Annotated in this window: 50 protein-coding genes and 3 pseudogenes (2 of these 53 running past the window's edge); 17 read left to right on the top strand and 36 right to left on the bottom strand. The window is 70.1% G+C overall.

What is annotated here, in order from left to right:
* The 3 genes in view from PKF00_RS12955 to PKF00_RS12965 are tightly spaced (at most 56 nt apart) and all read left to right on the top strand, a layout consistent with a single transcriptional unit that may run on beyond the window.
* On the top strand, positions 1-279 hold the 3' portion of the coding sequence (locus PKF00_RS12955) for a helix-turn-helix domain-containing protein (protein WP_271217699.1). Its footprint begins 186 nt before the window's first position; the window shows 279 of its 465 coding nt (coding positions 187-465); the start codon falls outside the window, past its left edge; it ends in the stop codon at positions 277-279.
* A 56-nt stretch (positions 280-335) separates the two neighbouring features.
* Positions 336-788 (top strand): ImmA/IrrE family metallo-endopeptidase, encoded by a 453-nt coding sequence (locus tag PKF00_RS12960; protein WP_271217700.1) that lies wholly within the window; start codon positions 336-338, stop codon positions 786-788.
* A 1-nt stretch (position 789) separates the two neighbouring features.
* Entirely contained in the window at positions 790-1959 is a 1170-nt protein-coding gene (locus PKF00_RS12965; protein WP_271217701.1) for an MAB_1171c family putative transporter, read from the top strand.
* A 129-nt stretch (positions 1960-2088) separates the two neighbouring features.
* Here the strand turns inward: PKF00_RS12965 and PKF00_RS12970 are convergent, their stop codons facing one another.
* From PKF00_RS12970 to PKF00_RS12985, 4 genes are all read right to left on the bottom strand, one after another.
* A complete protein-coding gene (locus tag PKF00_RS12970; RefSeq protein ID WP_271217702.1) occupies positions 2089-2568 on the bottom strand; it encodes a GNAT family N-acetyltransferase in 480 nt (159 codons plus the stop codon).
* A gap of 24 nt (positions 2569-2592) precedes the next feature.
* A complete protein-coding gene (locus PKF00_RS12975; protein WP_271217703.1) occupies positions 2593-3861 on the bottom strand; it encodes a hypothetical protein in 1269 nt (422 codons plus the stop codon).
* A gap of 278 nt (positions 3862-4139) precedes the next feature.
* Positions 4140-4811, bottom strand: a complete 672-nt coding sequence (locus PKF00_RS12980; protein ID WP_271217704.1) for a response regulator — start codon at positions 4809-4811, stop codon at positions 4140-4142.
* On the bottom strand, positions 4808-5920 hold the full coding sequence (locus PKF00_RS12985; protein WP_271217828.1) for a sensor histidine kinase: 1113 nt from the start codon (positions 5918-5920) through the stop codon (positions 4808-4810). Before PKF00_RS12985 ends, PKF00_RS12980 begins: the two co-directional genes overlap by 4 nt.
* 133 nt (positions 5921-6053) lie before the next feature.
* Here PKF00_RS12985 and PKF00_RS12990 point away from each other — a divergent pair, with 133 nt between their 5' ends.
* The gene (locus tag PKF00_RS12990) at positions 6054-6962 is read left to right on the top strand and encodes an ABC transporter ATP-binding protein (RefSeq protein WP_271217705.1); all 909 of its coding nucleotides are present in this window, start codon (positions 6054-6056) and stop codon (positions 6960-6962) included.
* Positions 6959-7738, top strand: a complete 780-nt coding sequence (locus PKF00_RS12995; protein WP_271217706.1) for a hypothetical protein — start codon at positions 6959-6961, stop codon at positions 7736-7738. Before PKF00_RS12990 ends, PKF00_RS12995 begins: the two co-directional genes overlap by 4 nt.
* 88 nt (positions 7739-7826) lie before the next feature.
* Here the strand turns inward: PKF00_RS12995 and PKF00_RS13000 are convergent, their stop codons facing one another.
* From PKF00_RS13000 to PKF00_RS13020, 5 genes are all read right to left on the bottom strand, one after another.
* Complete coding sequence (locus tag PKF00_RS13000) at positions 7827-9002, bottom strand: FAD-dependent monooxygenase (protein ID WP_271217707.1); 1176 nt, start codon at positions 9000-9002, stop codon at positions 7827-7829.
* 216 nt (positions 9003-9218) lie between these two features.
* A complete protein-coding gene (locus tag PKF00_RS13005) occupies positions 9219-10157 on the bottom strand; it encodes an aminoglycoside phosphotransferase family protein (protein ID WP_271217708.1) in 939 nt (312 codons plus the stop codon).
* Between the two features lie 152 nt (positions 10158-10309).
* Positions 10310-12025, bottom strand: coding sequence for an ABC transporter ATP-binding protein (locus tag PKF00_RS13010; protein ID WP_271217709.1), 1716 nt, complete (start codon positions 12023-12025; stop codon positions 10310-10312).
* Positions 12022-13809: an ABC transporter ATP-binding protein gene (locus PKF00_RS13015; RefSeq protein WP_271217710.1), complete on the bottom strand. Its 1788-nt coding sequence runs from the start codon at positions 13807-13809 to the stop codon at positions 12022-12024. The genes PKF00_RS13010 and PKF00_RS13015 overlap by 4 nt, the downstream gene beginning before the upstream one ends.
* A 316-nt stretch (positions 13810-14125) precedes the next feature.
* The gene (locus PKF00_RS13020; RefSeq protein WP_271217711.1) at positions 14126-15235 is read right to left on the bottom strand and encodes a serine hydrolase domain-containing protein; all 1110 of its coding nucleotides are present in this window, start codon (positions 15233-15235) and stop codon (positions 14126-14128) included.
* Positions 15236-15337: 102 nt separating this feature from the next.
* Between PKF00_RS13020 and PKF00_RS13025 the strand changes: the two genes are divergently transcribed.
* Positions 15338-15997 carry a TetR/AcrR family transcriptional regulator gene (locus tag PKF00_RS13025; protein ID WP_271217712.1) on the top strand — a complete coding sequence of 220 codons (660 nt, stop codon included), beginning with the start codon at positions 15338-15340 and terminating at the stop codon, positions 15995-15997.
* Between the two features lie 77 nt (positions 15998-16074).
* Here the strand turns inward: PKF00_RS13025 and PKF00_RS13030 are convergent, their stop codons facing one another.
* The 5 genes from PKF00_RS13030 to PKF00_RS13050 all read right to left on the bottom strand — a co-directional run bounded on the left by PKF00_RS13030 (position 16075) and on the right by PKF00_RS13050 (position 20831).
* Positions 16075-17292, bottom strand: coding sequence for an MFS transporter (locus tag PKF00_RS13030; RefSeq protein ID WP_271217713.1), 1218 nt, complete (start codon positions 17290-17292; stop codon positions 16075-16077).
* Positions 17293-17429: 137 nt separating this feature from the next.
* On the bottom strand, positions 17430-18182 hold the full coding sequence (locus PKF00_RS13035) for an SRPBCC family protein (protein WP_271217714.1): 753 nt from the start codon (positions 18180-18182) through the stop codon (positions 17430-17432).
* Between the two features lies 1 nt (position 18183).
* Positions 18184-18843 (bottom strand): ArsR/SmtB family transcription factor, encoded by a 660-nt coding sequence (locus tag PKF00_RS13040; protein WP_271217715.1) that lies wholly within the window; start codon positions 18841-18843, stop codon positions 18184-18186.
* Between the two features lie 390 nt (positions 18844-19233).
* Positions 19234-19899, bottom strand: a complete 666-nt coding sequence (locus tag PKF00_RS13045; RefSeq protein ID WP_271217716.1) for a recombinase family protein — start codon at positions 19897-19899, stop codon at positions 19234-19236.
* Between the two features lie 362 nt (positions 19900-20261).
* Positions 20262-20831, bottom strand: a complete 570-nt coding sequence (locus PKF00_RS13050; protein ID WP_271217717.1) for a hypothetical protein — start codon at positions 20829-20831, stop codon at positions 20262-20264.
* A 168-nt stretch (positions 20832-20999) separates the two neighbouring features.
* Between PKF00_RS13050 and PKF00_RS13055 the strand changes: the two are divergent.
* Positions 21000-21218 (top strand): annotated as a pseudogene (locus PKF00_RS13055) (transposase); the annotation flags it as partial.
* Here PKF00_RS13055 and PKF00_RS13060 read toward each other — a convergent pair.
* Together PKF00_RS13060 and PKF00_RS13065 are read right to left on the bottom strand one after the other, a co-directional pair.
* Positions 21216-21317: pseudogene (locus tag PKF00_RS13060) on the bottom strand (IS5/IS1182 family transposase); the annotation flags it as partial. The pseudogenes PKF00_RS13055 and PKF00_RS13060 overlap by 3 nt on opposite strands.
* A 138-nt stretch (positions 21318-21455) precedes the next feature.
* Positions 21456-22334 (bottom strand): helix-turn-helix transcriptional regulator, encoded by an 879-nt coding sequence (locus PKF00_RS13065; protein ID WP_271217718.1) that lies wholly within the window; start codon positions 22332-22334, stop codon positions 21456-21458.
* A gap of 131 nt (positions 22335-22465) precedes the next feature.
* On the opposite strand from PKF00_RS13065, the gene PKF00_RS13070 reads away from it, so the two are divergent.
* On the top strand, positions 22466-23371 hold the full coding sequence (locus PKF00_RS13070; RefSeq protein ID WP_271217719.1) for an oxidoreductase: 906 nt from the start codon (positions 22466-22468) through the stop codon (positions 23369-23371).
* 237 nt (positions 23372-23608) lie between these two features.
* Here PKF00_RS13070 and PKF00_RS45180 read toward each other — a convergent pair.
* The 5 genes and pseudogenes from PKF00_RS45180 to PKF00_RS13110 form a co-directional block, all read right to left on the bottom strand.
* Positions 23609-25622: pseudogene (locus PKF00_RS45180) on the bottom strand (DUF4158 domain-containing protein); the annotation flags it as partial.
* 252 nt (positions 25623-25874) lie between these two features.
* Positions 25875-26471 (bottom strand): DUF1707 SHOCT-like domain-containing protein, encoded by a 597-nt coding sequence (locus PKF00_RS13095; protein WP_271217724.1) that lies wholly within the window; start codon positions 26469-26471, stop codon positions 25875-25877.
* A gap of 63 nt (positions 26472-26534) precedes the next feature.
* Complete coding sequence (locus PKF00_RS13100) at positions 26535-27167, bottom strand: TetR/AcrR family transcriptional regulator (protein ID WP_271217725.1); 633 nt, start codon at positions 27165-27167, stop codon at positions 26535-26537.
* Positions 27168-27526: 359 nt separating this feature from the next.
* Positions 27527-28801 carry an MFS transporter gene (locus PKF00_RS13105; protein ID WP_271217726.1) on the bottom strand — a complete coding sequence of 425 codons (1275 nt, stop codon included), beginning with the start codon at positions 28799-28801 and terminating at the stop codon, positions 27527-27529.
* 71 nt (positions 28802-28872) lie between these two features.
* Positions 28873-29850 carry an Lrp/AsnC family transcriptional regulator gene (locus PKF00_RS13110; protein WP_271217727.1) on the bottom strand — a complete coding sequence of 326 codons (978 nt, stop codon included), beginning with the start codon at positions 29848-29850 and terminating at the stop codon, positions 28873-28875.
* Between the two features lie 165 nt (positions 29851-30015).
* Between PKF00_RS13110 and PKF00_RS13115 the strand changes: the two genes are divergently transcribed.
* The gene (locus tag PKF00_RS13115) at positions 30016-31524 is read left to right on the top strand and encodes an MFS transporter (RefSeq protein ID WP_271217728.1); all 1509 of its coding nucleotides are present in this window, start codon (positions 30016-30018) and stop codon (positions 31522-31524) included.
* A 41-nt stretch (positions 31525-31565) separates the two neighbouring features.
* On the opposite strand, the gene PKF00_RS13120 is transcribed toward PKF00_RS13115, so the two are convergent.
* From PKF00_RS13120 to PKF00_RS13130, 3 genes are all read right to left on the bottom strand, one after another.
* Positions 31566-32384 carry an alpha/beta fold hydrolase gene (locus tag PKF00_RS13120; protein WP_271217729.1) on the bottom strand — a complete coding sequence of 273 codons (819 nt, stop codon included), beginning with the start codon at positions 32382-32384 and terminating at the stop codon, positions 31566-31568.
* A gap of 155 nt (positions 32385-32539) precedes the next feature.
* Positions 32540-33823, bottom strand: a complete 1284-nt coding sequence (locus PKF00_RS13125) for an MFS transporter (RefSeq protein ID WP_271217730.1) — start codon at positions 33821-33823, stop codon at positions 32540-32542.
* 68 nt (positions 33824-33891) lie between these two features.
* Positions 33892-36210 carry an ATP-binding cassette domain-containing protein gene (locus PKF00_RS13130; protein ID WP_425582163.1) on the bottom strand — a complete coding sequence of 773 codons (2319 nt, stop codon included), beginning with the start codon at positions 36208-36210 and terminating at the stop codon, positions 33892-33894.
* Between the two features lie 122 nt (positions 36211-36332).
* Here PKF00_RS13130 and PKF00_RS13135 point away from each other — a divergent pair, with 122 nt between their 5' ends.
* Positions 36333-37076, top strand: coding sequence for a MerR family transcriptional regulator (locus PKF00_RS13135; protein ID WP_271217732.1), 744 nt, complete (start codon positions 36333-36335; stop codon positions 37074-37076).
* Here the strand turns inward: PKF00_RS13135 and PKF00_RS13140 are convergent.
* Complete coding sequence (locus tag PKF00_RS13140; RefSeq protein ID WP_271217733.1) at positions 37033-37749, bottom strand: CTP synthase C-terminal region-related (seleno)protein; 717 nt, start codon at positions 37747-37749, stop codon at positions 37033-37035. The genes PKF00_RS13135 and PKF00_RS13140 overlap by 44 nt on opposite strands.
* A gap of 77 nt (positions 37750-37826) precedes the next feature.
* On the opposite strand from PKF00_RS13140, the gene PKF00_RS13145 reads away from it, so the two are divergent.
* Complete coding sequence (locus PKF00_RS13145) at positions 37827-38711, top strand: LysR family transcriptional regulator (protein ID WP_271217734.1); 885 nt, start codon at positions 37827-37829, stop codon at positions 38709-38711.
* Here the strand turns inward: PKF00_RS13145 and PKF00_RS13150 are convergent.
* Positions 38654-40009 (bottom strand): serine hydrolase domain-containing protein, encoded by a 1356-nt coding sequence (locus PKF00_RS13150; RefSeq protein ID WP_271217735.1) that lies wholly within the window; start codon positions 40007-40009, stop codon positions 38654-38656. The genes PKF00_RS13145 and PKF00_RS13150 overlap by 58 nt on opposite strands.
* Positions 40010-40182: 173 nt before the next feature.
* Here PKF00_RS13150 and PKF00_RS13155 point away from each other — a divergent pair, with 173 nt between their 5' ends.
* The 3 genes from PKF00_RS13155 (at position 40183) to PKF00_RS13165 (ending at position 42221) form a co-directional block, all read left to right on the top strand.
* Positions 40183-40761, top strand: coding sequence for a TetR/AcrR family transcriptional regulator (locus tag PKF00_RS13155; protein WP_271217736.1), 579 nt, complete (start codon positions 40183-40185; stop codon positions 40759-40761).
* A gap of 73 nt (positions 40762-40834) precedes the next feature.
* Positions 40835-41137, top strand: coding sequence for a DUF4865 family protein (locus tag PKF00_RS13160; RefSeq protein WP_271217829.1), 303 nt, complete (start codon positions 40835-40837; stop codon positions 41135-41137).
* Between the two features lie 136 nt (positions 41138-41273).
* On the top strand, positions 41274-42221 hold the full coding sequence (locus PKF00_RS13165) for a DUF5996 family protein (protein WP_271217737.1): 948 nt from the start codon (positions 41274-41276) through the stop codon (positions 42219-42221).
* Here PKF00_RS13165 and PKF00_RS13170 read toward each other — a convergent pair.
* The 3 genes from PKF00_RS13170 to PKF00_RS13180 all read right to left on the bottom strand — a co-directional run bounded on the left by PKF00_RS13170 (position 42178) and on the right by PKF00_RS13180 (position 45698).
* On the bottom strand, positions 42178-42495 hold the full coding sequence (locus tag PKF00_RS13170; RefSeq protein WP_271217738.1) for an EamA family transporter: 318 nt from the start codon (positions 42493-42495) through the stop codon (positions 42178-42180). The two genes, PKF00_RS13165 and PKF00_RS13170, sit on opposite strands and share 44 nt — an antisense overlap.
* Before the next feature lie 83 nt (positions 42496-42578).
* A complete protein-coding gene (locus tag PKF00_RS13175; RefSeq protein ID WP_271217739.1) occupies positions 42579-43901 on the bottom strand; it encodes an aspartyl protease family protein in 1323 nt (440 codons plus the stop codon).
* Positions 43902-44744: 843 nt separating this feature from the next.
* On the bottom strand, positions 44745-45698 hold the full coding sequence (locus tag PKF00_RS13180) for an alpha/beta fold hydrolase (RefSeq protein WP_271217740.1): 954 nt from the start codon (positions 45696-45698) through the stop codon (positions 44745-44747).
* A gap of 416 nt (positions 45699-46114) precedes the next feature.
* Between PKF00_RS13180 and PKF00_RS13185 the strand changes: the two genes are divergently transcribed.
* Complete coding sequence (locus PKF00_RS13185; protein WP_271217741.1) at positions 46115-47035, top strand: serine protein kinase RIO; 921 nt, start codon at positions 46115-46117, stop codon at positions 47033-47035.
* A 464-nt stretch (positions 47036-47499) separates the two neighbouring features.
* On the opposite strand, the gene PKF00_RS13190 is transcribed toward PKF00_RS13185, so the two are convergent.
* The 6 genes from PKF00_RS13190 to PKF00_RS13215 form a co-directional block, all read right to left on the bottom strand.
* On the bottom strand, positions 47500-48093 hold the full coding sequence (locus tag PKF00_RS13190; RefSeq protein ID WP_271217742.1) for a hypothetical protein: 594 nt from the start codon (positions 48091-48093) through the stop codon (positions 47500-47502).
* Positions 48094-48151: 58 nt separating this feature from the next.
* Positions 48152-48337, bottom strand: coding sequence for a hypothetical protein (locus PKF00_RS13195; RefSeq protein ID WP_271217743.1), 186 nt, complete (start codon positions 48335-48337; stop codon positions 48152-48154).
* Entirely contained in the window at positions 48315-49628 is a 1314-nt protein-coding gene (locus PKF00_RS13200; protein WP_271217830.1) for an MFS transporter, read from the bottom strand. Before PKF00_RS13200 ends, PKF00_RS13195 begins: the two co-directional genes overlap by 23 nt.
* Complete coding sequence (locus tag PKF00_RS13205; RefSeq protein ID WP_271217744.1) at positions 49628-50740, bottom strand: MerR family transcriptional regulator; 1113 nt, start codon at positions 50738-50740, stop codon at positions 49628-49630. Before PKF00_RS13205 ends, PKF00_RS13200 begins: the two co-directional genes overlap by 1 nt.
* Before the next feature lie 128 nt (positions 50741-50868).
* Positions 50869-51075, bottom strand: a complete 207-nt coding sequence (locus tag PKF00_RS13210) for a Tn3 family transposase (RefSeq protein WP_271217745.1) — start codon at positions 51073-51075, stop codon at positions 50869-50871.
* A gap of 7 nt (positions 51076-51082) precedes the next feature.
* A complete protein-coding gene (locus PKF00_RS13215) occupies positions 51083-52051 on the bottom strand; it encodes a GlxA family transcriptional regulator (RefSeq protein ID WP_271217746.1) in 969 nt (322 codons plus the stop codon).
* An 85-nt stretch (positions 52052-52136) separates the two neighbouring features.
* On the opposite strand from PKF00_RS13215, the gene PKF00_RS13220 reads away from it, so the two are divergent.
* Together PKF00_RS13220 and PKF00_RS13225 are read left to right on the top strand one after the other, a co-directional pair.
* Positions 52137-53582 carry a pyridoxal phosphate-dependent decarboxylase family protein gene (locus PKF00_RS13220; RefSeq protein ID WP_271217747.1) on the top strand — a complete coding sequence of 482 codons (1446 nt, stop codon included), beginning with the start codon at positions 52137-52139 and terminating at the stop codon, positions 53580-53582.
* 232 nt (positions 53583-53814) lie between these two features.
* The gene (locus tag PKF00_RS13225) at positions 53815-55038 is read left to right on the top strand and encodes an esterase-like activity of phytase family protein (protein ID WP_271217748.1); all 1224 of its coding nucleotides are present in this window, start codon (positions 53815-53817) and stop codon (positions 55036-55038) included.
* Positions 55039-55242: 204 nt separating this feature from the next.
* Here PKF00_RS13225 and PKF00_RS13230 read toward each other — a convergent pair whose 3' ends face one another.
* Positions 55243-56481, bottom strand: the 3' portion of a protein-coding gene (locus tag PKF00_RS13230) for a pentapeptide repeat-containing protein (protein WP_271217749.1). The gene runs 180 nt beyond the window's last position; the window shows 1239 of its 1419 coding nt (coding positions 181-1419); its start codon lies off the right edge, out of view; its stop codon occupies positions 55243-55245.

Here is a 56481-nt window from a genome sequence, read left to right on the forward strand (position 1 = left end):
AGGGACAACCCGACCAAGCGGCACCTGGAAGCCCTCGCCGCCTTCTTCCAGGTGCCACCCGCGTACTTCTTCGACGACGAACAGGGGACGGCGATCGCCAAGGAGTTGGAGTTGCTCGGCGCGTTGCGCAACAGCGCGGTGCGCGATGTGGCACTGCGCGCGGTCAACCTCTCCGAGGAGGGTCTCGGCACGGTCGCTGACATCATCGATGCCATTGAGCGCCGCGAGGCACAACGGGGCGGTGCCAGGGAGGCGCACGGTCGCAAGCCGGGGGAGTGAGGTTGCGGTACGCGCGAAACGCGCTCTGGCGACACTGCGCACAGATCGTGTCCACTGTGGACATACCCAATCCCTTTGACGTCGCCGCACTCGTCGCCGGACTCGCCGCCAGAAGAGGTCGGCCCATCGAGCTGATCCCGCTGGCGGCACGGTCCGGCACGCCGTGCGGCGTGCTCGCGGCAACTGACCGGACCGACTACATCTTCTACACCGCCGACACCAGCCCCCTGCACCAGGAGCACATCCTGGTGCACGAGCTGGGCCATCTCCTGTGCGGCCATGTGGGCTCCAGCGGGCTGGACGAGACGGTCTCCTCGGTGCTCATGCCGAACCTTCCGGTCGAGCTCGTACGGCGGGTGCTGGGTCGCACGACCTACGCCGAACGGCAGGAGCGGGAGGCGGAGACGATCGCTTCAATGATCATGCACAAGGCTCGCCGCGGCGTCCCCGCCGAACCGGTGAGCGGTGAACTGGAACGCCTGCACTCGGCGTTCGGTCCCGGTGACTGAGGTGATCAGCTACATCGCGTCCGGGCTGCTGGTGCTGATCAGCGCAGGCAAGCTGGCCGCCGCGCGGCGCGTCCCGTTGAGCCCAGGCATGCGATACCTGCTGGGATTCTTCCTGAGCATGGCGGCGGCGCTGGCGGTCTCAGCCGAGCCGACCGTGCGATTGCTGCCTGCCAATGAGCTGCCCACGACGGCCCTGGTGTGCCGGCTGGTGAGCAACGCGTTGCAGGTGCTGGCTGTGCACTTCCTGGTACGGCTGGCCCGTGCCACCCAGACCCCCGTACCGCGCACCCGATTGTGGCCGCTGGTGCTGTGCTGGGCGCTGATGGCGGTGTGCCTCGTCGACCTGGTGCTGCATGTCGACCAGTTCAGCGCTCCCGGTTTCGGCTGGCGGGTCGGCGCCGTCGGGTACCAGGTGGTGCTGGTCGGATACGCGGTCGGCTGTCTCATGACGTTCATGCGAGTGCTCACCCGGCATGCCCGGCAGTGCCCGCGCGGCAGCTTCCGCACCGGGCTGCGGGTGATCGTGACGGCCTCGGCGGTGACCGTGGTGTGGGGTCTGTACTCCGGCCTTCCCACGCTCTGGTTGTCGGTGACCAGCCTGTCCGGTGCCGACTTCCTGCCGGTCGGCCGAATGATCGGGCTGATGGCGATGGCGCTGTGGGTCGTGGGCGCGGTGGTGACCACCTGGCAGGGCATGGTGGAGCGACCGCTGCGGTGGCTGACGGCCCGGCGCGACCTCCGCTCGGTAACGCCGCTGTGGTCGGTGTTGGTGGCCGCGCTGCCCGGTATCGCGTTGCCGCCGCCCGCCCGGTGTGGCGCGGAGTTCGCGCTGTATCGCAAACTGATCGAGATCCGGGACGGCCTGCTGGTCCTGCGCCGGCATGTGCCGCCCGAACTGGCGGACTGGGTGCGCGAGTCGGCCCGCCGGCACGCCGCCGCCGAGGACGAGCCGACCGTGGCGGCCGCCGAGGTCGCCGCCGCGCTGGTGGCCCGGAAGTCCGGGCACAGCTGGCCGCAACCGCCTGCCGCGCGCACCTCCTCGGTGCCCAGCATCGACGCGGAGACGGCCTGGCTGAGCGCGGTGTCGGCGGCGTTCACCGGCTCACCGGTGGTGGACGAGGTCCGAAAGCGGGCGGGCGCTACCTACGCGATGCCCGCTGAAGCGGTCTGAACTCCGTGGGACCTCACACATGTCCGTGCGGGTTCACTCCGAAGGCGTTGCCGGCGGTCGACTTCCAAGGCGGCCCCGGGACGGCGGATCCGACGGAAGCCCCGGCCGTGTTCGCCCGGAACGTCGTGATCATTCGTTGAGGTAGAGACGGAACCCCTCCGCCTCCGGGGTGAACCCGAGGGATCGGTAGAGGCGATGCGCTCCGTCGTCCGCGTGCCGTTTGTGGGAAAGGAGCTGGATCTTGAAGCAGGACGCCTCGCGAGCGTCTTCCAGAGCCTGCCGGACGAGGAGTGTCGCAACGCCCTGTCGGCGGTGGGCGTATGCGACGACGACGGCTTCGACGAACGCACTCGGACGACAGTCATAGGTGATGTGCGGCATCAACATCATGCTGGCCGTCCCCACCGGCTCACCTTCCAGCTCGGCCAGGTAGACGGTCAGACCGGGCGTCGCCCCTACGCGTTCCCACATGGAGATCTCCCGGCTGGACGCCTCCCTTGGCGGCTCCGGTCGAGACGGCCGACTGGCCTGGTTCTGGGCCAGAACCACCCGAACAGCGGCCAGATCGGAACTCGACGCGCGACGCACGCGGTACCTAGAACCACTCATCAGAGGATGATCTCAGGTGGAGGCTCAGCCTCCGGTGGTGGGCAGGAGATCGAGCGTGTGGGTGAGGGCGGCGCGACCTTCGCGCAGGGCGGCGGCCGGATCGGTCCCGGCCGGTCCCTGCCAGCGGAGATAGACCATGGTGGAGCCGTGCTGCACAGCCAGGGCGACGTGGGCGACGGAGTCCCGGCCGATGGAACGCGGCTCGCCCTGGCGCCGTATGGCCAAGGTCTCGATCTCACCGACCCATGAGCCCTTGACGAAGGACTCAAGACGCCGGCCGACGCTGTAGGAGCTCGCCTCGTCGAGCTCACAGCTCCTCCCTCCGCCCCTGTCCGGTCCGGCCCACAGCAGCGGCCGGACGCGTGCCTGTTCGGCGCTCTGCTCATCGGGCAGGAACAGCACGTCCTCGCGGACGGAGACCTCGCCGATCAGGCGGCGCGTGACGGTGGGCGCACCGCCGTACACGTTCTCGTTGAAGGCCCACGAGCAGACCCAGTCATGAGAGACGTCCTCAGCGCTCGGCCACGGTGTCATGTTCTCGCCGTACACGGACGGCGGGGGCAGGGCGGCGGCCATCGCCGTCGAGGCCGCCGACGTGGCGCCGGAGGGTGCGGGACCGGTGGGATCGCCGCCCACGGCGGCCAGCACGGACGCCGCCACCTCGGCACCCTGGAACAGCGGCGGCCGGCCCGGTACGCCGCCTGCCTCGAATTCCCATTCCCACGACACCTCGGCCAGCAGCGCGCCACGCGCGGCCACGATCGTCGCCCTGGCGCCCGAGTCACCGTCCTCCGACCAGTTGTCCGTGGTGACCAGGGCCTGCATGCCGCGCCATCCCCAGCGGTCGAAATCGGCCACGTCGCTGAGCGCATAGTCCGGGCGATCGTCGCACTGCTCGGCGCCGCGCCGGGCCGCCGCGACCGAGCGGCTCGCCCGGGCGGGCGAGGTGATCCAGAACCGTGCCTCCAGCGGCCTCGCCACCTCCCCGGCGTGCAGCCGTCCGGTGTAGGCGGGCACGCCTTCGGGCGGCAGCCGTGCCTCGACGCCTGGCTCTTGCTCCGGCCGGCACCAGTGCAGCAGAGGAGCATCCAGGCTCAGCGCGAAGGGAGCGTAGATGATGCCCATGTCCTCCGAGCTGCGGTCGACGTGGTCGTCCACGCGGCCCCGCAGCCGGTCGGCGATCTCCTCCGCAGAGGCCGCCGCGTCCCCGGGCATCGGTAGCACGGGTGTCTTCAGCTGGTCGAAACCGCCGAGGGTGAACAACAGGGTGACGGCCGCGGCCGCGAGACGCATCCCACGACGTCTGACAAGATCCACAATGGATACGACGCCGCACCCCTGGCCGAGGTTCACCCGAAACGCGCATCCCCAACGAGCGGGCCGCTGACCGTCACGGGAAAAGACGTCCAAGCCGTCCCCGCGACACTCTCATCCAGCTCTTCGAGGCGCCGAGCGGCACTTGGGCGAGACGAGCCGGTGCGGCTCGACCAGCCGGGTGCGGTGGCACAGGTGAAGGTGAGTCGTTCGTCGTCGCGGCACGCCCGGGCGATTCCTCCTCTGATCGCACGGCCTCAGGACGCGGCGGTCAGGCCGGATTCGTAGGCGAAGACGACCAGTTGGGCTCGGTCTCGGGCTTCTGTCTTGGCGAGCAGGTTGCTCAGGTGGGTTTTGATCGTGCTGATGGCCAGGACCAGGTCGGAGGCTATTTCGGCATTGGACATGCCTCGGGCCACTCGGGCCAGGACGTCTCGTTCCCGGTCGGTGAGGGTGGCGAGGACCATGCGGGACGGAGTGGATCCGAGGAGGCGGTCGGCGGGGGACGGGGGTGTGGCGGTGAAGCGTTCGATCAGGCGGCGGGTCGCCGCCGGAGTCAGCAGGGCCTCGCCGGCCGCGACCACGCGGATCGCCGTCAGGAGGTCCTCCGGGGGTGAGTCCTTCAGGAGGAAGCCGCTGGCGCCTGCCCGGAGGCCGGCGAAGACGTACTCGTCCAGGTCGAACGAGGTCAGGATGATGACGCGGATCGACGGGTCTTCGGTGATCTTTCGGGTGGCGTCTATGCCGTTCGTTCCCGGCATGCGCACGTCCATCAACACCACGTCGGGGCGGAGGGCCACGGCCAGGTCCACTGCCTCGGCGCCGTTCTCCGCGGTGCCCACGACCCGCATGCCCGGTTCCGTGTTCAGGAGTGCCGAGAGCGAGACCCGAAGGAGGGCCTGGTCGTCGGCGAGCATGACTCGGATCATCGGCGGACCTCGTCCAGTGCGGGGGGCGTCTCTTCGGGGCCGTGGGGGAGCCAGGCGTCTACCCGCCAGCCGTCCGGGGACGTGGGCTCGGCGCTCACCGTGCCGCCGTAGAGGCGGGCTCGTTCCTTCATGCCGGGGACGCCCTGGCCCTCGCCGCGCGCGGCGACCGGGCCGGGGTTGAACACCCGCAGGCGGACGCCGTCGGCCTCGTGGGTGACGTCGACGGTCGCCGACCTGGTGGCGGCGTGCTTCACGGCGTTGGTCAGGGCCTCCTGAACGATCCGGTAGGCGGCCAGGTCGGCGCCGGCGGTCAGCGGGCGCGGGGTGCCGTGGATCGCCAGTTCGGCGCACAGTCCCGCCGCGGACGCCGCGGCGACGAGGTCGCCCAGGTCGGCCAGGCCGGGCTGGGGGGCGAGGCCGTCGGCGTCGTCGCTGCGGAGGAGGTTCATCAGACGGCGCATCTCCGCGAGGGATGAGCGGCCGGTCTGCTCGATCGTCTCGACGACCTCGTGGAGCGGGTCGTCGGGGGCGGAGCGGAGGCGCGCGATGCCGGCCTGGACGGTCATCAGAGTCACCCCGTGGGCGACGACGTCGTGCAGTTCGCGGGCGATCGTCAGGCGTTCCGCGGCGATCCGGGCCCCGGCTTCGGCGTCGGCGCGTCGGCGCTGCTGGTCGGCGAAGGCGCTCATCCACAGGCGGCGCTGGCGGACGGCGTCGGCCAGCACGCACGGTGGCAGCGTGGTGATCAGCGGGACCACGACGAGCTGGAGGGGGGTCATGTCGTCCTGGTGGAGGACGATCCCCTGGGCCAGCAGCCAGGTTCCGGCGCCGGTGAGGAGGGCCGCGCGTCTCGACCGGACGGCGACCGAGTAGGAGGCCAGCATCCAGGCGGCGGGCTGCGTGGTGGCCTCCAGCTGGAAGACGAGCGAGTAGGTGATGGCGTCCGTCCAGATCAGGACGGGCACCGGGTACCTGCGGCGGAGCAGGACCGGGGCCGTGACCAGGAGCAGGGGCAGGAACAGGCCGGGCTCGCCGTCGCCGTCCGCGGCGAGCCCGGCCAGCAGCAGGACGGCGACGGCGTCCAGGGCGGTCCAGTGCCACGGTCGCATCGCATTCACGATGCGACCGTATCGACATGGTTCGTCCCGCCGCTTCCCCCCACGGTCCGAAGAGTGATCGGCACCGTGGGGGGAAGCGGCCCGCGCGCCCGATCGGCGACCGTGGAGCCCAGGGAGGTAAAAGATGATCGAAGTCACCGGTCTGGTCAGGCGCTACGGCAGGGCCGCGGCCGTCGACGGGCTCACCTTCACGGTCCGTCCGGGACGCGTCACCGGGTTCCTCGGGCCGAACGGCGCGGGCAAGTCCACCACCATGCGGCTCATCCTCGGGCTCGACCGGGCGCACGAAGGCCGCGTCCTGATCGACGGGCGGCCGCTGCGCGATCTCGACCGGCCGCTCACCCGGGTCGGGGCGCTGCTGGACGCCTCAGCGGTGCATTCCGGGCGGACGGCCAGAAACCATCTGCGGGTGATCGCGGCGGCCAACGGCATCGGGGATCGCCGGGTGGACGCCTGCCTGGAGCTGGCCGGGCTGGCCGCGGTGGCCGGCCGCCGGATCCGCGGGTTCAGCCTGGGCATGCGCCAGCGGCTCGGCATCGCCGCGGCCCTGCTCGGCGACCCCGGTGTCCTGCTGTTCGACGAACCGGTCAACGGCCTGGACGCGGAGGGCATCCAGTGGGTCCGCACCCTGATGCGGGACCTGGCCGCCGAGGACCGGACGGTCTTCGTCTCGTCCCACCTGATGGCCGAGATGCAGAACACCGCCGACCACCTGATCGTGATCGGCCGCGGCAGGCTCCTGGCCGACGCCCCCATCGGCGATCTGATGGCGACGGCGTCCATCGAGCTCCGGGTCCCCGAGACGAAGACCGGTACGGCGGTCGGGCTGCTCGCACGAGCCGGCGGAGACGTCACCGTCGACGGGGGCGGCCTGCTCGTCAAGGGCGTCGACGCGACCCGTGCCGGAGAACTCCTCCTCGGAGCCGGCATCCCGATCGTCCACCTCGCCGAACGCCGCTCCTCCCTCGAGGAGGCCTACCTGGACCTCACCGGCGAAGCAGTCGAATACCACGCTCTGGAGGGGCGGTCATGACAGACATCCGGTACATCATGCGGTCGGAGCGGATCAAGCTTGGGTCGGTGCGGTCGACGTGGTGGTGCCTGGGGGCGGCGACGGTGCTCGTGCCGGTGTTCGGAGCGCTGACGGCGTTGTCGGTCGATCCGGTCGAAGCGGCGGCGCGGCCCAAGGCCTGGCTGGTGGAGGGCGGGTTCGACCCGCTTGAGCCGCTGAGCGCCGTGCTGCTGGCGCAGTTCGCGTTCGGGGTGCTGGGAGTGCTGACGGTCACGTCGGAGTACTCGACCGGGCAGATCCGCAGCTCGCTGCTGGCCGTTCCGCGGCGGCGGCTGTTCCTGGCGGCGAAGCTGGCGACGCTGGTCGCGGTGGTCGCGGCGGTGGCGTCGGCGCTCACGTTCGGGACGTTCTTCCTGACCCAGGCCCTCTACCCGGACGGGCTCGGGATCGGGCTGGGCGACGGCGGCGCCTGGAAGGCTCTGCTCGGCAGCGTCGCCTACACGGTCTTCATCGCGGTGTTCGGATTCGCGGTCGGAGCGGCGGTACGCGGGACGGGGGCGGCGATCACGGTGTTCATGGTGGTGACGTTCGTGGTGATGAGCGCCCTGCCCGCAGTGCTCCCCAACGTGCTGCGGGAGCACGTCGTCCACTACACCTTCTTCGGGCTCGCCGAATCGCTGACGACGCTCCAGCCGGATCCACAGCCGGGAACGCTCGTGGCCACTCTGCTCCTGGCCGCGTACGCCGCCCTCGCGCTGGCCCCGGCGCTGCTGCTGGTGGAGCGGCGGGACAACTGATCAGAGCCGGACCGCATGGGATCCGGTCGGGACTGGGAGGTGCGCGCCTCCCGGCCTCGATCACCGCCTGTGCGGCCCTCGAGCCCGGTCAGCGCTTGACCTCGCACAGCGACTTGAGCTGCTCGGCCAGCTGGTCGATCCGGTAGTACAGCCGTGGCGGGATGCGCGAAAGCAGCGCGGAGTGTCGCTGGCCGAGCAGCGCGAACATCTGCGGCGGTGGAAGGTTGATGTAGCGCGGGAGGTTCTCATACCACTGGGCGCTGTAGCGGGCCGCTCTCTGGGGAGACCGGATCGCGGATCTGCGTTCCCGCTCGTAGCGGGCGAGAGCGGACGGAAGTCGCGTGTCCCTGTGCAGCGCGTTGACCAGGAAGGCGGCGTCTCCCAGCGCGAGGGCGGTGCCCGCGCCGACGGAGTAGTGAGTGGTGTGCGCGGCGTCCCCGAGCAGGACGAGGTTGCCTCGATGCCACGTCCGGTTGGTCAGGGTGCGAAAGTTCAGCCAGTGCGCGCCGCCGTCAGCGGGCGCCCGGCCGATCAACGGATGCCCGTCCAGTATGTCGGCGAAGAGCTTCTCCAGGAGGGCCAGGCCGTCGGCCTCGTTCGCCTGATGGAGCCCGAGTTCCCTCCAGGTCGTGGGGGAGCACTCGATGACGCAGGTGCTGTGGCTGTCGCTGAATCCGTAGCCGTAACACCAGATCCAGCCGTGCGGCGTCTCCACGAAGGCGAAGGTGAAGGAGTCGAAGATCTTGGTGGTGCCGAGCCAGGCGTAGGTGTTTCGCCCGACCGAGACCTCGGTGCCGAAGTGGTCGGCGTGGCGCTCGCGCAGCACGCTGTTGACGCCGTCGCCGGCGACGACGAGGTCGGCGTCGGTCAGCTCGCCCTCGTCGGCGATCTCACGCTCGAACTCGATGCGCACGCCGAGGGAGCGGGCCTGCTCGGCGAGGATGCCGAGCAGCTCGCGCCGGCCGATGCCGAACCCCTCCTCTCCGTGATGCGCCGTTATCGTCGTACGGTCGCGGACGTGCACGACCCAGCTGTCCCAGCGGACCGAGTGCTCGCGGATGGCGCGCGCGGAATCGGGGTCGATGCTGTGGAGATCGTTGAGCAGGTCGGCCCAGTAGGTCACGCCCCAGCCGTACGTCGACCCGGCTGGGTTCCGCTCGTAAACGGTGATGTCGTGGGACGGGTCCACACGCTTCATCAGTATCGAGAAGTACAGGCTGGCGGGTCCGCCGCCGACGCAGGCGACCTTCACACGAGCTCCCATTGCTACCTAAGGTGATTGATTCGTAACATAGAGTAACATATGAGATGTGTGGCGCGGTGCCCCCATAAGAGGGCCCTGACGGGTTCGGGTGCGCTGACGGGAACGCCCGCCTTCGTGGCCTCCGAGCTGACCGGCATTGCCATCAGCCGGGGTGACTCACCGCTCCGGGCAGGGGCGCGGCGCAATGAACCTGGGCGTCACCGGTGATCAGGCGGGCTACAGAGTAGGTGCGTAACGGCGCAGCAGAGTCATGCCAAGGGCGACCTGGGCGGGTTCCAGCGTGGTCTTGCCGTCCTCGATGTCCCACAACGCGTTCTGCAGGATGCGGCCGAGCGTCCACCCGGTCGCCCGCTGCCGGTCCAGGCCGAGCGCCTCGGTGAGGAGGTCGAAGCGGCGGAGGACCGTGCGGGTCACGTCGCCGGTCGCCACCACCGCCTCTTCCCATCGGCTGTCCAGCGCCGGCCACAGGTCGAACCCGGGGTCGCCGGCCAGCGGTTCGGGGTCGATGGCCAGCCATGGTTCCCGTTGCCCGGCGAGGATGTTGTCGTAGTGCAGATCCCAGTGCAGCAGGCGGTCACCGGGTTCGCCGATCAATTCGGCCATGGCGGACGCGCAGGTGCGTACCAGTTGTTGCTCGGCCGGGTCACGCAATGCCGGCACAGCGCGTGGAACCTGGTCCAGCATGACGGCGGCGATGTCGGCCAGGCGCCGCAGGCCAGATGGGGCGGGCACCGCGACCAGGCGCGCCATCAGTTCGGCGAGGATCCGCATGGCGGCATCGTCGTCAGCCACCGACGACAGCGGCCGGGCTGCGTCCAGTCGTTCCAGCAACATGGTGCCGGTGTCCGGGTCGTGGTCGAGCAGGCGCACCACGCCGTTGCCGTCCCATGCCCGCAGACCAAGCGCGGCGCCGGCGTTGTCTTCGCTTGCCTGCTGGAATTTCAGCACCGCGGGCGCACCATCCGCGCGGATCACCGGCAGCACGAGCGAGGCCTGGCCGTGTTCTGCGGGGCCGTCCGGCCGCAGTGTCCAGTGCTCCAGGAAGTCCGCGGCCAGTCGGGGCAATTCGGCGATCCAGGCACGGCCTGACGCATTGTTCTTGCCGTACGCCGCGGCGAACGTGTCGGGGACGTCGACGGGGATCGGCGCGCTCATGTCGGGTATCTCCTTTGTGGGTTTCGGGGTGTTCAGGATACGAAGGAGGCCCTGGGGGTGCCTGGTGGCGACGTTCACCGGGTCGAGATGGAGCTCGGTGGGGCAAGGGCTGCAAGACGCCCTCTGAAGCAGTCCGTGCAGGACTTACCGGCTCAGTCATGTGCTGCCGGTGTCAGGGAGGCATTCCAGAAGTCGGCGTAGCGGCCGGCGCGGCGGAGCAACTCGTCGTGGCGTCCTTCTTCCACGATCCGGCCGCCGTCGAGAAAGGCGATGCGGTCGGCGCGTTGGACGGTTCGCATCCGATGGGCGACCATCACGACCGTCCGGCCGGCCATCAGACGTTCGATGCCCTCCTGGACGGCTGTCTCGTTGACCGAGTCCAGTGCGGAGGTGACCTCGTCCAGGAGCACGATGGGCGCGTTCTTCAGCAGCGCGCGAGCGATCGAGACGCGCTGGCGTTCGCCTCCCGACAGCAGCGCGCCGCCTTCGCCGACATTCGCCGCCCATCCGCCGGGCAGCCGCTTGATCACCTCGTCCAGCCGCGCGGCGCTCGCCGCCGTCCGCAGCTCGGCCTCGGTGGCCTCGGGTCGGCCCAGCCGTACGTTGTCCTCAATCGTGCCGTCGAAGAGGTAGACGTCCTGGAAGACGATGGCGATCTGCGCCATCAACACCTCGGTGTCGATGGCGCGCACGTCCACCCCTCCTACGCGCACCGCGCCCGCGTCCACGTCGTGGAACCGCGCGAGCAACTGCAGCAGTGTGCTTTTGCCCGCGCCTGAGGGGCCGACCACGGCGAGCCGCTGCCCCTCGGGCACGGACAACGACAGGTCGTCGAACACCGTGCGGTCGCCATGCTGGAAGGCGACGGCCTCCACATCCAGGCCATGACCCACCGGCTGGATCGGTTCCGGTGCTTCCGGCAGCGGCTCGGTGCGCAGGACCGCGTCGAGTCTGGCCAGTTCGGAGCGCGCGGCGCGGAGTTTGCCGCCGATGTCGGCCAGCGACAGGACCGGATCGGCGCAGCGGGCGGCCAGCACCAGGATCGTCAGCACCTCCGCAACACCGACGCTCCCGCCGAGCGCGAGGTAGGCGCCCAGAACCAGCAACACGGTGAACATCGCCTGCACCACGAGCGTCAAGCCGATCATGCCGGGCAACACCGACAACACGGTACGGCGGGAAGCGCGCTGAAGTTCTCGCAGCGCGTCATCGAGCAACGCGAAGCGTTGGACGCTCCGGCCGCCGACGCGCAGCACCGGCTGAGCCTGAAGGAACTCGATGACCCGCCCGGTGGCCTCGGTGTCACGTTCGTGGCGGTCGGCATCGCCTGCGGCCATCGAGCGGCCGGTCCAGATCTGGATCGCCGCCACAAGCGGCACAGCGACCAGCGCGGCCAGCCCTAGCTGCCAGTTGAAGGCGAGCATCACGCCAACGATCGTCACAGGGGTGACGAAGGCGGAGATGTAGGGCGCCAGCAGATGCGCGATCACGCCCATCGTCTCCAGCACGCCCTGGCTGGCCAGGACGGACACCTCCCCGACTCGGCCGGTGCTGTACCAGCCGAGGGGCAGCCGGGCCAGATGATCGCCGAGGCGGTGATACATGCCGCGCAACAGCGTGGTTCCGGCGCGGAAGCCGAACAGATCGCTGACATAGCGCAGCACCGCGTAGATCGCGACCGCGCCGCCGAACGTGATCAGCCAGGGCAGCGCGTCTGCGGGGTTGCTGCCGAACAGGGGCCGCAGCACGGGAACCAGCAGGGCGTAGGACAAACCCTCGACGATCGAGGTCATCGTCATCAAGGCCACGGCGCGACGCACTGGCCGGGCGTGATCATGGCCCAGGACGTGCAGCAGCATGCGAATCATCGATACTCCTTGGATTGCCAGAAGGCGGCGAATTTTCCGTTCTCTGCCAGGAGGTCGGCGGGTCTGCCCTGCTCGACGATCGACCCGTTGTCCAGCATCACGATGGTGTCGGCGTCGGCGACGGTCTCCAGGCGGTGGGCGATGACCAGGATCGTGCGATCGCCCTCCAGCGCCGCCAGTGCCTGCCGTACCGCCTGCTCGGTCTGCGGGTCGGCGAACGCGGTCGCCTCGTCCAGCACCAGGACGGGTGTGGCGGCGAGCAGGGCCCGGGCGAGGGCGATCCGCTGCGCCTCGCCACCTGACAGCCCGGCCTCCTGCCCGAGCACCGTGTCGTAGCCGCGTGGCAGCTCAAGAATTCGGTCATGGATGTTCGCCATCCGGGCGGCGCGGACCACGTCGTCAAAATCAGCGTGTGGTACGGCAAGCGCGATGTTGTCCGCGACCGATGCGCGCAGCACGCGAACGTCCTGGAAGACGAAGGAGACCATCCGGTAGAGGTCATGGCTGCTGAGCTCGCGCAGATCGACGCCGCCCAGGGTGATCGAACCGTGGGTCGGGTCGAAGAAGCGCGGCAGCAACTGGACCAGCGTGGACTTGCCGCTGCCCGAGGGCCCGACGATCGCGGTGACCGTACCCGGTTCGAGGACCAGGTCGATCCCGCGCAACACCTCGCGATCGTCTTCGTAGCCGAAGCGGACGTCACGCAGTTCCACCCGGTGGCCCTGCGGCGGACGCGGGTGCGCGGGCTCCGGCAGCGGCGCCACCTCGAGCACGTCCCGGATCCGGCCGATCGCGCGCCTGGCGGCCTGCAGGTCGTCGAAGCTGTGGGCGATGAGGGCCGCCACCGGAGCGGTCAGGCCCAGTCCCAGCAGCAGGAACGGCAGCAGGTCGGCCGGGGGCAGGCCACCTGTCGCGATCAGGGCGGTGCCGCCGATCAGGACGACCAGCAGCACGAACGGCGGTGACAGCACCAGTTGCATTCCGGCGGCGATCACGGAGAGGCCGCGCACGAAGCGGTAGTAGATGCCGACGAAATCGTCGGTGGCCGTGCGGAACCTGCGGTGGGCGCGTCCGGAACCGCCGAACGCCTTGACCACCGAGATGCCCTGGACGAACTCGACGACGGAATTGGCGATCTGCCCCATGGCCGCATCGAACTGCTTCTCCTCACGCAGCCGGGTCGGGGTCATCATCAGCGGGACGTGCGCCACGGCCAGCACCACCGGGATCAGCGTGATCAATGTGAGCCGCCAGTCGATGGTGAACAGGTAGACCAGCGAGAGCAGTGGCACCACGAACGCGGCGATGAGCTCGCCGGGAGCGTGGGCGATGAACGGGTGTACGGCACTGACGTCCTGGCCCACCACCTTGGTCAGCTCGCCGGTCCGGTGCCGGGAGAACCAGCCGATCGGCACGCGTCCCAGCCGCGCGGCCAGGTGCCGGCGAAGGGCCAGTTGCACCCGGCCGTCGAGCAGGTGCCCGATTCCGGATGACGCGGCCGTGAACAGCAGTCGGACAAGCAAGCCGACCGCACCGGCGATCACGACGAACCAGACACGATCGTGATCGATCGGGCCAGGCGCCAACAGGCTGCGCCCCAGTTCGATGACCGCCAGCAGCGGTGCCAGACCCGCGACGGCGCCGATCACCTGCAAGATGACAACGGCGGCGAAGCTCCGTCGGTAAGGGCGCAGCAGCCCTGCCACGGACTGTCCCGCCGCGTCATCGGCGTCCAGTGAGGGCGGGGACTGCTCCCTCGTCGGCGCAAAGTCGGTCGTGGTCATCGCTCTCCTGTCTTCGTGGCGGGGCCCCCGTCAGCCGACAGGCCATCCGGAGGAACTCGAGGATCTCTGTCTGCGCGGCCTTCGCTTGCGGAGCAAGGCAGGCATGCTGACGAAGGCTCGCCCTGACCACCGTCTCCACGACCTGGAGCCCGCCGTGGAGCTTCCGATGCAGGTCGGGGCCGACAAGGTCGCACGCCTTCGCCGGCATCACCGCCAGGAGCCTGCGGTGTCGCAGTGCCGAACGTGCCGCGGTCGTTCCTGCTTCCATCCCGTCTCGGCATGCTTGTCGTCTTGGTGAAAGCGACTTTCTCCGGGGTCAGCCGTACATGGCCGTGCCGTACAGAGCCGCAAGCGCTTCGTCGATGGGATGGGGCTGCGGCCTGCCCGTGGAGTCGAGCCTGTTCCACCTCTGCATGTTCACCGCGACGGACATCTGCCGCTTGCCGTCGGCGCTGGTCATGGCCAGCGCTCCGGCACCCCAGACGGTGCCGCCATGCCCCCAGAAGGTGCCGCCGCCGGGCATCTCCATCGGGTACAGGCCCAGCCCGTAGTCGATGATCTTGCTCTCCTGGGAGATGACGCGGACGGTACGCCGCATCTCCGTCAGCGACGACGGGCTGACGATCTCACCGGCGAACAGCAAGCCGAAGAACCGGTTGAGATCCGCGACGGTCGAGATCAGCGAACCCGCCAGCCCCGCAAAGGACATGTCGAAGACGCTGAAGTCGCGCGGCGGCTCGATCATGCCGAACCACGCCTCGTAGATATGCGACTGCGGCCCGCTGAACCGCGGTCCATCGGGAAGCTCGGTGTCCCGCAGCCCAGCGCGCTCGATGACGTTCTGGGTGATGTACGTCTCGGCCTTCGTACCGGTTACCTGCTCCAGAAGCTGGCCGAGCAGGAGGTAGTTGGTGTTGGAGTACAACCCCGGAGTGCCGCCTGGCGCGCCGAAAGCGGGTGCGGAGACGCCCTTCTCGATCAGCTCGACGGCGTGGAACCGGGTGAGCCGGTGGTCCTCCAGGCTCTGCGGCCTCGTGTCGGCCACGACAGGGAAGGCCTTGAGGGAGGGGTAGACGTACGGGAGGTATTCGGCAAGACCACTGGTGTGGTTGATCAACATCCGGACCGTGATCGCATCGCCGCGTTCTCCGGGAAGCAGCTTCGGCAGGTAGCGGCCGATCGGCGCGTCGAGACCAATCTGACCACCTTCGACCAGCTGCATCACCGCGGCGGCGGTGAAGGTCTTGGTGATGCTGCCGACGCGGTGCCGCATGTCGGCGGAGACAGGGCAGCCGGTGGCGAGGTCGGCGACCCCGGCGGCGCCGCACCAGACCTCGTCGCCGTCACGTACCTCGGCGAACAGGCCGGGCATTCCGGCGCGGTGGACGTTCTCCAGAGCGGTGTTCAGCTCTTCGGGACTTCTCATGACGTGCGTCCTTCCGTCGGCGCCGGGCTCATGTCCCATTATGCACGCACTGCGTGCAACGGTAGGTGCATAGGTATGCTTATCTCCGACGAGAGGGATGAGATGGCAGGTAGAAGGCGCTGGTCGACCGAAGAGATCCTGGACACGGCGGCGGAGCTGCTGCGCACGAGCGACGCCGAGTCGTTCAGCGTGCGCAAGCTCGCAGCAGTGCTCGGCACCGATTCCTCCAGCCTCTACCGGCACTTCCGCAACAAGACCGAACTGCTGCGCGCGGTCGCCGACCGAATCCTCCTGGCCGCCATGGACGGCTACAGGCCCGAAGGCGACTGGAAGCAGCGCATCACCACCCTGGCCCTGCGCGTGAGAGAGGCCTTCGGCCAGCACCCCCAGCTCGCCGCGGTCTGGGGACGCTACGCGTCAAGCGGCACCGGTTCGCGACTGGTCATGGAAGAGGTGCTGCAGGCCCTGCGCGCGTCGGGACTGCCTGACGCGCAGATCCCTGCGCGCTACCACCGGATCGCGGTTCTCATCTCCGCGTTGATCGCCTCCGAGGCCGGGATCAGCACCCTCACCCCCGAAGAGCACGAACAGGGCATGGAGCTGTTCCGCGTCGCAGTACTCGGCGCCGACCCCGAACGCTTCCCAGCTCTGGCCCACTTCGCCCGCGACGTCCGCCCTCTCGGGGTGGACCGCCGCGCCGCGTTCGAAGAAATCTTCGCCGTCCAACTCGCCCACATCGAGGCCGCAATCTGCCCGAGCTAGCCGACCTGGCCGCGCTGTCCCGCGGGCAGTCCAACCGGTAGGTCGCCCGAGGCGTGACGCGGGGCCGGTGCGGGCGTTCAGGAGGCGGTGTTCACGCGCCAGGCGGGGAAGCCGTGCGTCCGGGCGCCGATCACCACGATCAGCACCGGCGCCAGGAGCACGAGGACGCTCCAGGGGAACGAGGCGGAGCCGAGAAGGCCGAGCAGGATCCCGCCGACGACTCCGCCGCCGGCCATGGCCACGTTCCACAAGGTCACGAGCATGGCCTGCGCGCTGTCCGCCGACTCGCCGCCCGCGTCGGCCACGGCGGTCTGCAGGAGGGTGGGGACGCCTCCCCAGCCGAGTCCCCACAGCGCGGCCGCGACATGGACCAGGGCGGGGACGTCGGCCAGCGTCGCCAGGACGGCGGCCGCGGCGGCGACCAGGAGGGTGCCGGCGATGGTGAGGGTTCGCAGCCTGCGGTGGATGTGGGCGCCCACGAACCAGATGCTCACCAGGGAGGCGGCGCCGAAGACGAGCAGCACCAGGTCGGTGGAGCCGCCCATGCCGAGCCGGTCGAGGAACGTGGCGATGTAGGTGTAGAGGATGGTGTGGGCCAGCACGAAGACCAGGGTGACGAACAGGACCGGCGCCACACCGGGGACGCGGAGAGCCCGCGACGCCGGGGCTCGGCTGTCTCGCCGTTGCCCGGGGTGGTCCGGGACCGTTGCGATCATCCATGCGATCACGGCGACGGTGAGCACGGTCACGATCGAGAACGTCACCTGCCAGCCGAGCGCTTCGCCGAGGAAGGTTCCCGCAGGCACTCCCAGCGACAGGGCGATCGGGATGCCGGTCATCACGATCGCGACCGCCTTGCCCTGCAGGTGAACGGGCGACATGCGGCGGGCGTACCCGGCCAGCAGCGCCCAGGCCAGGCCCGCGGCCACCCCGGCGACGAACCGGGCCGCCATGGTCAGGGGAAAGTCCACCGAGACCGCCGTGACCGTGTTGGCGACGGCGAATCCCGCCATGGCCGTCAACAGCAGCCGTTTGCGCCGCCACCCCGCTGTGGCCGCGGTCAGGGGGATCGCCGTGAGCGCCGTCCCGATCGCATAGATCGTCACTGCCTGCCCCATCGCGGGTTCGCTCGCCCCGAGGTCGGCGCTCATCGCGGGCAGCACGCCCGCGGGCAGGGTCTCGGTCAGGCTGGTGATGAAGACGGCGGTGGCCAGCGCCAGCAGCGCGGGCAGGGGAAGTCTCCGGTTCTCGGCTCCGGCGGGGGAACCGGCCGGCCGTGTGGTGTCACTCCGCATGGTGCGTATGCTCAAACCATCACATTGATGTGACGGTCAACGCGACAAGGTGTGAGGTCGATCACACGTCTTCCGGAGAGCCGCCGAAGCATGGCGACGCCGGCCGGGGACCGGATGCCCGGAGAAGCCGGAGACCTCTAGGCGAAGGTCCTGGCGAGCCAGTCCTGCCAGGCCCGCTCGCTCGTCTTCTCGTCCGCGTCGGAGAAGACATGGTGTGCCAGAACCACCACGTCACCCCGTTCCGCGCCGGAGTGGATGAACCTGTACAGCGCGTCATCGGTGCGCACTCCCAGGAAGGTGGGGAGAGCGGCGTAGTCGACCACGCCTTCGATCGGCGCGAGGCCGTCCGGGGCGCAGCTCACCCGGTCGCCTTCCGCGACCGTCCCGGTCAGCCCGAGCGCGTCCTTGAGGACCGCCCACGCGCGTTCCTGGTCGGCGGCCTGGAACTTCATGGCCGAGACGACCGTCGCGGGCCGGCCGGGGAAGTGGGCGAGGTACTCGGCCAGGGTGTGGAGGTACATGTCCCAGCCCGTCTTCATGGCTTCGTACTCGGCCTCCCAGTCGCCGGTCAGGAAGCCGCTCTGCACCAGCCTGAGCACGGTGCTGCCCCTGTCACGTCCTTCGATGAGCCATTCGAGCGCCATGAACGCCCCGTCCTCGCCCTCCTTCGTGCGATAGGCGAGGTGTTTCAACGGCTCCCAGACGGTGACCGTTGACTCTTCGGTCTGGCCCCCGACGGTCAGCCTCGTCGCGCCGCCCTCACCGGGCTCGATCTCGCTGCGCCCCATGAACCAGGAGTCCATGCCGGGGCCTGTGGCGATGGCCTCCCAGACCTGCTCGGGGGTCGCGTCGAGTTCGATCTCTTTGCGTACCTCGAATTCGCGGCCCAATTCATCGCTCCTTTGTTTCCGTGCCAGGCTGGTGGGGCCCGGTGTTCTCAGTGGCGCCGCTCGTGCCGGCGGCCGGAGAGGCGGGGGTGGGGTCGGGGTGGACGGCGACAATGACGCGGTGGTCGCGGCCTCCGGCGGCTGTCTCGTCGTGGTACTTGCTCACCAGGGCGGTCAGGGCCCCGGCGAGCTCCTCGGCGAAAGCGGCACGGTGGGCGGCGGAGGCGAAGCGGATGTGGCCGTCGACGGTGAAGGTGGCCAGGGGCTTGCCCACGTTGGCGGCGGCGGTGATGAGCTCGCCGACTTCACGGACGAGGCGGGCGGCGACGGCGAGCAACCAGCGCGCCGACAGGCCGTCGGGGGAGCGGGCGGGGTCCGGCTGCACGGCGGCCAGGGCGGTGGGGGAGATGACGTATGAGGCGGCGGTGGCCTGCATGAGGCGTTCGGTGACGTTGCCCTTGCGGCGCTGCTCGACCAGGGTGATCAGGCCGTGGCGCTCCAGCGCGTGCAGGTGATAGTTGATCTTCTGCCGGGGCAGGCCGAGCTGGGCCGCGAGCATGGTGGCCGAGGCCGGTTGCGCCAGGGCGGCCAGCAGGCGCGCCCGTATCGGGTCCAGGGACGCTTCGGCCGCCGCCGGGTCCTCGATCACCGCCACGTCCAACATGCCTTCACCCTTTCACCGACAAAATTTATTGTCAAGGGGATCCGGGGGCCGCCGGGATCAGCTGGCGCTCGGCACGCAGTTCCAGCTCGTACCGTCACGCCGTCGTGGTGGAGTTCCTGCAGATGCGGGCGGGCCCGGCTCCTGTGCGCGCTGGACGCGCTCACCCCACGGCAGGGGGGCAGACCAAGTACGCCGGAAAGGGCTAATAGCGCTGGTCAGGGTCACTGAGAAGTGACGGCTCGCGGTCCCAAGCCGAGGCCGGATTCTCCGAGGCGTGGTCCGGTGCGTCAGGATCCGGGGTCGGCTCGGGGCGGACACCGAACCCGGCCTGCCCCGGCAGCGCCGCCCCGACTTGGGCAGCGCCGCCCTTGGCCCGGTACGGCGTGCGGATCACCGGCCGCCCGCTTCCAGCGCGGTCGTGGCCTGGCCGGCACGCAGCTCGCGCAGGTCGGGGATGTGGTTGTACAGCGTGCCCGGGCTGACGCCGAGTAGCTTGGCGATCGAGGTGATCGAGTGCTCGGGGTTGGGCAGCAGGTCCCGGACGGCCCGGATGATCTCCGGCGTGATCACGGTCGGGCGGCCGCCGACGCGGCCCCGGGCCCGGGCGGCGGCCAGGCTCTCGCGGGTGCCGGCGACGATGAGCTCGCGGATGAACTCGGCCAGCGCGGCGAAGACGTGGAAGACCAGGCGCCCGCCCGGGGTGGTGGTGTCCAGACTCTCGTGCAGCGAGGTGAAGCCGATCTCCCGGCGGCGCAGCTCGCCGACCATGGCGATCAGGTCGGCAAGGGACCGGCCGTAGCGGTCCAGCGACGGCACCACCAGGGTGTCCCCGGCGGCCAAGAAGGCGTGGCAGGCGGCCAGCTCGGGCCGCTGCGCGGTCTTGCCCGACTTCTTGTCGGCGAAGATGCGGCGGCACCCGGCCGCGCTCAGGGCGTCGATCTGGCGTTCCAGCTTCTGGCCGCCGGTGGAGACGCGGGCATAGCCGATGCGGATCTGGCTGAGCCGGGCCGGGAAGGCGGCCAGCAGGTCGGCGGGCGGCTCCAGGATGCTGCCCACGCTCTCCATCCTCTCAACAAACGACCTTCGGAGGTTGTTGAAGGGGTTTTTGACGGGTTTCCGGGGCCCGTGGACGCCTCTTCTGATGATCGCCAGAAAACGATCGTTATTCGAAGCCTGAGGCGATCGCAGAGCGTGAAGACGATTGCTCTCAGCTACCTTGCGGCTCGGCGCAGCTAATGGAAGTGCAACCGCCCGTCAGGGAAGAACGGTTGTGCGGCCAGCCGGCCGGTGAGCACTTGGCGTAGCGGGGCCGTCGATGAGCCCTACCCGAAGATCGTGCCTCGGCCGGCCGGCGGGAAGGGTCGATGGCTGGTGGGATGAGGTGCCGGGGTTCGAGCACTTCGGGAGTACTGGGCCTGCTAGGCCGGGTCGCGGTACATCGGTGCCGGCTCTCCGTAGTGCACCCGTCGAACAGCACCGGGCAGGGCTTTGGTCAGAGCCTGGGACGCGTCGACGGAACATCCGACGGTGAACTCGATCTCCTCGTCGACCTCGCAGGCCAGGCACCAGGCTTGATCTTCGGGCCACACGAGGTGTGGGTCTTGATAGCCCAGCGCAGAGCCGTACCAGGCGAGGGTGGGCGCGTCGCCCAGTACTTCGACAGTGCCGGTGAAGAGCAGCATCTCTCGCTGAGGAATGTCCACCCGTGGCGCTTCAGGAGCTGGCGGGTTCCCGCCCGTCCACCCCTCCCAGATCGCCGCGTATCCGCTGGAAGGCGTGGCCGTGCATGTCGCGAGAGTCGAGAGTGCCACGCGAACGGCGCGATCTTCTCCCTCCGAGGCGACACCCTCCACCCCATGGGCAAAGGCGATACGCACGTACACGTCGAAGCCTGGTGGGCCGTAGCGAACAAGATCCCACCAATCGACATCAGCCCGGAGCAACCATCGAGCCGCGTCGGCATTCGGAGCGGGTCGCACCTCGGTCATATCCTCAGTCTGTCGCAACCGCAGGCGGTAACCGAGACCGGGGTTGAGCAGCATCGGAACGGCCAGTGACGTCAAGGAGCCCGGCGGGCCCGTCTTATAGCTCCTAACAGAATGATCTCCGTTGTGGTTTGATCTCTCGCTGTAGCGACAGCGGGAGGGTTGAGCGGGTTGGCGCGGCCGAAGCCGTGGGAGGTCAGCGACGAGCTGCGGGCGATCATCGAGCCGCTGTCGCCCCAACATCAGCGGCGGGCCCACCGGCCAGGGCGAAAGCGCCTGGATGATCGCTTGGCCCTGCAGGGCATCCTGTTCGTGCTGCACACCGGCATCGCCTGGGAGCACCTGCCCCAGGAACTCGGGTACGGCTCGGGCATGACGTGCTGGCGGCGGCACCAGCTGGGTGACGTCGTTGCGGTTGCCGCCGGTCAGGATCACCGCCAAAGGGATGCCGATGGCCTCGACGATCAGGTGGTGCTTGCTGCCGGATCGTCGACCGATTCCGCGGCCTGTGCATCCGCTGGGAGGTCCGCGACGACATGCACGAGGCCTTCATGACGCTGGTCGCATCGATCATTTGCCGGCGGCGCCTCGTCCGCTGATCATTCTGGTAGGAGTTGCAGCAAAGCACTACTGGGAGGAGTGCTTGTCGATGAGCACCGAGCGGGTCGCGTGCAATGATCCCAGGAGCTGTAGCCGGTCCGCGTCGGCGCTGCCCGGCTCGGCGGTGAGGACCAGCATGACCGGTCCGGGGTTGCCAGGCAGCGGATAGGTGTCCCAGTCCAGGACGATGTCGCCGGCCTCGGGGACCCGGAAGGTCTTGGTGCCGCTGACCGACGCGCGTACGTCGTGCCGGGCCCACAGCCGCCGGAACTCGGCGCTGCGGATGCTCAGCTCACCGACGATCGCGGTGGCACGCGGATGGGTGGGGTCGGTGGCGACGGCGGCGCGCATCATGCCGATGTAGTCCAGGGCCTGCCGCTCCCAGTCCGGGCAGCTCCGCTCGCCGGTCAGCGTGTCGTCGAACATCAGCAGGAGCATGTTGAGCCGGTGGCGCGGGTAGGCGTCCGGGTCGCCGAGCAGCGCCTGCGCCATCGGGTTCCAGTCGAGCAGGTCGAGGTGCCGACCGAGCACGACCGCCGGGGTGTCCATCACCCGCAGTAGCCGCCGTGTGCTGTCCGGCACTCTTTCCGGACCCCGGTCCACCCGGGTGGGTATCGGCCGGCGGGCGGCGCGGGCCAGGGCGAACAGATGCCGGCGTTCCCCGTCGTCGAGGCCGAGCGCCCCGGCGAGCGCGTCCAGGACATCGTCGGACGGGCGCACCTCACGGCCCTGCTCCATCCGCTGGTAGTAGTCGGTGCTCAGCCCGGCCAGCAGGGCCAGCTCCTCGCGCCGCAGCCCGGTGACCTTGCGCCGGCCGCCCGGCTCCAGGCCGACGGCGTGTGGACGCAGCCTGCTGCGCCGGGCCCGCAGGAAATCTCCGAGCTCACGGGCGTACGGATTGGTCATGCCGCAAGTGTGCCGCCTTGCTGGGCACCCATGGTAGGTCCCGCAGACCTAGGCAGCCGAGAACGATCGAGCCGGCTCGCGTTGCTCCTAACGTCGTCGGTCTACCGTACCGACAGCCGCAGGAGCAGCAGATGACCGGATGGACCGCCGATCGCATCCCCGACCAGCACGGCCGGATCGCCGTCGTGACCGGCGCGAACTCGGGCCTCGGCCTGATCACCGCGACCGAGCTGGCCCGCCACGGCGCCCATGTCGTGCTCGCCGTCCGCAACACCGCCGCCGGCGAGGAGGCCGCCCGCCGGATCGCCGGTGACGTGGAGGTGCGCGAGCTGGACCTGGCCTCCCTCGATTCGGTACGCGCGTTCGCGGCGAAGCTGGCCGCCGACCACCCAGTGATCGACCTGCTGGTCAACAACGCCGGCGTGGTGTTGCTCGGCCCGCGCCGCACCTCCGCCGACGGTTTCGAGCTGCAGCTCGGCACCAACATGCTGGGCCACTTCGCGCTGACCGGCCTGCTGCTCGGCAAGCTGGCCGCGGCGAGGCGATCCCGGGTGGTCAGTCTCAGCTCGATCACTCATAAGAACGCGCGCCTCGACTTCGACGACCTGATGTTCGAACGTGACTACCGGGCCGCTCCCGCCTACGGCCGGTCCAAGCTCGCCACCACGATCTTCGGCGTCGAGCTGGACCGCCGCCTGCACGCCGCCGGATCGTCGATCGTCAGCACGCTGGCCCACCCTGGTCTCACCCGCACCAACCTGACTCCACGTGCCTGGGAGCAGCGTGGCCGGTTCGGGCAGATGATCGCGCGGCTCGGCCTGCTGGTCACCCAGTCGGTGGAGCAGGGTGCGCTGCCGCAGTTGCGCGCCGCGACCGAGCCCGGTGTGCGGGGTGGCCAGTTCTTCGGGCCGTCCAGACTCTGGGAGACGCGGGGGCCGGTCACCGAGGCCCGGCTCAGCCGGGAGGCGGCCGATCCGGCCGTCGGCAAGCGGCTCTGGGCGGCGGCCGAGGAACTGACCGGCGTCAGCTACCTGTGAACCCTGTGGTCACCGGCCGGTCGGCGGCGATCCGCAGCGTCTCGACCAGCCACCTGATGCAATCTTGCACGACCGCCTCGGTCAGCCCCGTCGACCTGCGCACTGGTTGCGTCGAGCAGCAACCCGCCGGTCCGCTCCCACAAGCCGTCCGGCACGATCCACACAGGCTGCTCGCCTTTCCTCACGCGCAGATCAACGACCGTCCAGGTGGACGGAACGGCCAAGGTCATTTTGTAAGGCGTTGACCACCGAGGCGATCGCGGCATTCAACTTGGCGATGGTGATGTGCCGGTTGCGGACCATCGACAGCTCCCGGGCCGAGACCCCGGTCAGGTGCTTGGCCGCCTCGTACAGGCCCAGGTTGATGCCACCGGTGAAGATCGCCAGCGAGTAGCGGAACAACGCCTCTTTGATCTTCGGGTCGGAGCCTGAGGCCGGTCCGAAGTGGTGGTGCCAGCCCAGCCAGTGCGCGGTGCGCGCCACGATGGATAGCAGCGAGCGCTCGGGCATGCGCCGCTCGATCGCCGCCTCCAGATTCTCGGCGGCCTTCAGCGTCTCCTGGCCGCGCCGCCGCTTGACGGTCGGGGTGCCGTCCTCGGCGATCACCAGGTCGGTGTTGTCCTCGTACTCGGCGTCCAGGCGCGCGGCCGCGGCCAGATGCGCCCCGCGCAGCTGGGCGACGAAGGCGGCCGCGGTGTCCGGCAGCCCGACCTGGGCGCAGAAACCCTCCAGCAGCGGCTCGCACTGCTCCCACGGCAGCAGGTTGGCGCCCCAGTCGGCGTACTCGCCCGCGCCGACCACCGCGATGTCGCCGGTGCGCAGCTCCTCGGCCAGGTAGGTGAAGACCATCGCCTCGAAATGCCGGCGCGCCACCATGCCCGGCTGGTGCCGGTCGGTGACGGCACGCCACCAGTTGCCGGACCCGAACATGATCCCCGACTCAGGATCGCCGCCGCCGGCGATCGGCGGAGGCAACGGGATGAAGTCGCGCCGCAGCGCTTCATGAGCGCGTGCGTGCTCCAGTGCCACCAGCACCGAGTCGTCGGCGGAGGTGGCCTTAAACTCCAGCTTCGCTGCCAGGTCGAACATCACGGGGCGGTCTTGGCGAAGGACCGGTGCACCAGCACCTCGTAGTTGTCACCGTGGAAGGCCGCCACCGACTCGATGTCGGCCAGCTGCGCGCCGAACCCGCCCGCCTGCTGCACCACGGCCACCGCCCGCTCCGCCCCGCGTCCGCCTCCGGGCCGTCGGGGTCCAGATGCTCCAGCACGGTGCGGTAGGTGCCGATCAGCTTCTCACTGACCGTGCGTTGACGCTCGCGGATGTCCTCCAGCGCCGCCCGCGCCCTGCGCAGGTTGCTCGCCACCCGCTTGCACAGCATCTCCGCTAGGTCATCGCGGGCCCGCATCCGCGCGGCGTGCGCCAAGCACGCCAGCAGCGCCAACTGCTTGACCGGCTCGTACCGCGACAGGGTGTCGGCGTCCTGAGTGTCGGCCTCCCCGACGAAAATCAGCGATCTTCGTGGGGGCGACGCCCTCCAGCCACACCCCGGTGTCGCCGAGAGCATCGATCTCGTCCAGGTACTCGGCCTGCTTGCGAAAGCGCGACCAGCTCGCCCGCTGCGCCGGCTTCTTCAGCCGGTTGAACAGCGTCCGCCCGTCCGGCCCCGTCGTGGTCAGCAGAGCTCCGATGCGCTCTCGGCCCTCGGGACCCATGCGCTCGCAGATGCGAGCGAAGATCTCGGCGTTGACCCGCGCCCGGATCCGGGCGGCCATCTCATCCAGCGTGGTGAAGCCCGGCAGCTCCAGCGAGGCCTCGATCAAGCGCTCCAACGCCACATTGATCAGATCCGGCGGGTTGTTCTTGGCCAGCGCCGCCTTGCTCATGGCCTCGGCGGCAATCACCCGGGCCCGGGGCTGGTCATAGACCACGCCTGACGAGCACGGATCTTCTTACGGTGCCATTTGGCCGTGCTGGCGGCCCTGTGATCGGGTTCGACATCCTCGGCCAGGCCCAGACAGCGCCGCACGTGGTCGACGACGACCTGCGAGATCTCCTCCGGGGAGGGAAACCGCGCCATCTTCTGAAAGCACTTCAGCGCCAGCGCCAGCGCGAACAGCGCCTGCGGACTCCTGGCCAGCTCCTGAGCCCAGTCGGTCTCCTCGGCCGTCGGGGTGAAGAACGCATGCAGCACCCGCGCCGAGGTCAGGCGCTTGAACTGCGGGTAGGCGGTCCGCTCGATCGACGTCACCGGCGAGCCCTTCCTGCTGATCACTCCCAGGACCCGCAGACCCTAGCGACGGATGATCACAACAGACCGCACAGTTCATCGAACTGCAACCAAATCAACGCAGATGGTGACGCCTCAGCTATTGTCGTGGCCTCTGATCAGCCCTATTAGCCCTTTCCGGCGTACTTGGTCTGCCCCCCGGCAGCGCGATGGCTTCCTGGCCGGACTGCGAGCGTGGGCGGCCGAGATCGCCGAACAAGAATGAAGCCGCCGTCAGTCACAGCCGCCGGACGCCTTGGGCGCCGCCTTGGCCTTTGTGCCGACGCCGCCGAACAGGGCCAGACCGCTGACGACGATTCGCGGCGCCCCCCGCCCGCTGCGGACGGCGCTGCGGTCGAACGCGCCGAACAAGCCGAAGCCCTTGACCTCGACCTCCACGTCGTCGGGCACGACGACCTCCGTGTACCCCCACAGGGCGAAGGCGCGCACCCGGATCTCCCGCGCGGCGAAGCGGGCGTCGCGCAGGTCGATCTCACCGCCGCCAAACACCGACAACGACGTGAACACGCGCGGGGCGACCCAGCGGCCCTTGCGGCTGAACCAGCCGAACACGCTGATGGCGAATCGGGAACCGGGCTCGTCCGTCACCACCAGCGTGTCCGTCCGGGCCGGCTCGGGCAGGCCGCGCCCGGCGTGTGCGAGCTCGCCCTGAGTCCGGGCTCCGTAGATCTCGCTCAGTCGCTGGTCCAGCTCGGTCAGCTCGATTCGGCCCGCGGCGGCGGCGTCCTGGAGCCGCCGGGCCGCTCGCTCGCGGTCCTCGTCGGAGGGGCGCATCTGGCGGTCAGAGGTGAGGTCGGGGTGCTCGGCCATGCTCTCGGTCCTGTCTGCGCGATCAGCGGGTGGGGCCATCTTATTCTCCAAGCGGAGAACAAGTCAGCCGGCCGGCTCCAGCCCGGACTCCTCCACCATGTGGACGCCCATCATCCGGGCGAGCTGGATGCGGAATTCCGCCGCGTGCACCGGGTCGTCGGGATCGTGGCCCAGGCCCGCCAGCCACGACCGGCCGCCGACGGCGAAGCCGTACGCGGCCGAGAGCCCGATCAGCACAACCGCCTCGATGCGCGACCGGCTCGGCGCGTGCCGACCTGCGAGCGCGGCGCGTATCCCGGCCTCGATCGTGTCGATCAGCTCCACCAGCTCCGGCCGCGTGGCACCCCGGTAGTCGGCGTGCATCTCGGCCCAGACGAACAGGCGCAGATAGCGCTCGTCTGCCAGGGTGTCGAACACCACGTCCATGATTCCCGCCGCCAGCGGCACGCCGTCCTGGGTGCGGATGCGTTCACGCACCCGCGCTTCCATGTGATCGTTCTCGACGCGCAGCACCTCCCTGACCAGGGCGGCATAGCTGCCAAAGTAGTGGGACACGAGCCCGTGGGCGACACCGGCGGCCTCGGCGATCTGCCGCAGGCTGACGTTGTCCGGACCTCGCTGCCTGATCAGCTCGGCCGCCGCCGCCAGCAGCTCGGCGCGTGATTCCGCAGGGTCGCGCCTGCGTCTGGGTGCCATGACCGGCAGTTTATTGTCCACTGGTCAACAAGGGAGCCGGAGCCGTACGTTGTCGCCGACCCCGACCCCGACCCCGACCAGGAGCGCTGGCACGGGTACCTTCGCGGTCCTGGCCGCGGCCGCCGAGTACGAGCTGGAACTGCGCGCCGAGCGCCAGGCCGACGGGATCGTCGCCACCAAGCGCCGCGAGGCCACCGGCGCCATGCTGCCCGGCAAGAAGAAGACCGGCCGACCGCGCGGAGCTGGCGACACTGCGTCGCCTGGTCGACAACGGCGTCTCGGTCACCGAGCCGCCCGCACCCTCAAGATGCCGCTCCACCGCCTAAGCAGCCCTCGCGCAACGCTGACCAGCGGATATCTCACCTCGCGGCCCGTTTCTGCCGTACTCCGGTGGCACCCCTCCAGGGCAGGAAGGCGGCACTCGCCACACACAGGATCCCGGCGAGGAGGAGGGATCCTCTGGCGGACATGGCCGTGGCGAGCGCGCCGCCCAAGGCGATGAACAGGGGCTGCACGCTCTTGGCGCTGACCGACCAGGCGGTGCCGACGCGAGCCATGACGTGATCCGGAGTATGGTCCATCCGGTAGGTGCTGAAGATCGGGTTGAAGACGCCCGCGCACAGCAGCAACAGGAACTCCACCAGAGTGATCACGGCGACGGCCGACGGCCCGCTTCCCACGAACGCCAGCGGGATCAGCCAGATCGTCCTGGCCGCCCCGAACACGACCAGAGACCTCCTCTCGCCCAGCACGGCGGCCAGCCTGGGGGAGAGCGTCGCTCCGAGGAGACCGCCGACACAAGGGACTCCGAGGGCGATGCCGTACTCGACAGGGGAGGCTTTCATGTCTTCGAGCATCAGGACGGCCGTGATCGGCACGCTCCACATGATCGCGCCACCGAAGACCATGGCGTTGACGTACAGGACGCGCAGGCCGGGATGGCGCATGATGAACACCCAGCCCGCGAACAGCTCCCTCCTCGACCAGCCGCCCTCCGGCGCGGTCCGGGGAGCGGGGGCGGCTGGTGTGATCCTTCGTAGCAGCACCGCCGAAGCGAGATAGCTCAGGGCGTCGGCGACCAACGTGATCATCGGCCCTGCCAGCCCGATCAGCGCGCCGCCGACAGGGGGACCCGCCGACTGGGTGACCCAGTTGACGGTCTCCAGCCGGGCATTGGCCAGGGTGCGACGATCGGGTTCGACCGTGTGCCTGACATAGGCGAGGCTGGCCGAGCCGTGGGCGATCGCGCCACTCGTCTGGAGCACCGCGACCAGGCACAGATGCGTGAACGTCAGGCCGCCCAACAGGGCCGCCACCGGAACACTGGCGATCGCGAGGAACTGCAGCAGGTCGCTGACGACCATGACGGCGCGCCTGTCGGTGCGATCCACCAGGTTTCCCACGGGAAGAGTGATGATCGCACTGGCCATGGAGCCGATGACCGCCAGCAGCGAGACCTGGAGAGGACCGGCGTGGAGGACGACGATGGCGATCAGCGGCAGCGCCCCGGCGCTCAGAGCGGATCCGGCGGCACTGACCGTGTGGGACCGCCAGAGGCGGGCGAAGTCCGCGCCCGACCCGTTCGCGCGAAGGCCTGGCCTCGCCTGGAGCCTCGCCTTTCGTGACACGGTCACCAGCGGGCTCCTCAACGGATTGATCGGCCCGCCCAGTGTTCCACACCGGACAGGTGAGCGTGCCCGAGACGTCAGCCGCGGAACGGCTGGTACGTCAGCTGCTTGACCCGTCGCAGGAACGGCATGGTCTCCACGTGTTCGACTCCGTCGAGCGCGCCGACCCCGCCACTCAGATAGTCGTAGAGGTGGGCGGTGTCCCTGGTGACCACGACGGCCATCAGGTTGGACGAACCCGTGGTCGCGACGGCGTAGGCGATCTCCTGATGGGCGGCGAGGGCCTCGCCCACCGCGTTCAGGGAGCGTGGCGCGGCGGTGATGCTCAGCATCGCCGCGTTGTGGAAGCCGAAGCGCTCGGGGTTGAACTCGACGTCGATGTACATCGCCCCCGAGCCGACGAGCTGTGCCAGCCTGCGCTTGATCGCGGATTCCGAGCGGCCTGTCGCCTTCTGGAGCTCCGGATAGGTCGCACGGCCGTCGCGCTCGAGGGCGGCGACCAGCGACTCGTCCTCCTCGCTGATCAGGGCGGGCCCCGGGTGCGGGTGCGGCTCGGGGGTGAGCGCGGCGGCCTCGGCCTCCGTGAGCGCGCCGTTCTTGGCGAGCCAGCCGACAGGGCCGCCGTAGAAGCGGTGCAGCAGCTGGTGCGCGCGGACCTCGACGATGTGCGGGGTGCGCGGCAGCTTGCCGAGCAGCAGTTCGTCGCTTTCGTCGCGGGTGCGGGCGCGGGTCGTGCAGGTCACCTCCGTGCCGCCCGAGGTGAGGCCGATCCACGCCGTTCCGGGGCGTCTGGCCAGCGCGTCCGCGATGGTCACGGCTCCGTCGGGCGTACAGCGCAGCCGCAGCATCCAGTGCTCGAGGCCCGGCTTGTCGGCGGCGCAGCGGACGGCGACCACCCGCAGCCCCGCTTCCGCGCGCAGCCTGCGAAAGCGGCGCGCCACGGTCTGGTCGGACACGCCGAGCACGGCGGCGATCCGGCTGAAGGGGAGGCGGGCGTCGAGCTCCAGGGCCTGCATCAGCTTCAGGTCAATGTCATCGAACTTGGGGGATTCCATGTAGAAAGGCCTTTCCTATGTCGGATTCCGGCGCTTTTCCAGCCATGGCTGGCGACATCGACCGTGCACGTCTGATCGTACGGGAGTGGTCGAAGACCACGCCGTGCGTGCCGTGCGCCTGCCGTTCGGACGCACACTCGCTGCTCGGGCCGTACAGGGGGAGAAATGCGCAAGTGGGGACCGCTGGTCGCGGTCTGTCTGGGGACGTTCATGCTGCTGCTCGACGTCTCGATCGTCGTGGTGGCGCTGCCTGACATGGCCGGAGGGTTGAACGCCTCGCTCTCCGATCTGCAGTGGGTCATCGACGGCTACGCGCTGACGCTCGCCGCGCTGCTGCTCGGCGCGGGCGCCACCGCCGACCTGCTGGGCAGGCGCAGGGTCCATGTGGCGGGCGTCGTGCTCTTCGCGGCGGCCTCACTGGCCTGCGGGCTGGCGACGTCGCCCGTGACACTGGTGGCGGCGCGCGGGGTTCAAGGAGTGGGGGCGGCCGCGATGTTCGCGACCACGCTGCCGCTGCTCGGCTCGGTGTACCAGGGCAGGCGGCGTTCGGTCGCGCTCGGTCTGTGGGGGGCGGTCAGCGGCGGTGCGGCGGCGATCGGCCCGGTGGTCGGCGGCCTGCTGACCGAAGGCCCCGGCTGGCGCTGGATCTTCTTCGTCAACCTGCCGGTGAGTGTGGCGGCGATCTGGCTGACCCGGCGCACCGTCCCCGAGTCGCGCGCCGCGCGGGGCGGACGGCTCGACTGGGCGGGCACGGTGACGTTCGCGTGCTTCGCGGGCGCGACGACATACGCGGTCATGCGGGCGGGCGGCCTCGGGTGGGTCTCAACGCCCACCCTGACCGCGTTCGGGATCGCGGCGCTCGCACTGGTCTGCTTCGTGCTCGTCGAACGCAGGACGGCCCATCCGCTGCTGGATCTGTCGCTGTTCGGCAAGCCCGCGTTCGCGGGAGTGACGGTGGGGGCGCTCGCCTACAGCGTGGCCGCCTTCGCGGTGCTGCCGTACACCTCGATCTGGCTGCAGACGGTGCTCGGGCTCGGTCCGGTGCACGCCGGTCTCGCCGTGCTGCCGTTGGCCGCGACGGGCTTCGTGGTGGCGGCGGCCGGTGGCCGGCTGCTGCACGGGGTGCGACCGCGCCTGACGATCGGCGCGGGTCTGGCGCTGCTCGGCGCGGGCGCCCTCGCGCAGGCCGTCCTGGACGCGGGCTCCTCGTGGACGGCGCTGCTGCCGGGGCTGGTACTGGCGGGCCTCGGCACGGGACTGGTGGCTCCCGCGCTCGCGGGCGCCGCGCTCGCCGCAGTGCCGCCGGAGCGCGCGGGCATGGCGGGCGGCGCGGTCAACACGTTCAGGCAGCTCGGGTACGCCTTCGGGGTCGCCGCCTTCGGCACGGTGCTGACCTCCCGCATGGAGGACACGCTCGCCCCCGGCCAGGCCCACGCGCTCGCGGGCGGAGGCGCGTCCTGGCTGCGCGGGACGGGCGTCTCCGAGCACGCGCTGCGCGCGGCGTTCGCCTCAGGACTGAACGCGGCGGCGCTTGTCGCCGGCGTCGTCGGGCTGCTCGCCGGGGTCACAGTGCTGGTGCTGGTGCGGGAGCCACGCCCTGTCGAGCGGGAGACGCCGGAGGCGGGGGAGAGCGTCCCGGTGTCCCTTCACGAGAACGTCCCGGGAAACCCCTGACCACGTCCAGCCGCCGTCCCCGTCGAGAGCGGCGGACGGTTTCAGCGGTCGAGGCGGTCGAACACGTCGCCGAGGGCTTCGGCGAACTCGGCAGGACACCTCAGGAAACCCACGTGGTCGCAGGGGAACTCGAGCAACTGGACATCGAGGCGCGCGGCGAGGACGGCGGCGATGCGGTGGGGGAGCGTCTCACACGAGTCGGCCCCCGCCACCACGGCGAGGCGAGCGGCGCGCAGGGCGTCCATGTCCGGTCTGAAACGAACGAACGACCGCAGCTCGTACTCCAGGCACGTTTCCATGTTCGCCTGGACGCGGGCCAGCATCTCCAGCACCGGGGCGGGCAGAGCCGCTGACGGCTCAGGCGGGATCTCCACGCCGACCTCCGCGTTGAGCACGCGGATGGCCTTGCCGACGCCGTCACGCCGGTAGGTCTCGTGCACCTCCTGGAACAGCGTGTGCCAGCGCTCCGCGTCGGGCAGCAGCTCGATGAGGAACGGCTCGTGCGCGACCAGGGAACGGACCTGAGCCGGGTGGCGGGCGAGCAGGTCCATGCCGATCATGGCGCCGTAGCTGGTGCCGAAGACGCGGGCGGGCTCGTCGCCGATCGCGCGCAGCAGCAGGTGGGCGTCGTCTGCGTGTTCGCCGATCCATTGCTCCCGCGCCGGCTCGGTGAGGCGGCTGCGGGAGTTGCCCCGCAGGTCGTAGGTGACGACTGTGTGGTGCTCCGCGAGCAGAGCGGCCAGCGGCCCGAACAACGCCGCGTCGCCGTCGCCGCCGTTGACGAGCAGGAGGGGCGGTCCTGAGCCGCGCACCTCGTAGTAGAGGTCGGCGCCGGGTACGGCCAGCGTGCCGGTGTCCATGAGTTCGCCTTCCGGGGGGATTGGACCACCCACGGCCTGCCGTGGGCGCTGACGCTCCCGCGCAACGTCGTGTTTCCATCCTTTCACCGCGCCCCGCCCCGCCGCCCGGAGTCGTCGGCATTCCCAGAACTTCGCGGGGAACGGTGCTCACCGCCTCAGACGGTGTGCTCCGGCTGCTCGGGGGCGGCTCGCCTGACGGGAGTGAGAAGCGCGGCGACCGCGATCAGCAGGCAGCCTCCTCCGGCGAGCAGGAACACCTCGGCGGCCCCGTACCGCCCGGCCATCCAGGTGAGCAGCGCGGCCCCCACCGGACCTGTGGAGTTGTGGATGGTCCAGAACGCGGAGGTGACGCGGCCCAGCAGACGGTCCGGGGTCACCTGCTGACGCAGTGACATCGAGCTGATGCCGGCCACGCTGGCGCAGGCCAGGTAGGCGGCCGCCAGGGCGGTGATCACCGGGATGTCCCCTGAGAGGCCGATGCCGGCCATGGCGAGCGCGCCCACCGCCTGTGCCCCGATCCACGAGGCGCCGAACCACAGCCTTCTGCGGACGGGCGCCGCCAGCAGGGATCCGGCGATCGTGCCGAGCCCCGCGATCGCGAGGATGACGCCGACCTCGCCGTCCGACCTGCCGAGATCATGTTTGAAGAAGTAGATCAGGACGTCGGTCAGGCCGTACGTCAGGAAGACGAGGAACGACAGCAGCACGGTCAGGGGGCGCAGCACCGGATGCCGCCAGAGAAATCGGACGCCCGCCAGCAGCTCCCGCCACGGCCCCTGACGGGCGGGGACGGCCTGCCCGTCAGGGGCCGTGGCCTGCCCGCCGAAGCGGATGAGCCGGATGCCCACCACGGACACCGCGAAGCTCGCCGCGTTGACGGCGACGGCCGCGGTCGCGCCGAACCGCTCGGTGACCAGCCCCGCCAGCAGTGGGCCCGCGATCCCCGCCGCCGCGTAGGTGGCGTAGAGCAGACCGTTGGCCTCGGTGACGCGGTCGTCGCGCACGAGGGTGCGCACCGCCGTCACATAGGTGACCTGGAAGACCATCCCGATGGCCTCGCTGACCGGTAGCACCACGTACAGCAGCCACACCTGCGGGCCGAACGTCCAGGCCAGCGGTATGAGGCCGTACGAGACCACCCGGGCGAGGTCGCAGTAGATCAGCAGCGCCCGCCGGTCGAAGCGGTCGACCAGCGCTCCAGCGAACAGCCCGGCGACGATCGACGCCACACCGGCGACACCGGTCAGCAGCCCCATCTGCGCGACCGACCCGGTCACGTGCAGCACCAGCAGCGGGACGGCGACGTAGGCGAAGGAGTCTCCGGCGACGGAGAACGTCTGCGCGCCCCAGAAGACGACGAAGTCACGCTCGCGCCACAGCGGACGTACGGGTGCGCCTTCCGTTCCCCCGGCCGGTGTCACCCGTCGAAGATCTCCCATGGCAGGCGAGGTCCGCAACCGCCCGGAGAGGGAGATCGTCGACGGGTGACCGCGTTGGGGTGCTCGTCCTACGGCCGGCCGACGTAGCGGCGGAGATGTTCGGCGGTGAGCGAGGTCCCGGTGGCGACGAGTTCGGCGGGGGTGCCGGTGAAGACGACCTGACCGCCGTCGTGGCCCGCTCCCGGTCCGAGGTCGACGATCCAGTCCGCGTGGGCCATCACCGCCTGGTGGTGTTCGATGACGATGACGGTGTTGCCGTCGTCGACGAGACGGTCGAGCATGCCGAGCAGCTGGTCCACGTCGGCGAGGTGCAGGCCGGTGGTCGGCTCGTCCAGGACGTAGGTCGTGCCGTTCTTCGCCATGTGGATGGCGAGTTTGAGCCGTTGCCGTTCGCCGCCGGACAGCGTGGTGAGCGGCTGGCCGAGGCCGAGGTAGCCAAGACCGACCGCGGCGAGGCGGTCGAGGACGGTGCGGGCCTGGCCGCCGGTGAAGAACTCCCGGGCCTCCGTCACGGACATGCCGAGGACCTCGCTGATGTTCCTGCCGCGCAGCCGGTAGGAAAGCACCTTCGGGGTGAACCGTCTCCCCTCGCACTCATCGCACACCGACGCCACCTCGGCCATCATGGCGAGGTCGGTGTAGATCAGCCCGATGCCCTTGCACGCGGGGCACGCGCCCTCGGAGTTGGCGCTGAACAGGCCGGGCTTCACACCGTTCGCCTTGGCGAACGCCGCCCTGATCGGGTCGAGCAGCCCCGTGTAGGTGGCCGGGTTGCTCCGGCGTGAGCCGCGGATCGCCGACTGGTCGGCGACGACCACGCCGTCCCGCCCGGCGACGTAGCCGTGGATCAGCGAGCTCTTGCCGGACCCGGCGACGCCGGTGACGACGGTGAGCACGCCGAGGGGGATGTCGACGTTCACGTCCCGCAGGTTGTGCAGGGAGGCGTCCTTGATCGGCAACAGCCCGCTGGGGGTGCGCGCCTTCTCGCGTACCTCCACCCGATGGTCGAGGTAGCGGCCGGTCAGGGTGCCGGACTCCCGCAGTCCCGCCAGGTCGCCGGCGAAGCAGATCCGGCCGCCCGCCCTGCCGGCCCCTGGGCCGAGGTCGACGACATGGTCGGCGATCCGGATGGTCTCCGGCTTGTGCTCGACGACGAGCACCGTGTTGCCCTTGTCGCGCAGCTGGAGCAGCAGGTCGTTCATCCGTTGGATGTCGTGCGGGTGCAACCCCGCGGTGGGCTCGTCGAAGACGTATGTGACGTCGGTCAGCGCCGAATTGAGGTGCCTGACCATCTTCACGCGCTGTGTCTCGCCGCCGGACAGCGTGGAGGTCTCCCGGTCGAGGCTCAGATAGCCGAGGCCGATCCCGGCCAGCGAGTCCAGTGTCTCGCCGAGTGCCTCGAGCAGCGGCCCGACGGAGGCGTCCCGGATGCCCCTGACGAACTCGGCCAGGTCGTTGATCTGCATGGCCGAGCACCGCACGATCGTGTGGCCGTCGATCGTCGAGGACCGGGCCGCCTCGTTCAGCCGGGAGCCCTCACAGGCGGGGCAGCCGGCGAGTTTGACCGCCCTGTCGGCGAACGCGCGCGCCTGGGGCTGCATCGACTCCCGGTCCTTGGCGAGGTACAGCCGCCGGACCTTGGTGACGAGCCCCTCGTAGGTGACGTTGTTCGATCCGATTTTGAGTTTGGTGGCGGGCTTGTGCAGGAAGTCCTCCCACTGGGCGGGGGTGTAGTCCCTGAGCGCGAGGTCGGGGTCGAAGAGGCCGGAGTGCGCCATCAGCTGCCAGTACCAGGTGTCCACCCCGAACCCGGGGACCGTGATCGCTCCGTCGTTCAACGACAGCCTCGTGTCGACCAACTGGTCGACGTCGATCTCGGAGACCTTGCCGAGCCCCTCGCACCGCGGGCACATGCCCTCCGCCCTGTTGAAGCTGAAGGCCTGGGGAGGGCCGACGTGGGGGACGCCGATCCGGCTGAACAGGATCCGCAGCATGGTGTGGGCGTCGGTGGCGGTGCCCAGGGTCGAGCGGGAGTTGGCGCCCATCCTTTCCTGGTCGACGACGATCGCCGCGCTCAGGTTGCGCAGCGAGTCGACGTCGGGACGGCTGAGGCTCGGCATGAAGTACTGGACGAAGGCCGTGTAGGTCTCGTTGATCAAGCGCCGTGACTCCGCGGCGATCGTGTCGAAGACGAGGGAGGACTTTCCCGAGCCCGAGACCCCGGTGAAGACGGTGAGCCGTCGTTTGGGGATGTCGAGGGAGACGTCGGCCAGGTTGTTCTCCCTGGCTCCGCGGACCTGGATGAGGTCGTGTCCGTCCGCGGCCGCGTGTTCCGGCACGCGGGGGCCGGCGATTGCGAACACTCCTGATCTGTCACCGGAATTCATGCCTTCAAGTTTCTCATTGAAGTCCTTGTTTGAACTTTTTCATCACCTCCGGCGGATTTTCCTGGTGTTTGTTTCGGTAACCTTAAAGTCGATGGTGAACCCTGTTATTGGAGGGCGGAGCGATGAGCCGTGAGGAAGCAGCCCTTCGTCCCATCGACCTGGCGCGGATGGCGGGCGTCTCCACCCAGCAGATCCGCAACTACGCCGACGCCGGCGTCCTGCCCCCGACTCCGCGGACCGCTGCCGGTTACCGCAGGTTCGACGCGGGGCACCGCCGGGCCCTGATCACCTACCGGACGCTGGCGGGAGGGCACGGATGGGAGGCCGCCCGAGCGATCATGCAGGCTGTCCACGCCGGAGACCTCTCCGCGGCGCTCGCGCTCGTGGACGCGGGCCATGCGGCGCTGCACGAGCAACGCCTCTCCCTCAGGGCCGCGGGCGAGGCGCTCGAGGCTGTCGCGGAGCAGCCCCCGGAGTCCTCGGCGTCGCCGCGGTCGGGCATGCGTGTGGGGGAGGTGGCCGCCCACCTCGGCGTGCGCGCCTCCGCCCTGCGCCTGTGGGAGTCCGCCGGTCTCCTGACACCGAAGCGCGATCCGGGCACCGGCTACCGCCGCTTCGGCCCGGCCGACGTCCGGGACGCGAGAATGATCAACATGCTCAGGCAGAGCCGCTATCCCCTGTCACGGATTCAGCCCATCCTCGACGGCCTGCGCAGGACGGGCAGCAGCGACGCGCTGCGGGCGGCCATCGCGCAACGTCAGGCCGAACTGACGCAACGGGCGGCGGCCATGCTTGAGGGCTCCAGCCGCCTGCACCACTACCTCACCGGGGGAGGAGCGCCCTCGGATCCCGTGCCGCCCGGCTGACGGCGGCCGAGGCGAAGGCGGTGATGATCGGATGCGGCCTGCTGCCGTCACCGGCCAGCTCGGGCTGGAAGAGCGTGGCCAGGAAGAACGGATGGTCGGGCAGCTCGAGGATCCGTACGGCTCCGGTGCTGTCGTGACCGGTGAAACTCAGCCCGCCCGCCTCGAGCGCGGGCAGGTAGACGGGGTTGAGGCCGAAGGAGCACGAGTATCTCTCCACGGTCCTGGCCGCGCCGACGACCTTCTCGGCCAGCGATCCCGGCGTCAGCCGTACCGCCTCCTCGTGGCCCGCGAGCGAGCAGGCCAGCCGCAGCAGCAGGAAGTCGTCGGCGTCCGGGTCGTTCTCCGCGTGCGCGACCGGCAGGCCGAGGACGTTGCGCGCGTACTCCAGCAGCGTGTGCTGGAAGCCGCCGCAGGTGCCGAGGAACGGGATGCCGTGCTCGCGGGCGGTGCGGGCGGCGTTCACCGCGCCCGCCTCGCTGAGGTACGGGCTGCCGGGCATTATCCAGACGCCGTCGAACCCCTCCAGGTCCTCGGCTTCGGTCGTGGGGATCCAGTAGGCGTCCAGCGTGAGCCCGTCGCGTTCGCGCAGGGCCTGGAGGATGGTGGGAACGCGTGTGTGAGCCTGGACGCCGGGGGATCTGTCGCCGACCAGGGCGACTGTCGCGGTGGTCATGCCCCCATCCTTGCCGCGCCCCCGCAGTAAGCGCCAACGATGATTGCCGTTCCTTCGATAAGAGATACTGATGCGCTGTGGAGCCACACCTGCTGCGCACGTTCGTGACCGTCGTCCACCGGCGGTCCTTCTCCGCTGCCGCCGAGGAGCTCGGCTACACCCAGTCGGCGGTGTCCCAGCAGATCGCCGTGCTGGAGGCGGACCTGGGGGTGGCGCTGCTGCGGCGCCGTCCCGTGCGGCCCACCCCGGCGGGGGAGCGCCTGCTGGAGCACGCGGGCCCGCTGCTGCTGCGCCACAGGGCGGCCCGCGCCGACGTGCTGCGCGCCGCCGCGGGGCCCGCGGAACGGCTGACCGTGATCGCCTCCCCACTGGCGTGCACCCCGGCGATCGCGCGGGGCCTGACGGCGAACCGCTCGGTGGCGACCCTGCGCACCGTGGGACGCGAGCGCGTCGCCGAGCGGTTCGCCTCCGGCGCGGCCGATCTGGGGCTCGTCGACGGGATCGCCGCTCCCAGCGACCCGCTGCGGCTGCCCGACGTCGGCACGCCCGCCAGGATCGGCGTCGCGGAGGAGGAACTGGTCGTGGTCCTGCCCGACCGTCATCCGCTGGCCCGCAGGCGCGGGCTGGCGCTGGCCGACCTGGCCGACGCGCTGTGGCTGCGGGCCGATGTCGCCGTTCCCGTCGAGCGGTTACGCGAGATCGCGGGAGTCGGCGGGTTCCGTGTCGCGTTCGGTTACGACGGCGAGGACGTGCACACCGTGGTGAACCTGGCCGCCGCCGGGCACGGGCTGGCGCTGCTGCCCGCGTCGGTGGCGGCCGGGGTGCCGCTGACCGCGCCGCGTGTGGTGCACCGGGTCGAGGCGCTGTACGGCCCGTCCTCGGATCGGGCCGCCGCCCTCGCGGCTCAGCTGCGCCAGCCGCCCTCGTCGACCCCGCCCGGCACCTCGGCCGCGGGGTCGTAGGGGGTGCGGGTGAAGACGAAGGTGTTGAGGTCCAGATGGCTGAGCGAGCCGTCGGCCCTGCGCACCAGGCTCAGCCTCTCACCGGCGTAGTAGCCGTCCAGGCCGAGCCAGGTCCCGTCGCCCTGGGCGACGAACCGCGAGGCCCGGCCCGCTCCGCCGACAGGACCGAGCGCCAGCCCCCGTTCCGGCAGCAGCCGCAGCGCGTACGCGCTCGGCCCCCAGTACCACGGCCCCGTCAGCTCCAGCAGATCGGCGTCGGCTGTGACGGGCTCCCACTCGGCGGGCAGGCGCGGCTCGTGCTCGTCCAGGATGGCCAGCAGCTCGGTCAGGAGCGTACGGCTCACCCCCGAGGTCGAGTTGGCCATGAACAGCACGCCCACCCTGTCGGACGGGTCGGCCCAGACGGTGGCCAGGAAGCCCGGCATGGAACCGCTGTGACCGGCCAGGCGACGCCCGCCGGCGCGGGCGAGCTGCAGGCCGAGGCCGAATCCGCCGGTCCAGGCGTCACCGTCGTCGACGGTCGCGGGCTCGCGCATCTCGGCGACCGTGGCCGGGTCCAGGACGCCCGCGGTGTCTCCGGCGACGAACGCCGCCCACCGGGCGAGGTCGCCGGTGGTCGACCAGAACTGCCCGGCCGGGGCCATCGCCAGCGCGTCGTGCTCGGGCTCGGGCAGCAGCACGTCGGCCCACGGGTGCACGGCGTAGCCGGTGGCGTGCGGCGCACGCGGGCGGGTCGTGGTCTCGCGCATGCCCAGCGGCTCCAGCACCTCCGCCTGCACGGCCCGCTCCCAGCTCACTCCCCGGTGCCTGGCGATCAGCTCGCCCAGCAGGGCGAAGCCCAGGTTGGAGTAGTGGAAGCGGCGCCCGGGACGGTGGCGGGAGGTCTCGGGGCCCAGCAGGCCGATGAGCTGCTCGACCGGCATGCCCGGGGTCCGCTCCCACCACTGCCCCGGCGGCTCGGCGGTCAGCCCGGCCGTGTGCGACAGCAGCTGGGCGACGGTCACCTCGTTGACCGGCGTGCCGGGGACGTGCTTGCCGATCGGGTCGAGCAGGTCCACCCCGCCCTCGTCGCGCAGGCGCATGACCACGACCGCGACCATGCTCTTGGTGATCGAGCCGATGCGGTACTGGGTGCTCTCCGTGGGGGCCGCTCCCTCGACCCGGCCCCGCGAGCCGAACCAGGCGATCCGTCCCTCACGCACCACGGCCGCCGCGAGGGACGGCAACCGCGACTCGGCCTGCTCGACCGCGATCCTGCGCAGCAGTGCGCGAGCCGTGCTCTCCAGAACCGGCGACATCAGATGATCCCTCCCCGACACGACATGTGTGCTCAGGCTAGTGCCGCAGAAGCCCTGTCAGCACCCTTGACGCAATCGCGATTCGGCGGTCGGCACGCTCTCATCGGCGATCGCCTCGAGCGCCGTCTCAGGAAGGGTTTGTTTTTGTACCTACTAGTACGTACATTTCTGGCATGAGCACCTCGGAGCGCCTGATCGAGAGCACCCGTGAGCTGCTGTGGGAACGCGGTTACGTCGGCACCAGCCCCAAGGCGATCCAGCAGCGGGCGGGAGCCGGGCAGGGCAGCATGTATCACCACTTCACCGGCAAACCTGATCTGGCTCTCACGGCGATCCGCGTCACGGCCCAGGAGATGCGGGACAGGGCGGAGGAGGAACTCTCCGCGCCCGGCACCGCCTTCGAGCGGGTCTCGGCCTACCTGCGGCGCGGGCGGGACGTGCTGCGCGGCTGCCCGATCGGACGGCTGACCCAGGACCCCGACGTCGTCGCCGACCCGGCCCTTCGGCGGCCCGTGGACGAGACGTTCGCCTGGCTGCGCGACCGGCTGGCGGACGTGCTCGCCGAGGGGCGCGACCGCGGTGAGCTGGACGCGGCGCTGGACCCGGTCGCCACCGCCTCGGCGGTCGTCGCCGTCCTGCAGGGCGGCTACGTCCTGGCCCGTGCGGCAGGCTCGGCCGAGCCGTTCGAGCAGGCGGTCGACGGTGTGCTCGGCCTGCTCGCCGCCCGCGTCGTCCCCACTCCCTCGCCCTAGGCGAGCAGCGCCCCGCCATGTTCCGCCGGAGGGTCGGCGCGCCGGCCAGGGAGGCGTTTTCCCGGTGTACGCCATGCAGTACGAGATCACTCTGCCCGCCGACTACGACATGGGGATCATCCGGCGGCGGGTGGAGACCCGCGGCCGCGCCCTGGACGCCCTGGCCGAGCGGGAGACCGGCGAGCTTCGCCGCTTCGCCGAGACGCGGGGCGCGCACAGCGCCGCGCTGCTCCTGGACCCTCGGGGCTGGGAGATGCTGCGCCTCACCCTGTGGGAGCACGCCGTCCCGGCGACGGAGCCCGCCGGTGACCGCTACGAGATCCTCCACCTGTCCGCGCCGGGCCTGGACGACATCCCGGCGGGCCGCCTCTGGTGACCCTCCACCTGCCGAGATCACCACAAGTCATGATATGACTACTTTTAGCAATGAAGCGGGTGGGTGTGCCTCTGACGTGCGGGGAAACGCCCGTCCGAGACCGCGACCCCGGGACCCGACGGTCAAGGAGGCAGCGATGGAGTGGTTCCCCGCCATGCCGCTCGAGGGCTGGATCGCCACGAAGGAGACGGTGCACCGGTTCACACAGATCGTCGGCAAGGTGCGGCTCGCCACCAGCACCCGCCGCAACCACTGGTGGAACGTCCCCTTCCATCTGACGGGCCGGGGCATCACCACGAGGCCTTCCGGCGGCTTCGGCGGCACGCCGATCTTCACCGTCGACTTCGACTTCGTCGGCCACCGTCTGGTCGTTGACAGGCTGGACGGACGCAGGGCGGCCTTCAGCCTCATCGGCCAGTCGGTCGCCTCCTTCTACGGGGCCCTGTTCGAGGCGCTGGAGGACCTGGGCATCGCGGTGGAGATCGAAGCCGAGCCGTTCGGGCTCGCCGACGACACGCCGTTCGCCCAGGACACGGGACACGCCGACTACGATCCGGTGCTGGCCAACCGATACTGGCGGGTCCTGTCCCAGGTCAACCTGGTCCTGGAGCGCTTCGCCGCGGGCTTCTGCGGCAAGGTCAGCCCCGTGCACCACTTCTGGCACACCTTCGACATCGCCGTGACCCGCTTCTCCGGGCGTACGGCGGGCCCGCAACCCCAGGCCGACCCGGTCACCAGGGAGGCCTACTCCCGCGAGGTGATCAGCAGCGGGTTCTGGTTCGGCGACGACACGATGCCCTGGCCCGCCTTCTACTCCTACACCGCCCCCGAACCCGCGGGCCTGGCCGACGAGCCGCTACGTCCGGAGGAGGCGGCCTGGCTGCCGCAGCGGGGCAGCCACCTGGCCGTCCTGCGCTATGACGACGCGCGCGCCCACGACGACCCCGTCGCCACCGTGCTGGACTTCCTCGACAGCGCCTACCGGGCGGGCGCCAGGCGGGCAGGATGGGAGGCGGTGCTGCTGGCCAGCCCCCCGGGGGTCACCGACCAGGTGCTTGCGCCGCCCGCGCGCGAGGCCACCTGAGGCGGCCCTCCGCGTACGCCACGCCGGCGAGCACCACCAGGCCTCCGGCCAGCAGGTTCCAGGTGACCGGCTCGCCCAGCACCACCACGCCGACCAGCACCGCCGCGACCGGGACCACATAGTTGACCGCGGACGCGGTGGTCGCTCCGACGTCGCCGATGAGCCGGAAGTACAGCACGTAGGCCAGACCGGTGCCGAGCAGGCCCAGGATCGCCACGCTCGCGGCCACCCGCCCGGTGAGGTGCGGGGTCTGCCAGGCCAGGAAGGGGGTCACCAGCGCCTGGTCCGCCCTTACCCCGCGACCGTAGGAGCCGGCAGTTCCAGGTGGCTCCCGTGACGCCCGTGCGGTCGCGGTGATCAGGTGGCCTCGCCGCGGGCGATGTAGAGGTTCATGTCGGTGAAGTCGACCGTGATGTTGTAGGGCTTCCAGAAGCAGTGGGAAAACCAGCCCATCGTGTCGAACCCTGTCCCATAGGGCCAGGGCACGTTGACCGGCTGGTTTGGGTTCGTGTAGCAGTAGACGTCCTTGGCGGCGGCGTTGCCGAGGCGGATCTCCTTCGGGTAGCAGGGGTAGACGACGGCCGGGTGGCTTTGGGCGAAAGTCCCGATCTGGCGGTCGTAGTCGGTGCGGATCCTCAACTGCTTGGCCGTATCCCCGCGCACGCCCGCGGCGATCTCGCTGACTCCGCCGAAGTTCACCCCCACCACCCCTGTGCGGGAGCCGGCGACACCGGCGAAGCTGCCCGTGCTGTGCAGGTAGTGCTCACGGGCCAGCCACAGCGGCAGGGGCTCGGCGCCCGCCCGTGTGGCGGCGGCACGTGCCTTCCTGGCCGTCTCGGGGGTCCGGCGGCGCAGGATCAGCTGCCGGCCCGCGTAGTCGAAGGTGGTCAGCAAGTGGTAGAAGACCCACGTGCCGATCAGGCCGTCGCTGTCGGTGTCGATGTCTTCGCCCGACTCCGTCGACGACCAGCTCACCGGAATGTTGCGCAGCTCGATGCCGCCCAGCTTGAAGGAGTCCAGTATTCCCCAGTACGCCCATATGACGCCGTTCCCGTACTCGGTCTTCTGACTGGCGACGGGGCTCAGCCCGGCCTCCTTGGCCACCGACGCGCGCATGCTCAGATTCGGGGCGCCGGTGTAGAACATGAAGCGCTTCGGCGGTCCGCCGTTGACCGAGGCCTCGACCAGCGGAATCGGGTCCATCTGCTGGAATGGCAGCCGCGCGATGTCGCCGTGGACCTGATACGCCTCGCCGTGGACTGCCGCGAACCACTTGGCGTAGCTGTCCTCGCCGGCCGCTTTCCAGTGGGGTTCGGACAGGCCGAATTTGTCCTGCCGGATGTAGCAGTCGGCCAGGAAGTAGTTGGCTTCCTTGTCGTCGGGCGCCAGGGCGAGGGCCATCCTGAGGTATTTCTCGGCGTCGGCGAACCGGTTGGCCAGCAGCGCCACATAGCCGCGCTGGCGGGCCGCGTGCAGGTTCTTAGGGTCCTTTTTCAGGATCTCCTCGTACGCGCGGCCGGCCTCCCCGAACTTACCGGCCTTGAACAGCGCGTCCGCGTCACCGCTGCCGGCCAGCGCGGTGGCCGCGCCGCCCAGCAGCGGCGCGGCCGCGGCGGCACCGGTCAGCACGGCGGCGCCCCGCAGCAGCGAACGCCGGCCCCATTGCCTGTCATCAGCCACGCCTTCTCCTTTTCGTGATCACCTTCGCCGTGACTTTCCGTCCGACGGGCGGGCACAACACCTCCGGCCGGGTCGTCTCGCCCCGTTCGATGAGGACGACGCCGTGGTGCCGGGGCCACCCGGGCCGTACAGCGTCGTCCCGATGCGGGTGGCCGAATCGCTTCGCAGCGCGCTCCGTAACTCGCCCGCCGGCCGACTCCGTCCACTGTCGGCCAGCCGTATCCCCGCCTCGTCCGCGCCGTGTCACGGTCGTGTCACGGCCGCAACCGACGATGGCAGTCGTCGACAAACCGAGACATGCGGCAGACGACGCGCGCGTTCGGCACCGATCGTGGTTCGTGATGGGGGCGGACCAAGTAAGCCGGGAAGGGGTCGATCCCGGCTCAGAGGGCCTGATGAGGCATCGGCAGCTCTGTCGGAGGGTCCGCCCGGTCCGGTTGGCCAGAGGTCCTCGACGTAGGCGGCGGCGACGTCGCCGGGCGGGTTGGCGCACAGCTTCAGGTACCGGTCGTTGGCGTGACCGAGGCGGTGTTCCAACTCGGCGCGGGTGTGGCCGGAGGCCTCCGACAGCTGACAGGCGAAGGTAGGGCGCAGGTCGTGCGGGCGCATCGTGCCGAGCTTGCGGTCGGCGTCGGTGGTCTGCAGGTCGCGGATCCGGCCGACGTCGCCGACGGTGGTGTTGATGGAGCGGGCGACAGCCGCCTGTCCGGGGCGGCGCGCCGCGATCGAGGCCGCCGACAGAAACAGTGTCTGCGAGACCGGGCCGGTGTCGCTGGGGCGTTCGGCCTCCAGCTAGTCGGCCGGCGCGGCGCGGGCGTCTCGGTCAGCTGACGTCGCCGCTCATCATGGGCGACCTGTTTGGGCCTGCCGGTTTCCCCGGCTGCGGCCTGTGCTGTGCTCCGGTGTTGCGATCTCGGCCTGGGCTCGGCCGGGGAAGGTGAGGATCCGCTCGATGACCAGGTCCGGAGCTTCGACGGGCAGCGCGTGTCCGGTGCCGGGCACGATCTCCACGCGCCAGGACGGGGCGGTCTCGGCCAGCCGTGCGGCCACCGCCTGCGCGTCGTGCAGCGCGCTGCGGGCGCCCAGCAGCACCTGTACGGGTACGGTCAGCTCGCGAATCTGCTCGTCGGTGTAGGCGGGCGGGATGGGCAGCCGCCGGCGGAAGGACCGGCCGGCCGCCATCAGCGTCATCAGCGCGTCCTCGCGCAGTGTGCCGTTGCCGACGGCGCCGGCGACACGGCGTCGCAGCGCCCGTGGGAGCACGGCTGCCATACCGCCGACGATGAGCCACCGGTAGAACCGTCCGGTCAACGGCGCGAAGCCGACCGGGTCCACCAGCGTCAGCGCCGCGACCCGGCCGCCCCCGCCGAGCTGCTGTTGCACCGCGGTCCAGCCGCCGTAGGAGGAACCCACCAGATGGGCGCGTTCGGCGCCGAGCGCGGCCAGGACGTCGGTGAGCCAGCCGCCGATCTCGGCGCCGGTCGTGAGCGGCCGCGTCTGAACCGAGCGGCCGGGCTCGCCGAGCGGGTCGACGGCGTAGACCGGGCGTGTGCGCGTCAGCGGTTCGATGTAGCGGTACCAGGCCAGTGCGTTCCCGCCGGCGCCGGACAGCAGGACCACCGGATCCCCCTCGGCGGGCCCGGCCCGGTGGACCCGCACGGTGCCGGCGCGGGTGTCGACGTCGACGGCGTCCACCGGCGCCGGCCACAGCTCGCCGAGCACTCGGTCGTAGACGGCGAAGTACTTGTCACGGGCGGAGTCGCCGGTGAAGGCCGACGGCCGGTCGGGTGTGCGCATGGTGACGTCATCCCCCTCTGAATGGATACAGTCGTATCCTAACAGTTGGGATCCTCTTCGGGGCAATCGCGAAGATCCAGCGAACCTCTCCCCGGCCTACGGCGATGCGGAGGGCCGTCCTCGGCGCGGCGGCGTACGAACACCGTCGGCGGCTCGCCGCGTCGCGCGTCTGGCGGGAGCCGGTGCTGTCGGAGCTGGGCCTGCCGGTCCGCGAAGCCGATGCAGGAGCTCCGGCTGCGCCCGACCGCACGGTCCCAGCTCCGGTAAATACGTTGCGAGGCCCGGAACGGGCAGGGCATGCTGGGGCGATCGAGCGGCGGAGAGCGCTGCCTGGACCAAGGAGGGCTGACGGATGGCCATCACTGCACTGCGGCACGTCCGCATCAGTCCCACCTCTTTGTTCAGGAGCACACCCGTTGTCTTCCGAGTACGAACTCTCTGACACCTACTCCGACCTCGACGCCCGCCGGTCCGAATTCACCGGTGATGAGTCCCAACCAGATCCGGCCGCGGCCTTCGCCTTCGAGTTCCATTCGGTCGACGAGGAGCTGGGCCCGGATCAGCGGTGGTCCACCTGGCTGGAAGTCGAGCGCGGTTCTCGCGGCCCGGAACCACGCCCCTCGTGGGTTGTGACGGAACAGGCTGCGATCGACACCGAGCTCGGTGTCCTCAAAACCGGCAAGGAAGCCGACGTCTTCCTGCTCGAACGGGCCGTCGAAGCCATCGGCGACAACCCGGCGAAGTCCTCGCTGCTGGCCGCGAAACGGTACCGCACCGAGGAGCACCGGTCCTTCCACCGCAGTACGTCGTACGTCGAAGGCCGCCGTACCCGCAACAGCCGCGACAGCCGGGCGATGGCGAAGAAGACCTCGCACGGCCGCAGTGTCGCGGCCGACCAGTGGGCATACGCCGAATGGGACGCCCTCAACCGGTTGTGGAAGGCCGGCGTCCCGGTGCCGTATCCCGTGCAGGTGGACGGCACCGAGCTGCTGATGGAGTTCATCGACGACGGCGAGGGCGGTGCCGCGCCCCGGCTCGCCCAGGTCCGGCCGTCGAAGGAGCTGCTCGGTGTGTACTTCGAGCAGCTCCGCGACGGCATGCGCGAACTGGCCCGCGCGGGGCTCGCGCACGGCGACCTTTCGCCGTACAACGTCCTCGCGCAGGCCGAGCGGATCGTGATGATCGACCTGCCCCAGGTCGTCGACATCGTCGGCAACCCGAAGGGCATGGACTTCATGATGCGCGACTGCCACAACATGGCCACATGGTTCACGAACCGCGGGCTCGAGATCGACGAACAAGAGCTGTTCGCCGACCTGCTCACGATGGTGTTCTGATCGCCTTCTGCCGACAACACACTCGGACACCGACAGGTCTGTCCGGAACCTGCAGCGGCGCGGCGAAGCGGGTGACGACCAGTGGCTGACCGAGACCGTGGGCGAGAGGCCGGTGGCACCGTTCAGCCTGTACCTGGACCGCAGCGCCTGGATCACCCTGTTCCCGGTGAACTGATCAGTTTCGGGTCCGACACCACGGCCGTAACCGGCGCGGGCGGCTTCTCACTCGTCCGAAGGTCGCCGGTCTTGAACGCCTGCCACTCCGGCCAGGCTCCGGACGCGCCGGGCACCGTGGTGCCGGAAGCCCCTCACCGGGCTTCCGGGAAGCCTCCGTTCTCGGAAGTGGATACGGCTGGAGCTGCCGAGAACATGTACGACGCAGGAGGGAAATCCCAGCTCGACACTTCCGGGAACAGAGCCGCACCGCTACTTGGCGGCTGGGAAACGTTTTGGGAAGGGGAGGCCTAGTAGGAGTCCCACTTCTCCCGGCTCGTCCGAAGTATCTTGACCCCGAGCCATGCCAGGGCGAGCGCCGTCAGCATTGGCGGCAACCACAGCGGGGCGGCGGGGGAGGTGACGATGAGGAGTGGGACGGCGATCGGGAGAACCCATCCGGCGACGATCAGAAGCGGCAACGCCCCGTGGCCGAACCCCGCTCGCCAAACGCCGATCAGGACGAGCAGCAACCCCGTTCCGGCGAGGAACATCGACAGGACGAAGGCGTAGTCGAGGGGCAAGCGACTCTCCCCGGGAGCCTTGTACAGCCCGGTGTCCGCGACCAGAGGCAGCACCGACGCGACGACGTTGGCGGCGGCGGTGAGCCATCCGGCGACGCGCCAGAACACCCCTGCCGACCCCATCGTGTGCAGCAGGCCGATGATCGCGAGGGCGGTCAGCAGATCACCCGCCTGGTACAGGACCGATGCGGTTTGGGTGACGGCCCCTCCCTCGCCGTACGCGACGGAGGGCAGCGCGGTGGCGACGACATCTGGCAGCGGGGCGATGATCAGCAGCAGGCCGGAGCCGACACGCCGAAGGTCGGCGGAGTCCTTCAGCATGGGTTCCCTTCCTGTACGGGGTCGTCGCACAGGACGGTAGCCGCCGCCTCCTCGTTGATCATCCGTCCCGAGAGTGATGTGCCGTCCCCCGCCAGGTGTAGGGGGTGGACCTGCCAATCAGGGCACGCTGCAACTCGACCGGCTCCAGCGTCTCGACCTCCCCCTGCGCCAGCCGTTCAAGGTCGAGACCGTGCCGGGCGGCGAAGGCGGGCCAGCGCGGATCACGCTGGGCGGTCTGGGTCACGACGTGGTTCGGGGGTGGACATCGTGTAGGAACGCAGCTCGGGAACTCGCCATGCGATCGCGGCGACGGCCATGGTAGTCAGTAGGCCTCCGATGCAAATCACTGTTCGGGGCCCGAGGAGCGACGCGGCGGTCCCGTGCAGCAAGTTCGCGAGCTGCGGTCCGCCGATGAGGACAACAGTGAGCGCTCCTTGGATCCGGCCGCGCATGGCGTCGTCGGTAAGGGCTTGGGAGATGGCGTTGCGGAAGGTGCTGAGCACGAAGTTCACGGCTCCGCCGAGGACGAGTGCTGTCAGCGCGATCCACAGATGTGCCGCCAAGCCGAGTGCGACCACAGTGATGCCCCACGCGGCAGCGGCTGCCGCCATGAGAGCGCCATGGCGGCGGGCGCGGGTGAAGGTGCCCGACAGGAGACCGACCGCGAACACCCCGGCTGGGTAGGCGGCGTAGAGCAGTCCCAGTGCCGGACCGCCGCCGACCGGGCCGCCGTAGGTGCGCTGGGCCAGTTCGGGGAAAAGTGCGATCGGCATGCCGAAGACCATCGCCGAGAGGTCGACCGCCAGCACTGCCACGAGCAGTCGGCTGGCGGCCAGGTACCGGAACCCAGCCAGGGTCTGAGCGATGGTCGGATGGTCCCCGCGGTGCGGTTCGGCCGGAACGTTCGATGCTCGGACTGGCTCCAGGCGGGGCAACTTGGCGACGGCCCACACGACGGCCAGCAGCGCGAGCGCGTCGAACAGGTACAGGGTGCCGAGCCCGACGAGCGGGATCAGAAGGCCGGCGAGCGCGGGGCCCAAAATCGCCCCGGCGTAGCGGACCAGCGAGCTGAGGCCGTTGGCCGCTGGGAGCAGTTCGACCGGGACGAGGCGGGGCACCACGGCACCCATCGTTGTCATGATCGATCCGAAGGTCAGTCCCTGGCAAGCCACCAGCGTCATCAGGATCGGGACGGATCGGGCGTCCAGCACAGACTGAGTCCACAAGGCCGCGTAGGTCAATGTCAGGCCGCAGTGCGCGGCCAAGAGTATCGTTCGCCGGTCTCTGACGTCAGCGAGAGCACCTGTCCACAGAGCCGCCACCACCAGTGCGACGAACGACACGACGGCCGAGGCCCCCACGGCCGCCGATGAACCGGTCATGGTGAACAACTGCGTCGGGATCGTGGCCAGGCTGAACGACCCGCCCACCGCGCACATCACTGACGCCACCCACAACCGCCGGAACGCGTCGACCCCCAGCGGCCGACGATCGACGATGATGCCGCGCCCTGCCTTGAGCCCAGGGGCGCGCATCACCGGCTGGGAATGTTCCGGACGGCATCCGCAGCGTCCAGCGGTACGACGTCGGCGACGACACAGGCGATGTTGTCGGGAGCGCCTGCGGCGTACGCTTGCGCGATCAGTTCGTCGAGTGCCTGCTGCGGGCCGTCCTCCTCGGTCAGCACCTTCTGCAGGGACGCGGCCGGGACGACGGCCGACAACCCGTCGGAGCACAAGAGGTAGCGGTCACCGGCAGCGGCCTGGTGAAGTGACAGGTCCGGATGCGTCCCGCCTGTGCCGGTCAGTGCTCGCACCAGTAGTGAGCGCTGCGGGTGTGAGGCCGCTTCATCGGGGGTCAGTCGTCCTTCGTCGATCAGGGACTGGACGAAGGTGTGGTCATGGGTGATCTGGGAGAGCTCACCATCTCGCAGGCGGTAGGCGCGGGTGTCGCCGATGTGCACCAGCGCCAGATGGGAACCGGACCACAGCAGTGCGGTCAGGGTGGTGACGGCCTCGCCATCCGATGACGCCGCGGCGATCGTCCCGATCTCCGCGTCGGCGTCGTCGACCGCGTCAGCCAGCGCGCCGAGGAGGTCTTCGGCGGGCATGGCGAGAGCCTCCAACGGTTTGAGCGCCTCGATGACGGTCGCGCTCGCGAGGTCTCCGGCTCCGCCACGGACGCCGTCGGCCACCGCCAGCAAGCGGGGGCCCGCATAGGCGGTGTCCTCGTTGCTCGTCCGCACCAGTCCCGACTCCGAGCGGGCGACGTAACGGATACCGAGCATGGTCGCGGAATCGTCCACAGAGCTGCCTCTTCCCGTCAGATAGTCGACGAGGAAGTTTGCCAACCGGCCGCGAGCGGCTGTCTCGGCCAGGAACTGCTCCCAGTAGCCGGCGATCTCCTCGGCCGCTGTCTCCGCGGGTAGATCACACACATGCCGGATACGGGTCAAGGGCATGCCCAGACGCCGCAGCCAGGCGATCAACCGGGCTCGCTCCAACTGCTCCGGACCGTAGAACCGGTATCCCGAATCGCCGTCCACGGCGGCCGGCGGCAGGAGCCCGAGTTCGTCGTAGAGCCGCAGGGCCTTCGGCGACAGCCGAGCTGCCCGAGCGAACGCTCCGATCGTCAGCAGCTCCCGCACCACTCCTCCTCGTCCCGGCCACGACGACCGGTGTCAACGATGCTGGGGCTTCACCCAAGGGGAAGGTCAACAACATCACCACCCTTCCATGTGCCTTGGCAGGACCGCTCCGAGCTCCCTGGCAATCGCTACGCGCTGGCCCCGAGATCGAGACGGCTGTCCATGTCGAGGCGGAACCGGCCGTAGGGGTTGACGTGGGTCCAGAACAGCGGCGACAGGGCGCGCCGATCTTCGTCGGTGAGGTGGTCGCAGGCGAAGACGGTGCGGACCACACGGCCGAGTTCTTCCAGGGCGAGGCAGACGGGCTGCTTGGGGCCGCCGCTCTGGCCGAGCACGCACCGGTCACTCCGTGTCGCCGTCACTCCGGAAGGCGCGGCGGTAGGCGGAGGGCGTGGTGCCGAGAACCTTCGTGAAGTGCTGGCGCAGGCCGTTGCCCGTGCTGAAGCCCGAGCGCTCGGCCACGGCGTCGACAGGCAGGCGCGTGGTCTCCAGGAGCTCGCGCGCCCTGTCCAGGCGTCGCCGCGTGAGCCATCCGATGGGGGTGAGGCCCGTCTCATGACGGAAGCGGCGGGTGAAGGTCCTGGTGCTCATCCTGGCCTGCTCGGCCAGCTGCGGGACGGTGACGGGCTCGTGCAGCCGCTCGAGCGCCCACCCCAGCACAGGGCCGAGCCCCCTGTCCTGCGCAGGAACCGGCAGGTCGGGCGACACGTACTGTGCCTGGTCGCCCTCCCGCTGCGGCGCGACGACCATCCTGCGGCCGACCTCCGCCGCCACGGCCGCGCCGAAGTCACGGCGGACTATGTGCAGGCACAGGTCGATGCCCGCCGCGGTGCCCGCGCTGGTGAGGACGTCGCCCTCGTCGACGAACAGCGCGCGTGGATCGACGTCGACCCTCGGGTAGCGCCGCTGCAGCTCGCCGGCGTGCATCCAGTGTGTGGCGGCCGCGCGGCCGTCGAGCAGGCCGGCGGCGGCCAGTATGAAGGCGCCCGAGCACACGGCGGCGATCCGTGCGCCCCTCTCGTGCGCCCCGACCAGGGCGCCCAACAGCGCCTCGGGCGGGCGGTAGGAGGCGTCCGCGCAGGCGGGCACCACGACGAGGTCGGCCGAGCGCATCGCCTCCAGCCCGTGGGGTGCGCGCAGCGACAGCCCGTTGAGCGACTTCTGCTCGTGGTCGGTGCTCTGGCAGAGCGCGAGGTCGTACCAGTCGGGGGTCAGGTCGCGGCGGTCCCTGCCGAAGACCTCACAGGGGACGGCGAGCTCGAACATCGGGCAGTCGTCCAGCACAGGGACGACCACGCGGATCCTGGCCATGCCGCTAATCTAATGGCTCAAATCTTGTGGAACACGACATTTTCGCCACTGGTAGCCAGGAGGGCCACCCGGCGACAGTGGTGTCATGAACCATGCGGGACCGCTCGACGTGGGCGAGGAAGAAGGGGCCAGGCTGCTGACGGCCGCTGCGGACCTGGTCGTACGGCACGCGAAGGAGGTGGCCGAGGGCCCGGTGGCGCCGCAGGAGTCCGGCACCGCATGGCTGCGCGAATGGCTGGCCGGCCAGGACTTCGAGGCGGCGAGGGCACCCGCCGAAGCACTGCCCGAGGTGATGGAGGCGCTGCGCCGCTGGGGGGTGCACACGACGCACCCCCGCTACTTCGGCCTGTTCAACCCCACCCCCACCTGGTGGGGCGTGGCGGGCGAGCTCGTCGCCGCCGGGGTCAATCCACAGCTGGCCGCCTACAGCCACGCGCCCGCCGCCGTCGAGATGGAACGGCACGTGCTGCGCTTCATGGCGGGAAGGCTTGGGCTGCCCGCCACCACGGAGGGCGCCTTCACGGTGGGTGGCGCTGAGGCCAATCTGACGGCGGTCGTCGTGGCCATGACCCGCGAGTTCACCACCTATGCGAGGTCGGGACTCTCCGGTCTGCCCGGACGGCCCGTGTTGTACGCCTCCGCCGAGAGCCACCTGGCCTGGCTCAAGATCGCGCACATGACGGGACTGGGCCGCGACGCCGTACGGCTGGTGCCCTCCGACGCGGCGCACCGCATGGACACGGCCAGGCTGCGCGAGATGCGCGCGGCCGACGTGGCGGCCGGCCTGCACCCCTTCCTTCTGGTCGGTACGGCGGGCACGACGGCCGGAGGCGCGCTCGACCCGCTGCGCGAGCTGGCCGCCAGGGCGCGGGAGTGGAGACTGCACTTCCACGTCGACGCGGCGTGGGCGGGCGCGGTCGCGCTGTCCGACACGCTGCGCCCACTGCTGGCAGGGGTCGAGCTGGCAGACAGCGTCACGGTGGACGCGCACAAATGGCTGTCGGCGCCGATGGGCGCGGGCATGTTCCTCACCCCGCATCCGGCGGCCCTCTCGCAGAGCTTCCACGCGACGACCTCGTACATGCCCGCCGAGACCGAGGACGCTCCCGACCCCTACGCCACCAGTGTGCAGTGGTCACGCCGCTTCGCCGGCCTGAAGGTCTTCCTGGCCCTCGCCGTCGCGGGCAGGCCTGCCTACGCCGCGCAGCTCGAGCGGGATGTGCGGCTCGGAGAGCTGCTCGCGCACCGTCTCGCCGAGGACGGCTGGTCGCGGGTCAATGACACCCCTCTGCCCGTCGTCTGCGTGGCGGCTCCCGAGGCCGAGACGGAAGGCCATGAGCGCAGCGCCGCCTGGCACGCGGCCGTCGCCGATCACGTGGTCAGGAGCGGTGCAGCGTGGCTCAGCACGGTCCGGCTCGCGGGGCGTCCCGCCATCCGCCTGTGCGTGACCAGCCATCGAACGGGCCCCGCCGACCTCGAGGCCGTGGTCAGCGCGCTCGCCGAAGCCCGCAAGAGGACGCGGATCGCCTGATCGAGCCCGTCGCGTGCGAAGAAGCCGTCGGCGGCGGCGCAGGCACAGCCTTTGTCGGCGGGTGCGGCAGGCTCATGCGGGGACGGAGGCGGACGGCGCGACCAGCGGATGTCATCGGCATTTCGCCATCGCTACGGCCTGTCGCCATCAAGTCCGTAACAGCAATTAATGGTCGACCGATTTGATCCGACTCGCCAATGCCTCATCACTGGTCCGTTCCTCAGGAGAAAACGTGCGACGTCGCCCTCTCGTTCTTTTGGCCACCGCGGCGCTCATGCTGGTCGGTACCCCCGCCTTCGCGGCCGGCAAGGCGGCCCCGCCCGCCGGTGACCCCGCTCGCGCGACCCTGCTCGCCCGCGCCACGCTGCCCGCCTACACGCCGGCCCCCGGTCCGCCCACCGGCGCCTTCAGCGACCCCAACAACGGCATGACGCCCCCCTACCCCAGCCAGCTGGTGCTCGGGATCTCGTCCATGCTCCTCGACAGCAAGGGCGCGTTCTGGGCCATGCCCGACAACGGTTTCGGGACCAAGGACAACTCGGTGGACTTCCTGCTCCGGCTTTACCGCTTCACACCACACTGGGAAACGGCCCGCGGCGGAGCCGGGACCATCGACGTGGGCCGGTTCCTCTCACTCCGCGACCCGGATCACAAGATCCCCTTCAAGATCGTCAACGACGGCACCGCGGACCGGCTGCTCACCGGCGGCGACTTCGACGTGGAGTCGGTGACCCGGACCCCCGACGGGTCGATGTGGGTCGGTGACGAGTTCGGGCCGTTCCTCCTGCACTTCGACAGCACCGGCAAGCTGCTGCAGGCCCCGATCGCCCATCCCTCGCTCAAATCCCCGAACCACCCGACGTTGGCGAACGGGGAGCCCACGACGGTGCAGGGCAGCCGCGGCTTCGAAGCCCTCGCTTCCTCTCCCGACGGACGCTTCCTGTACCCCGCGGTGGAAGGCCGGCTGACCAACGACGCCAACCCGTTCCGGCGCTACATCTACGAGTTCGACGCCCAGAAGAACCAGTACACCGGTCGTTCCTGGCAGTACCGGACGGACGGCGAAGACTACCGCATCGCCGACATGCAGTTCCTCGACGCCAACCGGGCCATCCTGATCGAGCGCGAGGACGACGAGGGGCCCAAGGCCACCTTCAAGCGCGTCTACCTGATCGACCGGCGCAAGACCGACGCGGACGGCTACCTCGTCAAGACCGAGGTCGCCGACCTGCTGAACCTGCGCAACCCTGCCCACATCGGCTCGGACGACCCCGCCGGGGGATACGGTCTCGGCGACCCCTTCAAGTTCCCCCTGCAGTCCGTGGAGGCCCTGCTCCCTCTGCCGGGCAACAGGATCGCCGTCATGCAGGACAACAACTTCCCGGACAGCGCCGGCCGTGTCCCGGGTAAGACGGACGCCACCGAGATGATCGTGATCGGATTCCCGAAGCGGTAGTACCGAAAGGCACCGGACGGGTCTGTCCCCGGAGCCGCTGTGCCCAGGCGGCGACCAGCCTCAGAAGCATCGAACAGACCGGCGTCGCCTGCCTGACGGCTGACGGGCCGTGGGACCGCTCGCGGCAAGCAGAAGGCCCCAACCGGTCGGTGATCCGGTCGGGGCCTTCTCGCGCGACGCATGGAGATTCGGTGGTGATCGCGGTTACTGGGCGAAACCGGTGAAGTACCCGCGAACCCAGTCGACGGAACGCCTGCGCCTCCCGGCGAGTGCGGCGAGCTTGGGATCGGGGTGCGCGCACAGCTCCTCCAGGAGGGAGAAGGCGGCGCGCACGTCCTCCGACGGGGGCCTCCTCGTCTTCTCCTTCCACTTCGCGATCCCTCCCGCGTCGGCGAGATGTCGTTCAAGGCCGAAGACGACCCCCTTGCGGACACGCGGTCCACCCGACGAGAGCAACTCGCCGATCTCGGCCCACCGACACTCCGACGCGAACTGAGCCGTCAGGCCGGCGGCGCAGCGCTCCGTCACGACGGCTCTGCCGTGCAGGCCCGCGCGCAGCGCCTCCTCGGAGGTCGGCCGGGTGTCCGGATGGCGCATGAGGCGGCCCAGGGCGAACGCGGCCTCCCCGCCGGGGTCCATCGTGAACCGCAGCTGGCCGCCGTGCTCAGGTACATGCACCGCCGTCCTGGAGGACAGCAACGCCGACAGCTCCTCGACGAGGTCGAGCGCCATGCCCTCGTGCCGGGCGAGGTCCGCCGCGGTCCGGCAGGCGTGGTGCAGCACGAGCAACGCGTCGTCGGAGAGCAGCCGCCGGAGCAGTTCCCCGGTCGCGGCCGGCTCCAGATCCTCGCCGTCCAGCGCGTCCCAGATCCATCGGCCCGGTCCGCGGCGGTAGAGGTCGACGGCCTGCCGCGCATCTCCGCGGCGCAGGTACTCCCGTACGGCCGACGCGCGGTCGACGGCGGGCGGCCGCGGCTCGACGACGGGCGGATCCCCGTCGAAGCGCGCCGACTCGACGGCGGCGCCGCCGAACACCGCCCCGTCGAGGACGGCCCCGGTGAAGTCGGCCCCGGTGAGATCGGCGAGGCTGAGATCCGCCTCCCGCAGGTCCGCCCCGCGGAAGTCCGCCCCCGGCAGCTCGGCCCCCCGAAACGACGCGCGGACGAGCCGGGCGTCCCGGAAGACCGTCGCGTCGCCGTCAGCCAGGTCGAACGTCGCCTCCTCCAGGTCCGCCTCCCGGAAATCGGCGTGGGAGAGGTGAGCCCTCCCGAAGCTCGCCCGGGGCAGGCTGGCCCGCCGCCACCAGCTCATCGTGGAGTGCGCGGCGTAGAAGGCGACGGCCTCGCCGACGGCATCCTCGAAACCGCACTGGAAGAGGGTGACACCGTTGAACCCCGCCCTGTCACACCGGGCACCGGTGAAGTCGCAGTCCATGAGATGGGC

The organism is Streptosporangium carneum, from assembly GCF_027922005.1.
In the GTDB taxonomy this organism is placed as follows: domain Bacteria; phylum Actinomycetota; class Actinomycetes; order Streptosporangiales; family Streptosporangiaceae; genus Streptosporangium; species Streptosporangium carneum.

Coding starts and splice junctions, on each gene's coding strand:
- PKF00_RS13160 (WP_271217829.1), top strand. CDS start 40,835: ATGCAGTACGAGATCACTCTGCCCGCCGACTACGACATGGGGATCATC.
- PKF00_RS13165 (WP_271217737.1), top strand. CDS start 41,274: ATGGAGTGGTTCCCCGCCATGCCGCTCGAGGGCTGGATCGCCACGAAG.
- PKF00_RS13030 (WP_271217713.1), bottom strand. CDS start 17,292: ATGCGGAGTGACACCACACGGCCGGCCGGTTCCCCCGCCGGAGCCGAG.
- PKF00_RS12980 (WP_271217704.1), bottom strand. CDS start 4,811: ATGATCCGAGTCATGCTCGCCGACGACCAGGCCCTCCTTCGGGTCTCG.
- PKF00_RS13015 (WP_271217710.1), bottom strand. CDS start 13,809: ATGACCACGACCGACTTTGCGCCGACGAGGGAGCAGTCCCCGCCCTCA.
- PKF00_RS13140 (WP_271217733.1), bottom strand. CDS start 37,749: ATGACCACCGCGACAGTCGCCCTGGTCGGCGACAGATCCCCCGGCGTC.
- PKF00_RS13095 (WP_271217724.1), bottom strand. CDS start 26,471: ATGGCCGAGCACCCCGACCTCACCTCTGACCGCCAGATGCGCCCCTCC.
- PKF00_RS13100 (WP_271217725.1), bottom strand. CDS start 27,167: ATGGCACCCAGACGCAGGCGCGACCCTGCGGAATCACGCGCCGAGCTG.
- PKF00_RS13220 (WP_271217747.1), top strand. CDS start 52,137: ATGAACCATGCGGGACCGCTCGACGTGGGCGAGGAAGAAGGGGCCAGG.
- PKF00_RS13040 (WP_271217715.1), bottom strand. CDS start 18,843: ATGTTGGACGTGGCGGTGATCGAGGACCCGGCGGCGGCCGAAGCGTCC.
- PKF00_RS13200 (WP_271217830.1), bottom strand. CDS start 49,628: ATGCGCGCCCCTGGGCTCAAGGCAGGGCGCGGCATCATCGTCGATCGT.
- PKF00_RS13005 (WP_271217708.1), bottom strand. CDS start 10,157: ATGAGCGCGCCGATCCCCGTCGACGTCCCCGACACGTTCGCCGCGGCG.
- PKF00_RS13025 (WP_271217712.1), top strand. CDS start 15,338: ATGGCAGGTAGAAGGCGCTGGTCGACCGAAGAGATCCTGGACACGGCG.
- PKF00_RS13050 (WP_271217717.1), bottom strand. CDS start 20,831: ATGACCGAGGTGCGACCCGCTCCGAATGCCGACGCGGCTCGATGGTTG.
- PKF00_RS13150 (WP_271217735.1), bottom strand. CDS start 40,009: ATGTCGCCGGTTCTGGAGAGCACGGCTCGCGCACTGCTGCGCAGGATC.
- PKF00_RS12995 (WP_271217706.1), top strand. CDS start 6,959: ATGACAGACATCCGGTACATCATGCGGTCGGAGCGGATCAAGCTTGGG.
- PKF00_RS12990 (WP_271217705.1), top strand. CDS start 6,054: ATGATCGAAGTCACCGGTCTGGTCAGGCGCTACGGCAGGGCCGCGGCC.
- PKF00_RS13155 (WP_271217736.1), top strand. CDS start 40,183: ATGAGCACCTCGGAGCGCCTGATCGAGAGCACCCGTGAGCTGCTGTGG.
- PKF00_RS13020 (WP_271217711.1), bottom strand. CDS start 15,235: ATGAGAAGTCCCGAAGAGCTGAACACCGCTCTGGAGAACGTCCACCGC.
- PKF00_RS13065 (WP_271217718.1), bottom strand. CDS start 22,334: ATGACCAATCCGTACGCCCGTGAGCTCGGAGATTTCCTGCGGGCCCGG.
- PKF00_RS13190 (WP_271217742.1), bottom strand. CDS start 48,093: ATGCTGAAGGACTCCGCCGACCTTCGGCGTGTCGGCTCCGGCCTGCTG.
- PKF00_RS12985 (WP_271217828.1), bottom strand. CDS start 5,920: ATGCGACCGTGGCACTGGACCGCCCTGGACGCCGTCGCCGTCCTGCTG.
- PKF00_RS13115 (WP_271217728.1), top strand. CDS start 30,016: ATGCGCAAGTGGGGACCGCTGGTCGCGGTCTGTCTGGGGACGTTCATG.
- PKF00_RS13110 (WP_271217727.1), bottom strand. CDS start 29,850: ATGGAATCCCCCAAGTTCGATGACATTGACCTGAAGCTGATGCAGGCC.
- PKF00_RS13070 (WP_271217719.1), top strand. CDS start 22,466: ATGACCGGATGGACCGCCGATCGCATCCCCGACCAGCACGGCCGGATC.
- PKF00_RS13215 (WP_271217746.1), bottom strand. CDS start 52,051: ATGGCCAGGATCCGCGTGGTCGTCCCTGTGCTGGACGACTGCCCGATG.
- PKF00_RS13135 (WP_271217732.1), top strand. CDS start 36,333: ATGAGCCGTGAGGAAGCAGCCCTTCGTCCCATCGACCTGGCGCGGATG.
- PKF00_RS13125 (WP_271217730.1), bottom strand. CDS start 33,823: ATGGGAGATCTTCGACGGGTGACACCGGCCGGGGGAACGGAAGGCGCA.
- PKF00_RS13010 (WP_271217709.1), bottom strand. CDS start 12,025: ATGATTCGCATGCTGCTGCACGTCCTGGGCCATGATCACGCCCGGCCA.
- PKF00_RS13130 (WP_425582163.1), bottom strand. CDS start 36,210: ATGAATTCCGGTGACAGATCAGGAGTGTTCGCAATCGCCGGCCCCCGC.
- PKF00_RS13120 (WP_271217729.1), bottom strand. CDS start 32,384: ATGGACACCGGCACGCTGGCCGTACCCGGCGCCGACCTCTACTACGAG.
- PKF00_RS13180 (WP_271217740.1), bottom strand. CDS start 45,698: ATGCGCACACCCGACCGGCCGTCGGCCTTCACCGGCGACTCCGCCCGT.
- PKF00_RS12970 (WP_271217702.1), bottom strand. CDS start 2,568: ATGAGTGGTTCTAGGTACCGCGTGCGTCGCGCGTCGAGTTCCGATCTG.
- PKF00_RS12975 (WP_271217703.1), bottom strand. CDS start 3,861: ATGCGTCTCGCGGCCGCGGCCGTCACCCTGTTGTTCACCCTCGGCGGT.
- PKF00_RS13000 (WP_271217707.1), bottom strand. CDS start 9,002: ATGGGAGCTCGTGTGAAGGTCGCCTGCGTCGGCGGCGGACCCGCCAGC.